The 54,834-nt window shown below is 65.2% G+C and carries 52 protein-coding genes and 1 pseudogene (1 of these 53 only partly in view); 31 read left to right on the top strand and 22 right to left on the bottom strand.

Annotated elements, in window-relative coordinates:
- Window positions 1-232: 232 nt before the first annotated feature.
- From KBY83_RS15480 to KBY83_RS06545, 3 genes are all read right to left on the bottom strand, one after another.
- Entirely contained in the window at window positions 233-652 is a 420-nt protein-coding gene (locus KBY83_RS15480; RefSeq protein WP_396093554.1) for a DUF2887 domain-containing protein, read from the bottom strand.
- 256 nt (window positions 653-908) lie between these two features.
- On the bottom strand, window positions 909-1,214 hold the full coding sequence (locus KBY83_RS06550; protein ID WP_255018833.1) for a hypothetical protein: 306 nt from the start codon (window positions 1,212-1,214) through the stop codon (window positions 909-911).
- Window positions 1,215-1,257: 43 nt separating this feature from the next.
- Window positions 1,258-2,565 (bottom strand): nucleotide sugar dehydrogenase, encoded by a 1,308-nt coding sequence (locus tag KBY83_RS06545; RefSeq protein ID WP_255018832.1) that lies wholly within the window; start codon window positions 2,563-2,565, stop codon window positions 1,258-1,260.
- Between KBY83_RS06545 and KBY83_RS06540 the strand changes: the two genes are divergently transcribed.
- Window positions 2,564-3,217, top strand: coding sequence for a hypothetical protein (locus KBY83_RS06540; RefSeq protein ID WP_255018831.1), 654 nt, complete (start codon window positions 2,564-2,566; stop codon window positions 3,215-3,217). The two genes, KBY83_RS06545 and KBY83_RS06540, sit on opposite strands and share 2 nt — an antisense overlap.
- Here KBY83_RS06540 and KBY83_RS06535 read toward each other — a convergent pair.
- Entirely contained in the window at window positions 3,205-4,227 is a 1,023-nt protein-coding gene (locus KBY83_RS06535; RefSeq protein WP_315858955.1) for an NAD-dependent epimerase, read from the bottom strand. The genes KBY83_RS06540 and KBY83_RS06535 overlap by 13 nt on opposite strands.
- Before the next feature lie 458 nt (window positions 4,228-4,685).
- Here KBY83_RS06535 and KBY83_RS06530 point away from each other — a divergent pair, with 458 nt between their 5' ends.
- Complete coding sequence (locus KBY83_RS06530) at window positions 4,686-4,952, top strand: hypothetical protein (protein ID WP_255018830.1); 267 nt, start codon at window positions 4,686-4,688, stop codon at window positions 4,950-4,952.
- Window positions 4,949-5,242 carry a hypothetical protein gene (locus tag KBY83_RS06525; protein WP_255018829.1) on the top strand — a complete coding sequence of 98 codons (294 nt, stop codon included), beginning with the start codon at window positions 4,949-4,951 and terminating at the stop codon, window positions 5,240-5,242. The genes KBY83_RS06530 and KBY83_RS06525 overlap by 4 nt, the downstream gene beginning before the upstream one ends.
- 248 nt (window positions 5,243-5,490) lie before the next feature.
- On the opposite strand, the gene KBY83_RS06520 is transcribed toward KBY83_RS06525, so the two are convergent.
- From KBY83_RS06520 to KBY83_RS06500, 5 genes and pseudogenes are all read right to left on the bottom strand, one after another.
- Window positions 5,491-5,943: a type II toxin-antitoxin system VapC family toxin gene (locus tag KBY83_RS06520; protein WP_255018828.1), complete on the bottom strand. Its 453-nt coding sequence runs from the start codon at window positions 5,941-5,943 to the stop codon at window positions 5,491-5,493.
- A complete protein-coding gene (locus KBY83_RS06515) occupies window positions 5,937-6,164 on the bottom strand; it encodes a type II toxin-antitoxin system Phd/YefM family antitoxin (RefSeq protein ID WP_255018827.1) in 228 nt (75 codons plus the stop codon). Before KBY83_RS06515 ends, KBY83_RS06520 begins: the two co-directional genes overlap by 7 nt.
- A 61-nt stretch (window positions 6,165-6,225) precedes the next feature.
- Window positions 6,226-6,321: pseudogene (locus KBY83_RS15475) on the bottom strand (VapC toxin family PIN domain ribonuclease); the annotation flags it as partial.
- Window positions 6,322-6,438: 117 nt separating this feature from the next.
- On the bottom strand, window positions 6,439-6,897 hold the full coding sequence (locus tag KBY83_RS06505) for a dual specificity protein phosphatase family protein (protein WP_255018825.1): 459 nt from the start codon (window positions 6,895-6,897) through the stop codon (window positions 6,439-6,441).
- A complete protein-coding gene (locus KBY83_RS06500; protein WP_396093550.1) occupies window positions 6,897-8,000 on the bottom strand; it encodes an SLBB domain-containing protein in 1,104 nt (367 codons plus the stop codon). Before KBY83_RS06500 ends, KBY83_RS06505 begins: the two co-directional genes overlap by 1 nt.
- An 88-nt stretch (window positions 8,001-8,088) precedes the next feature.
- Between KBY83_RS06500 and KBY83_RS06495 the strand changes: the two genes are divergently transcribed.
- Together KBY83_RS06495 and KBY83_RS06490 are read left to right on the top strand one after the other, a co-directional pair.
- Window positions 8,089-10,512 (top strand): polysaccharide biosynthesis tyrosine autokinase, encoded by a 2,424-nt coding sequence (locus KBY83_RS06495; protein ID WP_255018823.1) that lies wholly within the window; start codon window positions 8,089-8,091, stop codon window positions 10,510-10,512.
- A complete protein-coding gene (locus tag KBY83_RS06490) occupies window positions 10,509-12,449 on the top strand; it encodes a hypothetical protein (RefSeq protein WP_255018822.1) in 1,941 nt (646 codons plus the stop codon). The genes KBY83_RS06495 and KBY83_RS06490 overlap by 4 nt, the downstream gene beginning before the upstream one ends.
- Here KBY83_RS06490 and KBY83_RS06485 read toward each other — a convergent pair.
- Window positions 12,439-13,839, bottom strand: a complete 1,401-nt coding sequence (locus tag KBY83_RS06485; RefSeq protein WP_255018821.1) for a cytochrome P450 — start codon at window positions 13,837-13,839, stop codon at window positions 12,439-12,441. The genes KBY83_RS06490 and KBY83_RS06485 overlap by 11 nt on opposite strands.
- Window positions 13,836-15,017 (bottom strand): hypothetical protein, encoded by a 1,182-nt coding sequence (locus KBY83_RS06480; protein WP_255018820.1) that lies wholly within the window; start codon window positions 15,015-15,017, stop codon window positions 13,836-13,838. The genes KBY83_RS06485 and KBY83_RS06480 overlap by 4 nt, the downstream gene beginning before the upstream one ends.
- A 48-nt stretch (window positions 15,018-15,065) precedes the next feature.
- On the opposite strand from KBY83_RS06480, the gene KBY83_RS06475 reads away from it, so the two are divergent.
- On the top strand, window positions 15,066-15,569 hold the full coding sequence (locus tag KBY83_RS06475) for an SRPBCC family protein (protein ID WP_255018819.1): 504 nt from the start codon (window positions 15,066-15,068) through the stop codon (window positions 15,567-15,569).
- On the opposite strand, the gene KBY83_RS06470 is transcribed toward KBY83_RS06475, so the two are convergent.
- The 4 genes from KBY83_RS06470 to KBY83_RS06455 form a co-directional block, all read right to left on the bottom strand.
- Window positions 15,550-16,752, bottom strand: a complete 1,203-nt coding sequence (locus KBY83_RS06470) for a glycosyltransferase family 2 protein (protein ID WP_255018818.1) — start codon at window positions 16,750-16,752, stop codon at window positions 15,550-15,552. The genes KBY83_RS06475 and KBY83_RS06470 overlap by 20 nt on opposite strands.
- A 65-nt stretch (window positions 16,753-16,817) precedes the next feature.
- Window positions 16,818-24,197 (bottom strand): type I polyketide synthase, encoded by a 7,380-nt coding sequence (locus tag KBY83_RS06465; RefSeq protein WP_255018817.1) that lies wholly within the window; start codon window positions 24,195-24,197, stop codon window positions 16,818-16,820.
- 19 nt (window positions 24,198-24,216) lie between these two features.
- Window positions 24,217-25,326 (bottom strand): MGDG synthase family glycosyltransferase, encoded by a 1,110-nt coding sequence (locus KBY83_RS06460; RefSeq protein WP_255018815.1) that lies wholly within the window; start codon window positions 25,324-25,326, stop codon window positions 24,217-24,219.
- A gap of 6 nt (window positions 25,327-25,332) precedes the next feature.
- Window positions 25,333-26,589 carry an MFS transporter gene (locus tag KBY83_RS06455; RefSeq protein WP_255018814.1) on the bottom strand — a complete coding sequence of 419 codons (1,257 nt, stop codon included), beginning with the start codon at window positions 26,587-26,589 and terminating at the stop codon, window positions 25,333-25,335.
- Between the two features lie 157 nt (window positions 26,590-26,746).
- Between KBY83_RS06455 and KBY83_RS06450 the strand changes: the two genes are divergently transcribed.
- Window positions 26,747-27,187, top strand: a complete 441-nt coding sequence (locus tag KBY83_RS06450; RefSeq protein WP_255018813.1) for a hypothetical protein — start codon at window positions 26,747-26,749, stop codon at window positions 27,185-27,187.
- A gap of 26 nt (window positions 27,188-27,213) precedes the next feature.
- Here the strand turns inward: KBY83_RS06450 and KBY83_RS06445 are convergent, their stop codons facing one another.
- The gene (locus KBY83_RS06445) at window positions 27,214-28,062 is read right to left on the bottom strand and encodes a carbohydrate ABC transporter permease (protein WP_106501493.1); all 849 of its coding nucleotides are present in this window, start codon (window positions 28,060-28,062) and stop codon (window positions 27,214-27,216) included.
- Between the two features lie 174 nt (window positions 28,063-28,236).
- On the bottom strand, window positions 28,237-29,880 hold the full coding sequence (locus KBY83_RS06440; RefSeq protein WP_255018812.1) for a 2-isopropylmalate synthase: 1,644 nt from the start codon (window positions 29,878-29,880) through the stop codon (window positions 28,237-28,239).
- An 86-nt stretch (window positions 29,881-29,966) separates the two neighbouring features.
- On the opposite strand from KBY83_RS06440, the gene KBY83_RS06435 reads away from it, so the two are divergent.
- The gene (locus KBY83_RS06435) at window positions 29,967-31,541 is read left to right on the top strand and encodes a glycoside hydrolase family 57 protein (protein ID WP_255018811.1); all 1,575 of its coding nucleotides are present in this window, start codon (window positions 29,967-29,969) and stop codon (window positions 31,539-31,541) included.
- 8 nt (window positions 31,542-31,549) lie between these two features.
- Here KBY83_RS06435 and crtL read toward each other — a convergent pair whose 3' ends face one another.
- The 4 genes from crtL to gyrA all read right to left on the bottom strand — a co-directional run bounded on the left by crtL (window position 31,550) and on the right by gyrA (window position 36,044).
- Entirely contained in the window at window positions 31,550-32,854 is a 1,305-nt protein-coding gene (crtL, locus tag KBY83_RS06430; protein ID WP_255018808.1) for a lycopene beta cyclase, read from the bottom strand.
- A 109-nt stretch (window positions 32,855-32,963) separates the two neighbouring features.
- Complete coding sequence (locus tag KBY83_RS06425) at window positions 32,964-33,167, bottom strand: hypothetical protein (protein ID WP_255018807.1); 204 nt, start codon at window positions 33,165-33,167, stop codon at window positions 32,964-32,966.
- Complete coding sequence (locus KBY83_RS06420; protein ID WP_255018806.1) at window positions 33,160-33,345, bottom strand: DUF1778 domain-containing protein; 186 nt, start codon at window positions 33,343-33,345, stop codon at window positions 33,160-33,162. Before KBY83_RS06420 ends, KBY83_RS06425 begins: the two co-directional genes overlap by 8 nt.
- Window positions 33,346-33,347: 2 nt before the next feature.
- The gene (gene gyrA, locus KBY83_RS06415; protein WP_255018805.1) at window positions 33,348-36,044 is read right to left on the bottom strand and encodes a DNA gyrase subunit A; all 2,697 of its coding nucleotides are present in this window, start codon (window positions 36,042-36,044) and stop codon (window positions 33,348-33,350) included.
- Between the two features lie 47 nt (window positions 36,045-36,091).
- Here gyrA and KBY83_RS06410 point away from each other — a divergent pair, with 47 nt between their 5' ends.
- The 7 genes from KBY83_RS06410 (at window position 36,092) to rsmD (ending at window position 41,902) form a co-directional block, all read left to right on the top strand.
- Window positions 36,092-37,252, top strand: coding sequence for a homocysteine biosynthesis protein (locus KBY83_RS06410; protein WP_255018803.1), 1,161 nt, complete (start codon window positions 36,092-36,094; stop codon window positions 37,250-37,252).
- A gap of 67 nt (window positions 37,253-37,319) precedes the next feature.
- On the top strand, window positions 37,320-37,856 hold the full coding sequence (locus KBY83_RS06405; protein ID WP_255018802.1) for a CAAD domain-containing protein: 537 nt from the start codon (window positions 37,320-37,322) through the stop codon (window positions 37,854-37,856).
- Window positions 37,857-37,921: 65 nt separating this feature from the next.
- On the top strand, window positions 37,922-39,085 hold the full coding sequence (locus KBY83_RS06400) for a GuaB3 family IMP dehydrogenase-related protein (protein WP_106501487.1): 1,164 nt from the start codon (window positions 37,922-37,924) through the stop codon (window positions 39,083-39,085).
- Window positions 39,086-39,295: 210 nt separating this feature from the next.
- Window positions 39,296-39,619 (top strand): thioredoxin, encoded by a 324-nt coding sequence (trxA, locus tag KBY83_RS06395; protein WP_106501486.1) that lies wholly within the window; start codon window positions 39,296-39,298, stop codon window positions 39,617-39,619.
- Between the two features lie 53 nt (window positions 39,620-39,672).
- Complete coding sequence (locus KBY83_RS06390; protein ID WP_255018801.1) at window positions 39,673-40,707, top strand: LOG family protein; 1,035 nt, start codon at window positions 39,673-39,675, stop codon at window positions 40,705-40,707.
- A complete protein-coding gene (gene hisH, locus KBY83_RS06385; protein ID WP_255018800.1) occupies window positions 40,704-41,327 on the top strand; it encodes an imidazole glycerol phosphate synthase subunit HisH in 624 nt (207 codons plus the stop codon). Before KBY83_RS06390 ends, hisH begins: the two co-directional genes overlap by 4 nt.
- On the top strand, window positions 41,324-41,902 hold the full coding sequence (gene rsmD, locus KBY83_RS06380; RefSeq protein WP_255018799.1) for a 16S rRNA (guanine(966)-N(2))-methyltransferase RsmD: 579 nt from the start codon (window positions 41,324-41,326) through the stop codon (window positions 41,900-41,902). Before hisH ends, rsmD begins: the two co-directional genes overlap by 4 nt.
- Before the next feature lie 15 nt (window positions 41,903-41,917).
- On the opposite strand, the gene petG is transcribed toward rsmD, so the two are convergent.
- Window positions 41,918-42,028, bottom strand: coding sequence for a cytochrome b6-f complex subunit V (gene petG, locus KBY83_RS06375; protein ID WP_094559756.1), 111 nt, complete (start codon window positions 42,026-42,028; stop codon window positions 41,918-41,920).
- 75 nt (window positions 42,029-42,103) lie between these two features.
- Between petG and KBY83_RS06370 the strand changes: the two genes are divergently transcribed.
- From KBY83_RS06370 to KBY83_RS06295, 16 genes are all read left to right on the top strand, one after another.
- Window positions 42,104-42,490, top strand: coding sequence for a c-type cytochrome (locus KBY83_RS06370; RefSeq protein ID WP_396093539.1), 387 nt, complete (start codon window positions 42,104-42,106; stop codon window positions 42,488-42,490).
- Complete coding sequence (locus KBY83_RS06365; protein ID WP_255018797.1) at window positions 42,487-43,248, top strand: RNA methyltransferase; 762 nt, start codon at window positions 42,487-42,489, stop codon at window positions 43,246-43,248. The genes KBY83_RS06370 and KBY83_RS06365 overlap by 4 nt, the downstream gene beginning before the upstream one ends.
- Window positions 43,249-43,353: 105 nt before the next feature.
- Window positions 43,354-44,334 carry a serine hydrolase gene (locus KBY83_RS06360; protein WP_255018838.1) on the top strand — a complete coding sequence of 327 codons (981 nt, stop codon included), beginning with the start codon at window positions 43,354-43,356 and terminating at the stop codon, window positions 44,332-44,334.
- A complete protein-coding gene (locus KBY83_RS06355) occupies window positions 44,331-45,794 on the top strand; it encodes a DUF3370 domain-containing protein (RefSeq protein ID WP_255018796.1) in 1,464 nt (487 codons plus the stop codon). Before KBY83_RS06360 ends, KBY83_RS06355 begins: the two co-directional genes overlap by 4 nt.
- On the top strand, window positions 45,791-46,879 hold the full coding sequence (gene bchI, locus KBY83_RS06350) for a magnesium chelatase ATPase subunit I (RefSeq protein WP_255018795.1): 1,089 nt from the start codon (window positions 45,791-45,793) through the stop codon (window positions 46,877-46,879). Before KBY83_RS06355 ends, bchI begins: the two co-directional genes overlap by 4 nt.
- An 8-nt stretch (window positions 46,880-46,887) precedes the next feature.
- A complete protein-coding gene (locus KBY83_RS06345; protein WP_255018794.1) occupies window positions 46,888-47,511 on the top strand; it encodes a hypothetical protein in 624 nt (207 codons plus the stop codon).
- Between the two features lie 77 nt (window positions 47,512-47,588).
- Window positions 47,589-48,359 (top strand): phosphatase PAP2 family protein, encoded by a 771-nt coding sequence (locus tag KBY83_RS06340; RefSeq protein WP_255018793.1) that lies wholly within the window; start codon window positions 47,589-47,591, stop codon window positions 48,357-48,359.
- A gap of 3 nt (window positions 48,360-48,362) precedes the next feature.
- Window positions 48,363-48,836, top strand: coding sequence for a crossover junction endodeoxyribonuclease RuvC (ruvC, locus tag KBY83_RS06335; RefSeq protein WP_254935977.1), 474 nt, complete (start codon window positions 48,363-48,365; stop codon window positions 48,834-48,836).
- The gene (locus KBY83_RS06330; RefSeq protein WP_255018792.1) at window positions 48,833-49,417 is read left to right on the top strand and encodes a 5-formyltetrahydrofolate cyclo-ligase; all 585 of its coding nucleotides are present in this window, start codon (window positions 48,833-48,835) and stop codon (window positions 49,415-49,417) included. Before ruvC ends, KBY83_RS06330 begins: the two co-directional genes overlap by 4 nt.
- Window positions 49,418-49,501: 84 nt before the next feature.
- Entirely contained in the window at window positions 49,502-49,678 is a 177-nt protein-coding gene (locus KBY83_RS06325; protein WP_193486089.1) for a hypothetical protein, read from the top strand.
- 7 nt (window positions 49,679-49,685) lie between these two features.
- Entirely contained in the window at window positions 49,686-50,141 is a 456-nt protein-coding gene (locus tag KBY83_RS06320; RefSeq protein ID WP_255018791.1) for a hypothetical protein, read from the top strand.
- Window positions 50,141-50,572, top strand: a complete 432-nt coding sequence (locus KBY83_RS06315) for a SufE family protein (protein ID WP_255018790.1) — start codon at window positions 50,141-50,143, stop codon at window positions 50,570-50,572. The genes KBY83_RS06320 and KBY83_RS06315 overlap by 1 nt, the downstream gene beginning before the upstream one ends.
- A gap of 48 nt (window positions 50,573-50,620) precedes the next feature.
- On the top strand, window positions 50,621-51,952 hold the full coding sequence (locus KBY83_RS06310; RefSeq protein ID WP_255018789.1) for a homoserine dehydrogenase: 1,332 nt from the start codon (window positions 50,621-50,623) through the stop codon (window positions 51,950-51,952).
- 260 nt (window positions 51,953-52,212) lie between these two features.
- The gene (locus tag KBY83_RS06305) at window positions 52,213-52,437 is read left to right on the top strand and encodes a hypothetical protein (protein WP_106501473.1); all 225 of its coding nucleotides are present in this window, start codon (window positions 52,213-52,215) and stop codon (window positions 52,435-52,437) included.
- A 25-nt stretch (window positions 52,438-52,462) separates the two neighbouring features.
- Window positions 52,463-54,085, top strand: coding sequence for an ABC transporter substrate-binding protein (locus KBY83_RS06300; protein ID WP_255018788.1), 1,623 nt, complete (start codon window positions 52,463-52,465; stop codon window positions 54,083-54,085).
- A protein-coding gene (locus KBY83_RS06295) for an ABC transporter permease (protein ID WP_255018787.1) crosses the window boundary here: on the top strand, window positions 54,082-54,834 show its 5' portion. 279 nt of this gene lie beyond the right edge of the window; the window shows 753 of its 1,032 coding nt (coding positions 1-753); it begins with the start codon at window positions 54,082-54,084; its stop codon lies off the right edge, out of view. Before KBY83_RS06300 ends, KBY83_RS06295 begins: the two co-directional genes overlap by 4 nt.

Raw genomic sequence — 54,834 nt, 5'->3', positions numbered from 1 at the left:
GCCGATAAGATCGAGATCTGTTGCGGCTGAATGGCTTTCGGGCACAGGGAGGAGGCAATTCCGCCGACCTCAACTCATGCTGGCAGCCCAGGCAAGCTCGCCTGTGCCAGACTTTGAATCAGCCCTGCTCCTGACGGCCTGCTGCAAGCCAGTCTTGCGCTGCCCGGGTGTGGCGCAGCTCTTCCATTGGGATGCCAGCGATCACCATGATTTCCTCGTTTGGTTGTCAAGATCAGGGCGGTTGGAGAGGATATCTCTGCTGCTGGTTTGCAGTTCGCTCTCTGGGCGAATTGGCAGCGTGAGCAGGTTGAGCAGGGGATCCAAAGAGGGCTGCCGGCTGAGCTCGTCCAGATTGATCCAGTCCACCTGCTGCAGAAAGCGGTAGGTCTGTGTCGCCAGACTCAAGGAGCACCACCGGAAATTCAGGGCTGCCGGTTTCGGCGCAGCCGGTGCTTGGGCGCGGCCACAAAACACCATCGAGGCGGTGGCTCAGCTCCTTGATTTCAAGAGCTTCAAAACGGTAGAGCTGATCGCCGGGGGCACCTGGGTCGAGGCCCAGCGCATTGGCGGCGGCGGCTGATCCAGGCAGCAGTGAGCGGATCAGGTCGGGTGCACTTTGAAAGACTCGGTAGTACCAGCGATCGGTGTTCACTGGTTACGGGCGCTGGCTGGCGAAAAGTTAGCTGCGGCTTGGGGTGCGGCGGCACCAGGGTTCGTTCCAAGTGGGCAGCCTGGCGGCTCAGGGAGAAGCCTTGGCAATTTGGATGCCTCTCTCGATCTGTACAGCCTGTACTGATTCATGCACAGTTGCAAATCAGAGGTGGGAACTTGGCAATGCGAATTAGGCGTTTAGGAAAGCATTAGCTCCTCAGGCCGCAGGGGCAGCCGTGGCGTGAACAATTCCCGGACTAGCGGAAGTCCCGGTTGCGCATGAGCCGAAAGCCCAGGGCTGCCGCCAGCAGCACTAGGTCTGCAAGCACAAAGCCAACCAGACCAGCTTTCAGCAGCCAGCTGCTCAGCCGAAAGCGAAATGCTGCTTCCGTCGACGCCAGCACCAGCCAGCCCGGCCGCACCCCCAGGCCCAAGGAGCTGGCCTGCGCCAGCTCCTTGGGCAAACCGAGCCGCCGCAGCGGAGCTTCGAAGGCTTCGATCTGGAAGATGTTTTGGCCCTTACTCCAAAACAAAATCGAGTTGGCACTGGTCAGGTAGCCCATTCGAATTTTAACTGGTGGATTTCGGGTTATCCAGCAGATGCGCTCACAGGCGCAAGGGCTGCAGCTCCCGCGGAATGATGCCTTTTAAGTCAAGCAGCAGGCCGCCAGGCTGCAGCAAAAGCTGCCACTGCTCGGCCCCCCAGGCGGCAAATTCGCGGTGGGCCACCGCGGCCACCACGGCGGCGTAGCGCTGCTCTGCTGGCGGCTCAGCCTGCACCGCCAGGCCATATTCGCGCTGAGCTTCCGCCCCATCCACCCAGGGGTCCACCACCTCAGCCTCCATGCCGTAGCGCTTCAGAGCTTCAATCACATCCACCACACGGGTGTTGCGCAGATCTGGGCAGTTCTCCTTGAAGCTCAACCCAAGCACCAGCACCCTCGCTCCAGCGATCACCAGCCCGCGGCGGGCCAACTCCAGCACCAGCTGCTCCACCAGCCAGCGACCCATGCCGTCGTTAATGCGCCGGCCCGCCAGCACCACCTGGGGGTGATAGCCCAGCTGCTCTGCCCTATGGGTGAGGTAGTAGGGATCCACACCGATGCAGTGGCCGCCCACCAGCCCCGGCCGGAAGGGCAGGAAATTCCACTTGGTGCCGGCTGCCTCCAGCACATCCAGCGTGTCGATGTCCATCTGCCGGAAGATGATCGCCAGCTCGTTCACCAGGGCGATGTTGAGATCGCGCTGGGTGTTTTCGATCACCTTGGCCGCTTCCGCCACCTTGATGCTGGCTGCCAGGTGGGTGCCGGCATCAATGATCGAGCCATAGAAGCCATCCACCCAGGCCGCCGCCGCCGGCGTGCTGCCGCTGGTCACCTTGATGATCGTGGTGAGCTTGTGCTCGTTGTCGCCAGGATTGATCCGCTCGGGGCTGTAGCCGCACACAAAGCCGTCGTTGAAGCGCAGGCCGGATTCCCGCTCCAGGATCGGCACGCACACCTCCTCGGTGGCACCGGGATACACCGTGCTCTCGTAGATCACCACGGGAATAGTGCTGGCGCCCTGGGCGGCGCGGGCCTTGAGAGCCTTGCCCACCGTGGCGCTGGCCTTCTCCAGCGGCGTGAGATCGGGCCGCTTGGCACTGTCGATCGGGGTGGGCACCGTGACGACGAATACGTCGGCCTCCGCGAGTAGGGCCGGATCGTTTGTGAACTCCAGCCCCAGGGCGGCCTGGAGTTCCGCAGGGCTGATTTCGTTGGTGCGGTCGTGGCCGGCGCGCAGCTCGCTGAGGCGCTGGGTATTGATGTCGAAGCCGATCACCCGCCGCTGCAGCAGGGCCCCCGTGCGACGGCAGGTTTGGGGTTTGCCGAATTCCACCGCCAGCGGCAGGCCCACATAGCCCAGGCCGATCATGGCCACGGTGCAGGTCGTCAGCTGCGGCAGAGAGAGCTCCATCGGCGAATCGGGGGCTGAAGCTGGGGTGGACAGAATCGTCAAGAGTGTGGAGAAGATGGGAAGGCGGATCTGGCTGGGCGTTGGAGTAACCACCAGCATGGCGGTTGTACTGGTGGCAGCCGTGGGTTGGATCAGCAGCGATGCCCGTGCCCTGGCCCGCTTCAGCCACCAGCACGGGTTAGACACCCCGGAGAAGGTGTTCACGGCGGTCAATCAACGCTGGCATCAGGCCAGGGCCAGCGATCCGGTGCAACCTGGGCAGAGCATCCAGACCATGCTGGCCAGGCCAAGTCACCGGCTCTGGTGCGATGAGGGAGCCATTTTGATCGGCCTGCTCAATCAGCGCCTGGGCTATCGCACCCGCCTGGTGGATCTGCTCGATGCCCGCACCGGCATCTCACACCACACCACCCTGCAGGTGCAGGAACGAGGCAAGTGGGTGACCTACGACTTCACCAGCCAGCGGCACCGCATCCCTCTGGCCGACACCGTGCCCTACCGAGCCGTTCCTCGCTACCGCGAGTATCCCGCCTCTCCGCTGCACTGGCTGCTACTGCACAACTGGGCTGCCCGTGCGGTGGTGGCAACAGTTCGCGCTCAAACGCCATAAAACTCCCGATACCAAGCCACAAACCGCGCCACCCCTTCCCGCACCGGAGTGTTCGGCTTGAAGCCCGTCCAGGCCTCCAGGGCTGAGGTGTCCGCCGCCGTGGCGGGCACATCGCCGGGCTGCATCGGCAGGAACTGCTTCTCGGCCGTGATCCCCAGGGCGCTCTCGATCGCCTCGATGTAATCCATCAGGGGCGTGGGGTTGGAATTGCCGATGTTGAACACCCGATGCGGCGCCCAGCTGGTGGCTGGATCGGGCGCGGCGGGATCAAAGGCAGGATCCGGGGCGGCCGGCTTGTCGAGCAGGCGGATCAGGCTCTCGATGATGTCGTCCACATAGGTGAAATCGCGCACCATCTCGCCGTTGTTAAACACCTGGATCGGCTCACCGGCCAGCATCGCCTTGGTGAACAAAAACAGGGCCATATCCGGCCGGCCCCACGGCCCATACACCGTGAAAAAGCGCAGGCCCGTGGCCGGCAGCCCGTAGAGGTGGCTGTAGGTGTGGGCCATCAGCTCATTGGCCTTCTTGCTGGCCGCATAAAGGCTCACCGGGTGATCCACCCCCTGCTGCTCTGAAAAGGGCAGCCTGGTGTTGCCGCCATACACCGAACTGCTGCTGGCGTAGAGCAGGTTTTCCACTTCGTGGTGGCGGCAGCCCTCGAGGATGTGGCCGAAGCCCACCAGGTTGGCCTGGATGTAGGCCGAGGGGTTCTCGATCGAATAGCGCACCCCTGCCTGGGCCGCCAGGTTCACCACTTTCTGGGGCTTGTGCTCGGCGAAGGCGGCCTCCACCGCCGCCCGATCCTCCAGATCGGCTTCGATCAGCTGAAACGGTGTGCCGGTTTGGGTTGCCGTGGCCTGCAGCTGTGCCAACCGGGCGCGCTTGAGAGAGGGGTCGTAGTAGGGATTGACGTTGTCAAAACCCACCACCGGTGTGCCCTGCTCCAGCAGCCGGCGGCTCAGGTGGTAGCCGATGAAGCCGGCAGCGCCTGTGACGAAAACGGTCATTCGGAACAGATCCAATCACTAAAGAACGATTAATGGAAGGGAAAAGCTTCGCAATCAGCTCAGCGGATTCTCAGCAAACAGCAGCCAAGGCAGACTTTTTCCGAGCACACCACACTTACAAAAAGGTCGGCAAAGGGAGAGAGCCGTGCTCATCTCCTCATTGCTGAATTGAGTTTGACACAAGGGAGAGGTGGCTGGAATCTGACAATCTTCACCCCCCCCCCATTGTGCAAATTCTGCATCAAATTGCCGCCAGTAAGGCCAGCTGGCCCTTGGATGACAGGGTGAGCAGCGCATCCATGCGGCCCCGTTCGAGCGTCTTACCAGTGCAAGCGGATGGAAATGACTGGCCCGCAATGGCTGCACAGAACTAAGAACAGCCGGCAGCGCGCCGCCCTTGATCGCTAGCATGAAGGCATGAAAGCATGAAAGCATGAAAGCATGAAAGTCGCCCCCGCATGAAAGCCCCGAAACAAGTTATCAAGCAAGTGGGCGCCAGCGGCCAGATCTCCCTGGGCAAGGAGTTCGCTGGGCGCACGGTGGTGGTCGACAGCAGCGAGCCTGGAGTCTGGGTGATCAAAACGGCACAGACCATCCCTGACAGCGAGCTCTGGCTGCATCAACCGGAAGCCGCCGATCGGCTCGATCGGGCCATGGCCGCCATGGGACAACCGGCGCAGGTTGCCGATCTCGAGGCCCTGGAGCGGCATCTGGGCAACCGGTGATTCAGCTCGATCTCAACAATCCGGAATTTCAGGCCAACTTGCTGGCCCTCCATAAGCCAGAGGCCTGGGCTGTTCTGAAGACGCTTCGCCTACTTCAGGCTATGAGCTGGGAGCAACTGCAAAGCAGCAAAGGGCTGCACTGGGAGCTGATCCAAAGCCGCCAAGGGCCCAGCGGAGAGCGGCTCTATTCCCTGCGGATCAGCCGAAGCTGCCGCGCCGTGGCTTGGCGCGATGGCACCTGGCTCCGGCTTCTCTCGCTCCATCCAGATCACGACTCGGCCTATCGCTGAAGAGCCCGATTAAACCCTTACCGCCCCGGGTGCCCGTGGACCTCGCGTCGGCCGGGTGGGACCTCAGAGCCGCACGCACTGCTGGCCGAGCTGGGGCAGCACACAGGCTCATGCTCATCGCAGTACAGCTCGTACGGAATCGAAGAGGGCCAGCCGGTGGGACTCCGGTCCCTGCTCAGGCGTTGGTCGCCAGCACTGCCCAATGCTCATCCGGGCTCTGCCTGCCATGCGGTTCTGGGAGAGATCCATCAAAACCGCGCCACCTGAAAGCCCATGCTGGCGGCGGCATCAGCCATCACCCCATCAGCGGTGGCAACAATCGAGACCGCCAGATCAGCCGCCACCGTGAGATGCAGAGCATCCAGCGTGCGCAGAGGATGCTCCGGATAACGCGCGATCAGATTCGTTGCTTCCGCAAAACGTGCATCATCCAGCGGATACCGCTGCAGCCAGCCACGATCGATATCGTCGAGAAGGGCTGCAAACAGCACAGACTCGAGTTCAACCGAAAGATCGCCCATGCGCCGGCGGCGACTCAGCAAGGAACGCATCTCTGTGACGCTGAGGCTGCTGATCACAGCCGAATCCAGCCCCTGCAGAAATTCGACAAAGGCTTCAGAACCGGCCTCGTTGAGATACCACTTCGCCAGCGCACTGGTATCGAGATAGGCACGTTTTTCGGCGCTCACCCCGGTCAGCACTCATCACGCTCGCCGCGGACCAGATCAGCTGAGCTGGTCTTCAACAACGGCATGCGCCGACGAAGGTCGGCATGGTCGGGGGGGCGCCGATGCTGCGTCATGGGCAGGACCCGCGCGATCGGCTCACCTCGCCGACGGATCACCAACTCTCCTTCAGTGGCGACCAACTCGGCCAGCTGGCCGAGATTGGCACGCATCTCACGAATGTTGAGCTCTTTCACCAGCGCCTCACGTTGTGCTGCAATTTTAGCCGCTGCAGCACAAGCCGTGGCGTGGTCGTGCTCATCGCAGCGCCAACCTCTCCAAGCCTTCAAACCGCTCAAAATCGCGATCGAAACTCACCAAGCGCCAGCCATTGGCGATCGCCAAGGCGGCCAGGCATCGGTGCACAAACGGGGCGGCAGCGGTGCACGAACAAATGCAACCCTGCCGACCAAGTGGGTAGCTCATCCAAGCTGGATTCACCCCCAGCCAATAGGCATTCAGCTGGCCCTCTCAGAGCCGTGCCAGCAGGGCCAGTTGTCCAGGCAGTGGATTGGTGCCCGGATGGGCCTGCATCAGGTAATCAAGGGCCCGCTGGGGCGTTAGCCCATGGCGGCGCACCAGCCAGGCCAGGCACACCAGCGGCGAGCGCTCCATTGCCGCCACACAGTGCACAAACACCGGGCCGTGCTCCCGCAGGCTGGCCAGCAGCTCCAGGGCCTGCTCCAGCTCCGCCAGCTCGGGCAAGCGCTCAGCCCGATGGTCGGGCAGCACCAACCGGCCACACGCAAAGCGATTCGCCAGCCCCTGCGGCGGCGGCGCCTCAGCCTCGCTGCAGAGGCTCAACACCGCAGTCACGCCCGCTTCTGTGAGGCGATCCAGGTGGCGCTCGGCCCGCGGCGCCGGCCCCACCGCCAGCTCCTGCACCAGCACCCAATCCACCCGAAACCTGCTCTGCCCAGCTGCTGGCATCAGTCCTTGTTGATCAGGTCCACCAGGGCCAAGACGTTCACCAAGCCCGTGAGTGGGGTGCTCACCGCCCCGATCGCGTCGCTGGCCACCGCCATGCCGCTGCGGTTCACCACCACCGTGTCGCCATCACGCAGGGGAGGGTTCTTGGTGTTGGAAACACCCTGGCTCAAGTTGAGCTGGAAGCGCTGGCGGGTGGCCGTGCCGTTGCGATTGATCCGCACCAGCTCCACATTGCCCGTACTGGCGCGCCAGCTCTGGGGGCCGCCAGCCGCCAGAACCGCCTGCACCAGAGGGGTGTTCGCCTGCAGCTGCACCGCCCCAGGGCGCAGCACCTCACCGATCACATTCACCTGGATCTGCTGGGGGGAGAGGTTCGCAGCTGCCAGTTCCACCGCCTCTACCGAAGGCTCAGCAGCCTGCACGATCCGAATCGTGTCGCCGTCAAACAGGAAGGGGTTCTGCTGCTGATCTCCCTCCAGCACTAGGGCCAGCAGATTCAGGCGCGCCTGCTTGTAGCTGGGCCGATCCCCCGGCAGCCGGCGCTGCAGCACCACCTGGCGCAGGTCGGCCAGCTGGGTGATGCCGCCTGCCTTCTGAATCGCATCCACCACCGTGGGCAAACCGCTCACCGTGAGGCTGGGGCCCCCTTCCGTCTGGGTGGTTTCACTAGTGGTGAGCGAATACAGGCCCGGCCGCTCCACCTCTCCCACCAGGGCCACCCGGATCGGCCGGGGCTTCACCACCCTCAGCTGCAGCTCCGGGCGCAGCAGCTGCTTGCGATAGAGCGAAGTGAGCCAGAGGTTGGCCTGCGACAAGCTCAGCCCCGTGAGCCGCACACTGCCGATCAGGGGCAGCGACGCCGTGCCGTCATTGAGCACCTCCAACGGGCCGGAGAGTTCGGGCGCATCAAACAACTTGAGATCCAGCCCGTCGCCTGGTCCCAGCAGATAGCTGTCGTCCTGCAGGGTGGCGAGCTGTGCCGGCATAGCCTGACCCACAACCTGGCCATCTAGGCCCCCGGCCCGTACCTGCAGCGCCAGCATCGCCAGGGCAGCAACCAGGGCCGACGCCGGGATGATCGGCCGTAATGCTGTCCTCAACACAGGGGGATCTGCAGCCCTAAGTGTCCCACAGCTGGCCACCAGGGATGCTGCCTCGAACTAGCCTAAAAGCCGGAACTGCACCGGCTGAGTGTCCAATCTGATCGCTCGCCCGCACACCACTCCCGGCCCCGCGTCGCACGGGAATGGGACCCTGCAAGCCGATGTGCAGATGGTGCAGGTGCGTGATTCGGGCAACCCTGCTGCCGCGGCCGCCGACGACAACCTCGATCTCTCCGAGCTGTGGAGAGCCCTGCGCCGGCGCAGCAAGCTGGTGGGTCTCACAGCCGCCGTCGTCTTCGCCATCACGGCTGGCAAAACGGCCCATCAGCGGCTGTTCCAACCGGTGTACCAAGGCAGCTTCCAGCTGCTGATCAGCGATCCGATTAGCGACGAAAACAAACGTTCTGGTGGGCAGGAAGGCCAAGGCATGTATGCCGAACTGGCACGCAACACCACCACTGCCGATATCCCAACCCTGATCGAGGTGCTGCGCAGCCCAGCCATGCTGGCGCCTGTGGCCCAGCGCTTCGGCCTTCGCGCTTCGAGCTTGGGCGGCCGCATCAGCATTGAGAACCCTGGCAACCGCTTGTCAACCGCCAGAGGGGTCATCAACGTAACTCTCACTGGAGGCGATCCCCAGCAGGACAAGCTGCTGCTCGAGGCCCTCAGCAGCACCTACCTCCAGGCCGCCCTCAACCAGCGCCAGCAGCGCCTAGCCGACGGCATTCGCTTCCTCAACCAGCAAGCCCCGGCCCTCGAAGCCAAAACCGCCGAGCTCCAGGGTGAACTGGCCGCCTTCCGCCAACGCCACAACCTGCTCGAACCGCTGATCGAGGGAGCCGCCCTTCGCACCCAGGTCACAACCCTGGAGCAGGAAGTAAGCAGTCTTCAGGCCGATCGTGCCCGCCTGGTCAATGTGCGAAGCAGCATCGTGGCCGGCACCCTCACCGCCCGCAGCTTCGAGGAAGCCATCGGCTCGGGCGCAGCGGCTGGAGGCGGCGGCTCTAGCCAGGGCCTTTCGGTGACCGGCACCAACCAGATCCTGCTCGAGCAGCTCACCAAGGTGGAGCAGCAGCTCGGCGAAGCCCGCTCCAAATTCAGCAGCGGCTCTTCGATGGTGCGCGGCCTTACCGCCCAGCGCAACGGGTTGCTGCCCCTGCTGCGCCGCAACCAGATCGAAGCCGTGGATGCGGCCCTCGGGATCAATGCCAATCGCCTCACCACTGCCCAAGGCCAGCTGGCCCAGATGGCCAGCCGCTTCCAGAAACAGCCCGGCCTGATCCGCCAATACGAAACCCTGCAACAGAAACTGCAGATCGCCCAAGACAACCTCTCCGGCTTCATCAAAACCCGCGAGAACTTCCAGCTCGAAATCGCCCAGCGCACCGTGCCCTGGAAGGTGATCACACCACCTGCCATGAATCCCAACCCGGTGTGGCCTTCCGTGCCCCGCAACCTCGCCCTAGGCGTGGTGCTGGGCCTGGTGGCCGGAGCCGGGGCCGGCCTGCTGCGCGACCGGTTCGACCATGTGTTCCATAACCCCGGTGAAGTGAAGGAGGAGCTGGGGGAGGCCCTGCTGGGCCACATCCCCCACGTGGCTTTCTTCAAAGGGGTGCGGGAAGACAAACGCTTCCTGCTGCGCGAGCTCGACCTCACGGTGGGCTCTAAAGACGAGAAGATGACCGGCTACCAACGCTTCTTCTACCAGGAAGCCCTGCGCAACCTCTACACCTCCCTGCGCTTCCTCAACTCCGATCGCCCCCTGCGCTCGGTGGCCCTCACCAGCAGCCTGCCCGCCGAAGGCAAAAGCCTCACCAACGTGCTGCTCGCCAAAACCATCGCCGAGATGGGTCAGCGGGTGCTTCTGGTCGACGCCGACCTGCGCAAACCCCAGATGCACCATCGACTGGGCGTCAACAACCTAACCGGCCTCAGCAACCTGCTCACCGACGACGAGCTGCACTGGCGCCAGGTGGTGCAGCCGGTGGCCGACTACCCGGGCTGGAGTGTGATCACCGCCGGCCAACGCCCCCCCGATCCCACCCGGCTGCTCAGCTCGTCCCGCATGCAACAGCTCGTGGATGGGCTGGCCAACAGTGGCGACTTCGATCTGATCATCTACGACACCCCGCCCGTGCTGGGCCTCGCCGACGCGGCCCTAGTGGCTGAACACCTCGATGGCCTGATGCTGCTGGTGAGCCTGGGCCGGGTAGACCGCGGCCTGCCGAAGGAGGCGATCGCCCGCATCCGCAGCGCCGGCGCCCAGCTGCTCGGCGTGGTCACCAATGCGGTGAAAGAAGAGGGCGGCAGCGCCTCCAGCTATGCCTACGGCGGCTATGGGTATGGCGGGTATGGGTATGGCGGTTATGACACCCGCAGCGCCTACGCCTACTACGTCGATTCCGACGCCGAGAGCGCCGAGCAGCAGCCCCAAAAGCAAGCGGTGGCGAAAACCTGGCCCGAGCGCACCCGCCAGCTGCAGCGGCGATTGCTGCACTGGATTGATTCTTGAGCCCCGGTTTTCCCTCCCCCCTGCGCTGGGCGCCCTGGCTGCTGCTGGCCTGGGCGCCGCCGAGCCTGGCGCTGGAGTGGCAGCCGGCAGCTGGGCCCACGGGCCAACCCGGCACTCCCCTGGCGCCCCAATGGAGCGAAGCCGAATCCCCCTTCAGCCCTGATCCCAGCGCCCCAGCCCCCCCCCTCTGGGAGCTGCCGCCAACCAACGCTGCGCCCCCTGGCCCAAGCAGCCTGCAGTGGGCGGCGGTGGCCCCGGGCCAGGAAATTCTGCCCCCCACCGCCGCTGAGGTTCTCCCACCAGCCCCGGCCAGCCTGGCCGAAGTGCAGGCGCTCCTCACCACCCAAATGCCCGGCTGGGACGACTACCTGCCCCTGCTGCGCCTGGGCCAGCTGCCCACCACGGCCCTAGTGCACGAGGCCCTGGGCCAGCTCAGCTTTCAGCAGGTGAGCCCCGGCAACGGCGGCGCCGCAGGCGGCTCCGGCAACCAGAACTACGGCTTCCGCGCCGACTACGGCCTCACCCCGGCCCTAATGGCCTCCGCCTATTACACCTACGCCGACGACCCGCTCTTCACGCCCATCCCCAGCCGGCCCTCCCAGCCCGCCAACCTCTGGACCGTCTATGGAGGCAGCCTGCGGGCCCGACTCGCGGGTAGCGACAAGTGGCAGCTCGCCGCCGAGGGAGCCCTCGAGCTCTTCACCGTGGGCAGCGGCTGCGGCGGCACCGTGAGCTGCGATGACGCCGGCACGCCCAACATCTTCAACGACTCCGGCCAGAGCGTATTCACCCGCAACTGGGTGGGTGCCCTCTCCTTGCCCCTCTCCTGGCAAGCCAACCGCAACCTGCAGCTCTCCTTTGTGCCAGCGGTGAGCTTTCTGCCGGACTCCCAGGGGGCCGACCAGGGCGGTGGCGGTGAGTTTTACGGCACAAACATCAGCCTGGGGGTGGGCGCCAGCTACCGCGTCGGCAACCAGGTGCAGCTGTTTGGCTCGGCCATGCTGCCCCTCGGCCCGGGCAACAACGCCTTCGATGGCGATCTGGTGTATTCGCGGGTGCCGGTGCTCTCGGTTGGCGCCAACATCGCCGTCAACCCCCGCATCGGCCTAGAGGCCAGCATCACCAACGGCTTTGGCCTCAGCCCCGCCACCGCCATCCTGGCCCTGCCCAGCGCGCCCTCTGAGCCCATGCTCAGCGCCCGCTTCTCCTGGAATCCCGGTGCGCTCGATTCCCCCAGCCCCCGCTACACACCCCGCCAGGCCTCCCTCGCCCTCGGTGGCCTCAGCGTCAACACTGCCCTCACCCCGGCCGATGGCACCACCCAGGTATGGCTCAATGGCGACAGCCGCGGCAACCTCTTTGCCGGCGCCGGCTACTCGGTGTCCAACGACTTCCAGTTCCAGCTGGCGGCCGGCGTGTTTAACGGCATCGAGCCCCGCAATTCCTTCGTGAACACCTACGCCGGCAACGGCGACCTCAACCTGCGCTTCGGTGGCAAGGCGATGGTGTTTCGGCCCAGTAAAAAGCTGCCCCTCTGGGCCGCCGGCCGCATCTCCGTTGGCCGCAACGAAGACGAGAGCAGCAAGCAGGGCTACCTCTTCTTTGAAACCATGAACACCTGGGAGGCCTCCCCAACGCTGGCCTTCCACCTCAACCCCAAGCTCGCCCTGAACGGCGACGGCACCAGTTGGGGAGTGGGGCTGGCCGCCAACCTGCAGCTGGGTCGCCGCTTTCAACTAATCCCAGAAATCAACCTGGTAGCGACCGATCTCGGCGGCGAAAACGGCTCCAACGGCAGCCTGGCGTTGCGCTGGCTGGCCTCGGCGTCCACCACCCTCGACGTCTACGTGTCCAATGCCGCCGGCATCTACGACCTCGGCCAGCTGCTCGGAAACGACCAAGTGCGCGTGGGCGCCCGCCTGGCCTTCAGCTTCTAGCTCTCAAGCGCACCCGGATGCCGTTGCGGGAGCGCAGGGTGAGCCGCGCCACCAGCTCCGGCTCGTGCTCAGGATCGGGCAGCACCTCAAAGCGGCGCACCAGCTCGGCCAACACCAGCAGGGCTTCCTGCTGGGCAAACGCCGCTCCCGGGCACTTGCGCGGGCCCAGGCCGTAGGGAAGAAAAGCATCGCGGGCCCAGCGCCGATCGTCTGCATTGGCATCACTCAGGAAGCGCTCAGGCCTAAAGGCGTTGGGCTCGCTCCAGTGCTGCTCGTGGCGCTGGATTACCCAGGGGGAGATCGTCACCAAGGCCCGCATCGGGCAGCGGCTGCCCGCCAGCTCGGTGTTGGCCTGAGACTCGCGGCTGAAAAAACTTAGGGGTGGGTATAGCCGCAGGGTTTCATTGAAAATGGCGGCCCCGTAGGAGAGCTGGCGCAGATCCTCGAAGCCCAACGGTAGATCCGGCGCGCCGGCCCGGGAGCCCAACACCTGCAGCACCTCAGCGCGCAGGCGCTGCTGAACCTCGGGGAAACAGCCCAGCAGATACACCGCCATGCCCAGGGCACTGGCGGAGGTTTCGTGGCCCGCCAAAAACAGGACACACACCTGATCGAGCAACTGCTCGCGGCTGAAGCAGGCGCCTGTTTCCGGATCGCGGGCTTCGATCAGAGCCGCCAGCAGGTCGCTAGGGGTGTGGGCAGCGGGGGCGTTCAAGCGGGCATCGATCGCAGCGGAGATCCAGGCGCGGATCGGGGTGGCATGGGTGGCCAGGTAGCCCTGCAAGGGCCGACGCGGCAGCCTCAGGAAACGCAGCATCAGCGCTTGACCAGCGCGCTTCTGGTAGCGAGTGAAGGCCGCAAAAATCGCCTCAGCCTCCGCCCCTTCCAGCGACCGAGACAAAATCGTGCGCACGATCACATCAGCTGTCACCAGAGTCATCTCGGCATCGACATCCACCGAGCGGCCAGCCACCAGATCACCAGCCACCTGGACCTCCAGCCGCGCCAAACTGGCCCGACAAGCTGCTGCCATCTGAGGCAAGACCCGCTGCAGCTGGGCCATTTGCAAGGCCTGGTCCAGGAGCCGGCGCTGCTGGGCCCACTCCTCGCCGTTCACCGCAAAGATTCCCCGACCGATCAGGGGCTCCAGGATCCAGAGCATGTAGGGATGCTTGGGGAAAGCCTCCACCTCGCTCACCAGCACCTGGCGCACTGCCGCCGGCTCGTTCACCAGCAACAGGTTGAGCCCCATGAATCGCAACGCCCCCACCGGAATGCGGAAGTCCCATTCATTGAGCAGGCCAAACCAGGAATAAAGGCCCCGGCGGATGCGGCGCAGAAAATTCGGCGTGTAGGGCTCTGGCGGCGGATAGACGGGCTCTTGGGTCATGGCGCCAGCAGCTGCTCGATCAGATCAAAGCCACCGCTGCGCCCTGGCTCCGCGGTGCGCAGGTATTCGAAGTGCAAATCAAATTGGTGGCTGAGCAGATCAACCAATCTGCTGAGGCCCTGGCGCTGGGCCAGGGGGATCAGCCGCAGCTCCGGGTAGGCCTCGGGGCCCTGGCGGGGCACGCCGCAGCTGGGGTAAGGGTCAACCGCCGCGAAGCAGAGGTAGTCGTCGCGGGAGGTGATATCCAGCCAGGGCAGCCGCGGTTCCTCTGCCAGCAGGGCCAGATCGTCATGAAAGGCGCGGGCCTTGCCATGCACAGCCAGGTTGGCCAGGTTCTGGCCCAGGCTGAGCAACTGCAACCGCCCAGCCAGCTGCCGGTCCAGACCCTGGCGGCGCAGTTCTGCAGCCAGCATCGCCATCACGAAGGAGCCGCTGCTGTGGCCTACCAACAGCACCTCAGCAGCAGGATCACTGGCCTCCAGCTCGCCGATTCGCTGAGCCAGCTCCGCCACCCGGCGCCGCAGATCGCCGTCACGCGCCTGACCCAGCCGGTGGGTGAAGCGAATTGAGCGAAACAGCCACACCACGCCGAGGTGGTTGGCCAAGCGCCAGGCAAGCGCGCAGCCGGAAAGCACGACAACCAGCTGCAGGACCAACAGCAAGCCGGCCGGCAGCAGTTGCAGATAGCTAAGTAGGCCCAACAAACTGCAGGCAACAAGCAGTACCAGCAGCGTTGTACCCACATAGAGGACTGGATAGAGGCCACACAAGGCCACCTGCTCCGACAAGCGGCGCATTTTTAAATATCCACCAGCAAAGACGTACCAGCAATAGATGCTGATGCCATCGCGCAAAAGCACCAGTGGATTCTTGGGCCAATGGGCCCGGGCGATGTCGTCCCAGTGCAGGAAACAGAAATCCAGCCGTAAGGCCAAATCTTCCTGCACCTGCCAACGGCTGATCAGGTGGTCCTGCTTTTGACCACGACGGTGGCTTGTCTTCAAGCAACGGGCGCTCCAATGCTTGAGCTGACGCACCTGCTCGCCAAACATGCGGTAGTAAAAACTGGCCCCGCGGGGATCGAAGCCACTTAAAAAGTAGACGCGCCGACGGGGGCCATCCTGGTCAAGAATGTCGGAATCGCTCCTAGTGCCGTGCTCGCAACTTTTCTGCCGCAACGACTCTGTCTCCCGTTCGCACTGGCATTAGTAGCATCTCAGCAGGCAATGCCGATACTTGCCTCACCCGCTGCTCGAGTCAACCTGAAGGGAAGCCAGGGAAATTACACCGCATCCGTCATGGTGCCGGTGTCAGCCCAGCAAGCCTGGAGCGTGCTCTCCAACTACGAATCCATGCCAGGGCTGATGCCCGACATCCAGCAGACGAAGGTACTGAGCCGCTCGGGACGCCATATTGAACTCTCGCAAACTTACAAAGCCCCTTACACCTTTGGGCTGAGCATTAAGGCAAACCTCCAGGTGCAAGAGACTCCTCCCACCAAGATGAGTTACTCCCTGATCCGCGGCGAGCGCATCAAGCAATTAAGCGGTAACTGGACGATTACCCCGGTCAAAGGCGGCGTGCTGCTGAAGCACCAGCTGCAGGTGGTGCCCCAAATTCCAGGCTTCCTGCTGGGCACCTACTACGAACTCACCGAAGCCAACCTGCGCCAATCGATGCAAATCCTGGCCAAGGCGATGATTAATAGCGTCAACCGCGCACCCTCCTAACCCCGCGCGCCCACACCTCGTAGTGCACTCCGCGCCACTCCACCCTCCTAGCCAGGGAGGCCCGCAGGGTGGCCAGGCCGTATACCCACTGGGCCAGGGGCAGCCAGCGCAACAACTGCCAGGCGTGGGCGAGATCTTGCGGGGCAAGCTGGCTCCCCAGAGGGCGCAGCGACCGGCAGGCCACCGACTCGATCAACAGCAGCAGGGCCACACAGCCCAGCTCGTAGGCCAGCAGGGCAGCCAACAATCCGGCTGCAGCAGACCAAAGACCCAAACAAAGCGCCACCAGCAGCGCCGCCAGCACAGCTAGCAGCAGCAGCCAGCTACCCAGGCCATGCAGTGCCACTAGGGGCCAGGCGGGGTGGTGCAGCCGCGCCGTTAACAGCTGGCGGCTGATCCAGCGGCGCAACGGCCGCAGGGCGATGCCGTCGTCGCGGTCGAGGGCGAGCAGCTCCGGCCGAAACTGGTAGCGCCAACCGCAGCGGGCAAGCGGGGCGGACAGGGCGGTGTCCTCGCAGAGGCTGGTAGCCAGCAGCTCCCGCCAACCACTGGGCTCGATTAATTCGCGTCGCACCGCCAGCGATCCCCCCCAGGGGATGCCCAGCAGGGTCATCAGCACTAAGGCGCCGCCGTTCCAGATCGCCCGCACCAGCCCGGGGCCACTGCCCTGCTCCGGGGCATACCAACGGTTGCCAGACACCGCCCCGACGCCATCCTGGCCGCAGCCCGCCGCCAGGGCCGCCAGCCAACCGGGTGCCACCACCGCATCGGCATCCACCAGGGCCACGAGCTCGGTGGCTGCATCCAGCTCGCCGAAGGCCTGACGCAGCGAGGCGCTTTTGAGCGAACCCTGGGCCGGCCGGGCCGCCAGGGGGGTGAGCCGGGCCGCCTGCCAGCCAGCCTGGCCCGCCGCCTCCAGCCGGGCAATCGTGTGCTGCACGAGGGGCCAGGCCGGATCCTGGCGGGAATCGACCACCACCAGCAGGCGCCAGGGGCCCGGGTAGGTCTGCCCCGCCAGGGCCGCCAGGGCCGCAGGCAGGCTGGGGTCGGCTCCCCGCAGGCACAACACCACTTCAGCCGCCGGTGCTGGCTGGGCTAGGCCGGGGAGCCGCCGCAACCGCCGCCGCACCACCACCGCGAAGGCGAGCGTGAGCAGCAGCTGCAAGCCGAGGGTGGCCAACATGGCGCCGGCTAGGAGCGCGGCGATCACAGGCAATTGATCACTGGCAAATAATCACAGAGAAATGATCACAGCGAGGCCATGCCGGTGATCAAGCTGCGGGCATAGGGGCCGATCAGTTCCTCGAAGCCCGGGCAGCGCACGCCATGGGCCGCCAAGGCCGTCACGGTGGCCAGGCAGCTGGGCCGCGCCCGCACCCCGGCCTGATTGAGCTCGGGGTAGGTGAGCTGCTCGTCGCCCCAGCGCCGCACGAAGAAAGCGCGAATGCCGTGCAGGGGGTTGGCCGGATCAGCATCAATCGCCTCCAGCCAGCGCTCCATCGACACCAGCTCCAGCGGTGCCCCACGCTCGATCAGGTTGCCAAGCAGATCGGCCAGCAGCATCGGCTGGGGGTGTTGCAGGTGCACGTTGCGGCCCACCGCTTCCGGCGTCCAGGCCAGAGCCGTAACCGCATCGGCCACGTAGTCCACCGGCACCAGATCCAGCTCCCAGGGCAGATCCGGCGCCATACCCAGAGCTAGGCAACCCCGCAGCAGCCGGTGCAGCAGGTCGTCCTGGTGCCAAGCGCCTGTCTGGGAATGGCCCCCAATTAGGGGCGGGCGATACACCGTGACCGGCAACCCGGCAGCCCCAGCTGCCAGAACCAGCCGCTCACTCACCCATTTGGTTTGGGAGTAGCCCACATGGATGCCGCGCCACCCCGACACGTCGTCGCTTTCCAGCACCGCCCGGTTGCGGTAGGCGGCCGCCTCAAAGACCGCCACGCTGGAGATCAGCTGCACGGGCAGGGCCCCGACGGCGGCCGGATGCACCGCTAGGTCGAGCACCGTCTTGGTACCGCCCACATTGGCCGCCTCCAGTTGGCTGTAGGGGGCCATCTGGCTGAGCTGGGCACCGTTATGCAGGATGCCCCCTAGGCCTTGAGCCAGCTCAGCAAAGCCATGCTCCAAGAGACCGAAGCGGGGCTGGGCCAGATCGCCTGGCACCGCTACCAGCCGTTCGCTCCAGCTGTCCTGCCATAGACCGTAGTGATCAAGGTTGGCGCGAATCCGCTTCAGCCCCTGGGAGGGATCGCTGGCCCGCACCAGGCACAGCACCTGCACTTGATCCCAGCGCTGCAGCTGGCCCGCCAGCAGGTAAGCCCCCAGGAAGCCGGAAGCGCCCGTAACCAAAATTGCCTCCCCTGGGCCTGCTGTTGCGGAGGAGGTAGTGGTGGAGACCGCTGGCAAGCTCCAGTGAGATTCCAACTGGGCTTCCCTACCTAAATCCAACACCCGCTCTGCCCCAGCCTGGGGATCTACCAGAGCCTCTAGCAATACCGCCGCCAGAGCTTCGATCGTGGGATCGCCAGCGAGGGATTCAAGCTCCAACTTCACCCCCAGGTCCCGCTGGATACCTGCAGCCAGCTCCACAGCCATGAGCGAATCGAGGCCGATGTGGAACAGGGAATCACCGGAATCAAGACTGCGCCCATCCTCCAGCCCCATCACAATCGCCAAGCGCTGTTGCAGCAGCGCAACCACTAGGGCCAGTCTCTGGTCAGAGTCGGCCGCGGCGAGCTGGCGGCGCAGGAGCTCACCCTCGCCCCCTTGATCGCCGCGGCCGTCAACATCAAGCAGCGGTTGCAGCATGGCCGCCTGACGGTTACCAAGCTGGGCTGCCAGCTTGGGCCAGTCATTGTTGAGCACGGCTACGCAACCAGACCTGCCCCGCTCCAACAGCAATCCCAGGGCCCCAAATGCCTGGGGAGGGGGAAGCAGGCCAACCCCCAGGGCGGCAAAGCGGCGCTCAAGCCCCTCCGCCATGCCGGCCCCGCCCCAAGGGCCCCACTGCACCGAGAGCAGAGGCCAGTCGTTTGCAGCGGCAGCCAAGCCATCGAGAGCGCCATTGGCCGCTGCATAGCTGGTTTGCCCGGGGGATCCGAGCAGAGCGGCCATCGATGAAAAGGCCACTCCAAACTCCGGCTGGCAGTCGGCCAGCCGGCAGGCCAACTCCAGCCTCTGCCAGCCAGCCAATTTGGGCGCAATCACCGCGGCCTGGCGGGCGGGGGTCTGCCCCTCCAGAAGACCGTCATCCAAATGACCAGCGGCGTGGAATAAGCCAGCCAAGGGTTGGCTCCGCAGAGCCTCGGCTAAGCGCTCTACCGGATCGGCAGCCAGATCGAAGGCGACCACTTCGCAGCCAACCCCTTGGGCCTGCAAGCGCTCCACCAACATGGGGTCAGGTTTGCGTCCTAAGAGCAGAAGGGAACGAGCACCTTGCTCAGCCAACCAGAAACAGAGCTGCTGGCCGATTCCACCGAAAGCCCCCGTCACTAAATAACAAGCCTCAGGGCGGATCGCCCAGGCCGCCGGCCGCTCTGGCTGGGTGATCACGACCTTGCCCACGTGCCGGGCCTGGGCCATCAGCCGAAACGCCTCCACGCCGCGCTCGATCGGAAACGCCTGCAGCGCGATCGGCGCATAGCGGCCGGCCTCAAGATCGGCCAGCAGCTCCAGCAATAAGCCGCGCACAAGGCCGGGGTCGGCAGCGGCCACCTCCAGCAGATCGAAGGGCAGGTAACTGCTGTCGGGCCGGCGGCGGAGGGCCTCCTCCCGACTCCAAATCTCAATTTTGCCAAGCTCCACAAAGCGGCCGCCGTCAGCCAGGGCAGCAAAACTTGCCTCCACCCAGTCGCCCTTGAGGCTGTTGAGCACCACATCCACTCCCCGGCCGCCGGTGACGGCCCGCACCTGCTCGGCAAAGTCGAGGCTGCGGGAATCAAACACAGCCTCCACCCCCTGCTGCAGCAGACCCGCCTGCTTAGCCGCACTGGCGGTAGCGAACACCCGCGCACCGCAGAGTCGGGCCACCTGCAGGGCCGCCTGACCAACCCCCCCCGCGGCCGCATGGATCAGCACAGTGTCGCCAGGGAGCAGCTTGGCCAGGGTCTGGAGGCCGTAGATCGCTGTGAGGAAAGCCGTGCTGACGCTGGCCCCCAGGGCCGGATCTAGCGACGGTGGCAGTGGCACACAAAGGGCGGCGCGGCAGACAACGTGGCTAGCCAGGCTGCCCACCGCCAAGGCGGCCAGCAGCCGCTCACCCACCAGCCCCGGATCCACACCAGGGCCAACGGCCACCACCCGACCCACACATTCGCCGCCATACGGCATGCGGGCATCAGCATCCATGCCAAGTTCACGGCTGTAGCCCGCCAGCAGTCCCAGAGCGTTCAACACATCGCGGAAATTGAGGCCCGTGGCCTCCACCGCCAGTTCCAGTTCCCCGGGGCCAGGCGAGCGCCTCTGCAGGGGCACTGCCCGTAATGTCTCCAGGCTGCCCAACGCACCGCTTTCCAGCCGGAAGGGCGCATCGGCCAGGGGCTTAAGACGCTGCACCCAGGCCCTGCCATCACGCCAGGCGAGCAAAGGTTCGCGCTCACCAAGAGCAAAAAGGGCTGACCAATCGGCAGCAGCTGGCGGGCTGCCTTCTTGAATCAGTAGCACTGTCCAACCCAGGGCGGGCTGTTCAAGCGCAGCCGAACGACCAAACGCTGCTAAGCCGGCAGCGAGAGGCCCCTCTCCCTGCAGCACAAGCCAAACAGGCCGGGGCGGGACGGCTGCCAGCTGCTGGGCCCAAAGCAGCATTTGGGCTGCCAACGCCTCCAACTCACAGGCAGGCTTAGTGAGATCAGGCCAGAGCAAAAGCGGCCCTACTCCTGGGGGGATCACCTCGCCTTCTGCAAGTCTCAGCGGTGTGGGGCCTGACAGCGGCTGTGAATTGGAGTTGGTTGCCTCCTGCCAGTTTGTTTCCAGCAACCAGTTCTGGGCAGTTGGCTGGGGGTTAGCCGCCGGCAGGGGAAACAACCACTCCATTGCCTGCCTAGGCAGGCGCCGCAGCCGGAAGCCCCGAATCCAGCCCAAGGGAGCGCCGCCCTCATGGAGCACTAGGTCAGCGAGAACGAAGGCCGGCTCCTGACTCGGCTGAAGCCGCACCTGACATTGCAAACGATCAGGTAGGGGCAAGGCCGCCAGCCAAAGCTGCTCCAGCCCCACGGGTAGAAGCAGCTGGCCTTCCCGGGCCGCTGGATCCAGGAGCACAGCCACAGCCTGGAAACAACTGTCAAGAAGACCCCGGTCCTGGCCCCTCTCCGGTCGCTCCAGCTCAGCCCAGGCTTGACCTTCCGCCAGCTTGATTTGCCGCAGGCCGCGATAAGTAGGGCCGTACTCCAGACCCACCTGCGCCAAGGCTTCGTAGAAGCTATCAAGCTCCACCTGCTGCACCGAGTCCGGCGCCGGCGACAGCGCAAATGGAGGCTCTACAGGCAAGTCCCCAGCGAGGGAAACCTCGCCATGACGCTGCCAGGGGGAGAGCTCGGCAGCATCGAGCCGGCTGTAGAAAGTCAGTCCATCGGTGCGCCAGTGGCCCTGGAGCCAGGCCGCTGCACCTGGAGCGACCAACTTCAGTGGCTGATCCAATTTCATCGAACCCAGCCTCAGGGGCTGCTCGGCCTGGTCCAATAGCGCCAGTGCCGCCAAAATGAATCCCGCAGCCGGGAACACCGCTTGAGTGCGAATCCGGTGGTCGCTTAGGTCGGTTCCCTCACTACACAAACGCGTCTGGTGCACCTCCGTTTCGCCAGGCAGATCGATCCGAGTGAACCTCTCAGCAGCAGAACGCGAACTACTGGAGGATTGTCTATCCACTCCAGGCTGGAAAACAGGGGCTTGAGGTGTGCTGTTTAGAGCGGTGATCCCCAAATGGTCGAGCCAGAAGGCACCTGGAGCTGGGCCCTCTCCCTGGCGGCTCCACCAATAGCGCTGTCTCTCGAAGGGGTAGCCGGGCAGGGTGATGCGGAGGGCAGGGAAGGGGCGATGGAATCCGGCCCAGTCAATGCCGTAGCCATCGCGCCAGAGGCCGCCGAGGCTCGTGAAAAGCACCTGCCAGTCAGGCTTTCCCTGCTCCAGGGAAGGCCAGTGGTTGAGGGATTGATCTTGAGTGCATTGACGCGCCATGCCAATGAGCGTGGGGCGAGCACCGATCTCAAGAAACACCTGGGCACCTTGTGAGACAAGGGTGTCAATACCTTGGGCAAATTGCACAGGGCTGAGTATTTGGTCACACCAGTAGTCCGACTGGGCAATCTCCGCGCCAGCTAGCAAACCAGTGAGGTTGCTCACCAGCGGCTTACTGGGGGGCGCATAACTGAGCTGGCGCAGTTCGAGCTCGAAGGCCTCAAGCATCGGAGCCATTGCCCGGGTATGAAAGGCATGGGAAACAGACAGCTGACGGGCGTTGCAGCCAACTGCATCAGCATCCGCAAGCAGCTGCCGCAGGGCAGCGCTGGGTCCAGCCACCACCGTGTTTAACGGGCCGTTGTAAGCAGCCACCACCAACTCTGGGTGGCGCGCTAGCAAGGCTTGGACCTGGTCAAGCGGAGCCAGCAAAGCCACCATCCCGCCCCCTGTAGGCAAAGCCTGCATTAGTCGGCCACGAGCCGACACCAGGCGACAGGCATCCTCCAGGGAAAAAACACCGGCCAAGTGCGCGGCGAGGACCTCGCCAATGCTGTGACCCATCAGCAGATCAGGTCGCACTCCCCAGCTTTGCCAGAGCTGGCTCAGGGCATAGCCCACCGCAAACAGAGCTGGCTGGGTAGCTCCGGTCTGATTAAGCAGGGCCGCAGCCTCGGCCTCATCCCCATCCCGGGGCGTCAAAAACTCGCGCAGGGGTTTATCTAGCTGTGGATCCAGCAGAACCGCAACCCTTTCAAAAGCCTCAAGGAAAGTGGGATGGGCCAGCAGCTCTTGGCCCATCCCAAGGGCCTGTGAACCCTGCCCAGTAAATAGCCAAGCCAGCTTGCCAAGGCGCCTTGATGCGGTGGCGCAGTAGACGCCTTCAGGAAGAGGACGTCGGTCGCTTGCCAGGGATTGGAGCTGGGACACCAGATGATCCTTATCTCGAGCCAGAAAGACCGCCCGCCTTCGAAAGCCAGTGCGGCCTAGGTTTGCGGAAGCTGCCAGATCGGTGAGCTTGATGTTGGGCTGCTCCTGCAACTGCTGAACTAGCTCGAAGGCAATCCTGTTGAGAGCCTCAGGTGTACGAGCCGAGAGGGTTATTAGCTGCAGCGGCATGCGCGCGCCAAAGCGAATAGGCGCGCTCTGGCGGGGAGCATCTGCCAGCACGACATGGGCGTTGGTTCCACCGAAACCGAAGGAACTAACCCCCACCACCAAGGCTCGATCCTGATGGGGGAACGGCTCCAGTTCGGTCTGAACCTGCAACTTTAGGCCGGCAAAATCAATGGAAGGATTTGGGCGGAGGCAATGCAAGCTGGGGGGTAGTTGTCGCTTAGCTACGCAAAGAGCCGCCTTGATCAATCCGGTTATGCCAGCGGCAGTTTCCGAGTGACCAAGGTTGGTTTTCACCGAACCCACGCGGCAGGACTCCCCCTCAGAACGCCCTTCGCCAAGCACGGTGCCGAGAGCCCGAAGTTCAATCGGATCTCCCTGGCGAGTTCCCGTACCGTGAGCCTCGACGTACTGGGTAGCCGCTGGGTCAATGCCTGCCTTGGCAAAGGCCGCGCGCACGCAGGCGATCTGGGCCCGAGCATTGGGAGCAACCATGCCATTGCTGCGGCCATCAGAATTGACAGCTGAGCCATGGATCACCGCGTAGATCGAATCTCCTTCTGATTGGGCAGCGGCTAGGGGCTTGAGCAGCACCGCCCCGGCTCCCTCCGAACGCACATATCCGTCAGCACTGGCATCAAAACTCTTGCAACGACCATCTGGCGCCAGCAGACCGGCCTTGCAAAAGCTCATCTGAATGCCGGGGTGAATCAACGCCTGCACACCACCGGCGAGGGCAGCCTCGGATTCGCCCCGCCAGATGCTTTCGCAGGCCAAGTGCACCGCTACTAGGGAGGAGGAGCAAGCGGTGTCGACAGTGAAGCTGGGGCCCTTGAAATCAAAGAAATACGAGATACGGTTTGCAGCTATGCACCCTGTGTTGCCTGGCAACACGAATGGCTCGTTGTCGGGAGTGATGAAGCGCTCCCGCGAAGCCCAAAGCAAGGAGCTGTAGTCGGAGCTGGAGATGCCCATGAACACCCCCACCGCCGAGCCGCGCACATGCTCGAGGGGCTTGCCTGCATCCTCGAGGGCCCGCCAAGCCACTTCAAGCAAAAGCCTCTGCTGGGGATCCATACAGACCGCTTCCCTGGGCGTAATGCCGAAAAAGGCCGCATCGAACTGATCGATGCCCTCTACAAAACCGCCGTGGCGCACATGCTGAGTGAGCGGATGGCCAGGGTCAGGGTTGTAGTGGAGATCCAAATTCCAGCGGTCGGGGGGCACCTCTGTGATCGCCTCACGACCTTCCCTTAGAAATCGCCAAAAACTTTCAGGTGAATTGATACCCGCCGGAAGCCGGCATCCCATGCCCACGATTGCAATCGGCTCTGACATGGGGCCTGTCAAATTCATCTCATTGTTGCTTAAGGGCTAAGCGCTCGAGGATTGTGCCCGGATCGGCCGACAGGCGGTGCTGCTGATAGCGATGCCGTAGGGCCAAATACGCAGGTGGATTGGTCAGCCATTGGTGCACCAAGGTTGACAGCTCTTCAGGCTGTCTAATGGCAGACTCCAATTCTCGGGCATGGAAATACCGGGGGGCCAGCAATTCCTGAGGCATGGTTGTGCCGTAATGGTTGAACACCAGTGGGCATCCCATAAACAGAGCCTCAGTGGCAGTTCGGGCACCTGGGCGGCTAACCATGGCCCAGGCGCGACGATAAAGATCAGCCATCGCCGCCGGTCCCTGATAGTCGAGCACCTGAACAGCCAGCGCTGGGTGCCGATCTACCCAGGCCTGCACTTCCTTCCGCACAATCTGTCGTCGGCCGCATAGGGCAGCCACCGTCAGCTGACCAGCAAACGGCAGTAGCTGCTCCAGCAGGGGGATGTGGTTATTTGCGCCATTTGAGCCCGTGCCGAGCACCAACAGGGGCAGACCTTCAACAGCAGCAGTCGCCGGCCCACCATCGTGATACTCCGGGTAAAAGAGGGGCCCAAGCAGCTCCGCTGGAACCCCTGGACGTCGTCGCCGCACTTCCCTGACCACCTCCTCTGTAAGGGCCCAGAACAGGTCGGTTTTGCGACTGAGCCAGTTGCGGCTAAAGCCAAAACCACCATCCAGCTCAGTGCAGCAAGTGATGCAACGAAGCTGGTTACCCAAAACCCTTTTAGCCAAATCGAAATGGCCACGATTGGTGTGAGGGTGGGTTGAGATCAGCACATCCGGGCGGAAGTCCAGAAGCTCACGAATCAAGTAACGGCGCCCGAATAGAACGGTGCCTGGCTTGACCAGATCTTCCAGCTCCATAGCCCGCCAGTAGATCTGGTGCAGCCAGGGGCGTCGGCGTTGGATCCAGTTGTAGAGCTCTACGCCACCTCGATAGGTACTACTCGAGCGCTCCAACACCTGATCGACACGCACTTCGATATTCGGCCGCTCACGCTCCAACCAATGCCGAATTGCCTCGGCGGCCGAGTCGTGAGCAGTGCCGCCACTGGATGTATAAATCAGAACTTTCATCACTATCTATTTTTCATCCAGGTGAAGGCGCCCCAGGGGACGCCAGAGCCGCCAAATAGGAATCAGCAAAACCCAGCCAAGCAAGCCGATCGCCATCGCCGTCGGGCGCCCCGGACCCCGGCCAAGGACGTCCAGCAGCCAAGCGGGCCAGTAGCTACCCCGGATCAGCGGGGCTATCACCCCATCGGCCAGCAAGCTCATCCCCAGCAGAGCTCCTAGACGGGAGATCCACTCCAGGCCATAACGGCCGACAAACAGCCGCGGCTGTAAAGCCAAAGGCACCCAGGACAACCAAAGACTCTGGAGGGCGCCAAGAGCAACCGGAACCGCAGCAGCAAATAGGGCCACGGCCAAAAACCACACCCCCTGCCACTGCTGAAAGCACACCAGCCCAGCCCCGGTAAGTAGCACCGCCTGGAGCAGCAACACGATGCGCAGCCAGTCCAGCCAATGGCAGCGAGGCACCCGGGCCCATAGCCAGAGCCCACCGGCATAGCCCAATCCGGCCAGGGCCAGAGCCAGGATCAGACGCTGGGAGCCGCTTGCCGCCACCACCCAGGCGGGGAAAGCGATCTCAATGGCAGCAAACACGCCTACCACCACGCTGTTGATCTGCAACAGGGGGCGCCAGCGTCGATTGCTCCACAACCTGCTCAAGGCATGGCGCACCCCTAGCTGAGGGGAAGCCTCATGACCAGCAGCCGTAGTGAGCGGGGCTGACAACGACTGCGGCCAGGCCACCAGAAGCGTGCAGGCCGCAGCAATAAGTGACGTAAGGCTGTCAGTGACGAGTACACCCGGCAACCCGGCCGTCGCCGCCAGCAAAGCGCCGAGTAGGGGAGCTGCCATCACCACAGCGCCATCCGACCCAGCGAAGAGCCCGCTGGCCGCTCCCAGCTGCTCTGTAGGCACAAATCTGGCCAGTTGGCTGGACCAGCTCACCACCAGAGCCGCCTCTGCTGCCGCTGCCAGCCCAATGCAAAGCAACACCGGTGGCAGGGTGGCTGGACGCATCATCAAGGTGAAGGCCAGGCCCAAAGTGCAGGTGCTGCCGAGGCCGTTAGCGGCAAGCATCACCCGTCGCGGCGGCCAACGATCCAGTTGACGGCCCAATAGCGAAAGGGATGCCAACTTGGCCAACTGCACCACAACCGCCACCGCAGCAAAGGCACTCAGCTGGCCATGCTGCTGGAACAGCCACAGCCCCAAGGCGTAAAGACTCACCTGAGTGCCGAGGTTTGAGAGCAGCTGGCCCGCCCACATGACCAGAAATGGCCTTGGCAGCGACCTAAGTTTTGGGCCAGCCACCAGCACAGTCGGCTCTCCTTTTCCAATACATTCACCCTCCCACAGGAGTTCACACCCCTGACAAAAGTCCTGCTTGCCGGCAGGATCTAAGCATCCTCGGCAGCTTGCCTTGATGACCCCAGCCCCTGACCAGGCCGCGATCAGCACCGAAGCCAGCCCCAACGGCGCTTCCCTCGCCTGGGTGCCCTGGCTGCAGGCCGGCGTCACGGCAATGCTGGTGGTGCTTTTTTTGGTGATCGTGGGTAAATCCCGCCAGCAGAACGACACGATCCGCCAGTTGCAGGAGCGGGTGCAGGGGTTGGAGAACAGCCGGGCCCTTGATCGCACCACTGGCCTGGAACAGCAGCTGCGCTCCACGGTGGAGCGGCTGCAAGCGGTGGAGCGCAATGGCACGCGCATCGATGGGCTGAGCCGCGAAATCGCCAACCTGCGGGCCGAGCTCAGCAAGTTGCGCGCAGCCCGCCCCAGCGAAACGACTGACCCGAAAACCGATGAGCTGCCTTTGGGAGTGCCGCCCCTTCCGCCTGTGCGCCCCCCTGCAACTGCTAACTGATCAAGTTTTCAACCTTTGACTGGTTTTCAACCTTTGACTGCATCGCCGGCGGCGCTGGGCAGGATGTAACGCTGCAGGCCGATAAACACCACCAGCACCGGCAGGATCGAAATCACCGCTCCGGCTGCCACCAGGCGCCAGTCGAGCGAAAAGCTGCTGGCCAGCTGCTGCAGCCCAAGGGGCAGGGTGTAGAGCTCGGGTTCATCGAGGATCACCAGGGGCCAGAGAAAATCGCTCCAGGTGCCGATAAACACGAACATCGCCAGGGTGATCAGGTCGGCCCGGGCCGCTGGGATCATCACGTTCCACCACTCCCCCACCGGCGTGCAGCCATCGCAACGGGCCGCCTCCTCCAGCTCCACCGGCACCCCCAGGAAGCTCTGCCGCAGCAGGAAGATGCCAAAGGCGGTGGCCGCCTGGGGAATGATCAGGGCCCAAAGGGTGTTGCGTAGACCGATCTGCACCATCAGCAGGTACAGCGGAATCATCACCACCTGAAAGGGGATCAAAATCGTTGCTACCACTAGGGCCAGCACCAAGCCCCGGCCGCGAAAATTCATGCGGGCCAGGGGATAGGCCGCCAGCGAGCAGAAGAGCACGTTGGCCAGCACCGCCAGGCCACTCACAATCGTGCTGTTGAGCAGGTAGGTGCCGATTGGATTGTCGGCAAAAAGGCGCCTGTAGGCCTCAAAGCTGGGCTGACTGGGCCAGAGGGCTGGCGGGCTGGTGAAAATGTCCTCGGCCGGACCCTTGAGCGAGGTGCTCACCAGCCACAGCAGCGGCACCAGCATCGCCAGGGCCACCAGCAACAGCAAAATCAGCTGGGCGGCGGCACTGAGCCGTGAGCGGCGCGGTCCGGAGAGGGGCAGGCTCATGGCGGGGGGAGCTGAAGGGAATCAGATGACTCAGGGGGGCGGGCCGGTCCGGGGAGCAAGTGTTATGGCGCTTAGCTTAGTCTTGGCTTAGCTAATCAACAAAAACAACACACAGCCCAGGGCGTGATCCCAAGCTGAAACCCCACACCTACCCAGCTGCCTAAACCCACCTGCCTAAACCCTCGGCCGGTCGGCCAGGGGCAGGTCGCCCACTACGGGCAGCGGCGCCTTCTGGGGGTGCAGCGGCTGGTGACGCCCACCGGCCACCAGCCTATTGAGGGCGTTCACGAAGGCCTGGGCGGCGGCCACCACGATGTCAGTGTCGGCTGAGTGGCCCGAATAGAGCACACCCTCGTGGCGCAGCCGGATCGTCACATCGCCCATGGCATCGATGCCTTCGGTCACCGATTTCACCGAAAATTCCACCAGCTCATTGGGCACCTGGGCCAGCCGATTGAGCGCCTGACACACCGCATCCACCGGCCCAGTGCCGATCGCCGCCTCGCTGAGCTCGGCGCCATCCGCAGTCACCAGGGTGACGGTGGCGGTGGGCTGCAAGCCAGTGCCACAGCTCACCTGCACGCTCTTAAGGGTGAAGCTGCCGCCATCTTGCTGCTGCACCTGCTCGCTCACGATCGCCTCGAGATCGCGGTCGCTGATCTCCCGCTTGCGATCCGCCAGCTCCTTGAAGCGGGCGAAGGCATCGTCAAGGTCCTCACGCTCGAGCGTGTAGCCCAGCTCCTCGAGCCGGGCCCGGAAGGCGCTGCGTCCGCTCAGCTTGCCAAGGGAGATGCGGTTGTCGGCCAAACCGACCGTGCGGGCATCAATGATTTCGTAGGTGAGGCGGTTTTTGAGCACGCCGTCTTGGTGGATGCCACTCTCGTGAGCAAAGGCATTGGCGCCCACGATCGCCTTATTGGGCTGCACCGCCATGCCGGTGAGATTGCTCACCAGCCGCGAGGTCTTGGTGATCTCCTCGGTGCGCACGCCCGTGAGCGGTTCGGTGCTCTCGGCCGGCCGCCCCAGGAAGGGGTTGAAGTAGCTGCGCCGCACGTGCAGGGCCATCACCAGCTCCTCGAGCGAGGCATTGCCAGCCCGCTCGCCGATGCCGTTGATCGTGCACTCCAGCTGGCGGGCGCCGTTTTTCACCGCCTCGAGGAAGTTGGCCACCGCCAGGCCCAGGTCGTTGTGGCCGTGCACCGAGATCACCGCCTGGTCGATGTTGGGCACCTGGGCATTGATACCGGCGATCAGCTCACCGAATTCCGCCGGGGTGGCGTAGCCCACGGTGTCGGGGATGTTGATCGTGGTGGCGCCGGCGCTGATCGCCGCCTCGATCACCTGATGCATGAACTCCGGATCGCTGCGGCCGGCGTCTTCGCAGGAGAATTCCACGTCGTCCACCAGCGAGCGGGCGTAGGCCACCATCTCGGCGGTGATCGCCAGCACCTCAGCGCGGCTCTTGCGCAGCTTGTGCTCGAGATGGATGTCGCTGGTAGCAATAAAGGTGTGGATGCGCCGCTTAGCAGCGGGCGCCACCGCCTCAGCGCAGGCCTTGATGTCGCCGGCAGCGGCCCGAGCCAGACCGCAGATCACCGGCCCATCGGGGGTGCCCACGGTTTCGGCAATGCGCTGCACGGCGTTGAAGTCGCCGGGGCTGGCAAAGGGGAAGCCGGCCTCGATGATGTCCACCCCCAGCCTTGCTAGCTGCTGGGCGATCGCCAGCTTCTCCTCGAGGTTCAGGCTGGCGCCAGGCGACTGCTCGCCATCGCGCAAGGTGGTATCGAAGATCAATACGCGGCCGGGATCGCGGGCCATAGGGGAGCCCCTCTAGGCGGAATGACTATGAGATAGCCCATTGTATGCGGGCACTACGCCTAGAGTGCCGTGATCGCAGGATGGTTATGGCCGCAGGCGATCTGGCCCTAGTCCTCCACGCCCATCTTCCATACGTGCGCTCCAGCGAGCCCGGTTCGCTGGAAGAAGATTGGTATTTCCAGGCGCTCCAGGAGTGCTACCTGCCACTTCTTGCCGTGCTGGAGGCCGCCGCCGCTGACCGGCGCCAGCGCCCCAGGCTCACCCTCGGCCTCTCGCCCACCCTGCTTTCCCTGCTGGCCGATCCCCAGCTCAATGGCCGCTTCCTGGCCTGGATCGCCGTTCGCCAAGAGCTGCTGCTGCAAGCCCCGCAAGACCTAGGCCCAGCCGCCAGCCACCTGGCAGCTCAACTGGAAGAGGTGGTGAGCCAGTGGCGTCAGATCAAAGGGCAACTGATCCCACGCTTCCGCAGGCTGCAGCAACAGGGGGTGCTCGATCTGATCACCTGCGGTGCCACCCACGGCTACCTGCCCCTACTGCGCCAGGTGCCGGAGGCGGTGCGGGCCCAGCTGGTCACCGCAGTGCGCGAGCACGAACGCCTGCTGGGTGAGCGGCCCCTGGGCATCTGGCTGCCGGAATGCGCCTACTACGAAGGCCTCGATCAGCAGCTGGTGGGCTGCGGCCTGCGCTACTCGGTGCTCGATGCCCACGGGCTGCTGCATGCCCTGCCGCGCCCCCGCTATGGCGTATTTGCACCGATCTGCTCGCCGGCCGGGGCCGCCTTCTTCGGCCGCGACAGCAGCGCCACCCTGCCGGTGTGGAGCGCCCGAGAGGGCTACCCCGGCGATGGCGCCTACCGGGAATTCCACCGCGACCTGGGTTGGGATCTGCCCGATAGCGAACTAGCCAGCCATGCCATCGCCAGCCGCCGGCCCCTCGGCCTGAAGCTGCACCGGGTCACTGCCCAAGGCTGCCCCCTCGACCAGAAACAGCCCTACGAACCCGCAGTTGCGGCCGAGCGAATCGAAGAGCATGCCGCCACCTACCTGCAGGGTCGAGCCGAGGAGCTAGGCAACCTGGCCCGCTCGATGGAGCGCCGGCCCCTGCTGGTGGCCCCCTTTGACGCCGAATTGTTTGGCCATTGGTGGTTTGAGGGGCCCCAGTTTCTGGCGGCCCTATTCCGCCAGGCCGATGGGGCCGGCGTGCGCCTGGTGACCCTGCGGGAGGCCCTCGGCGGCACCGACCCCCTGCAGGTGTGCCGCCCCTCCCCCAGCAGCTGGGGCCAAGGCGGCTACCACGACTACTGGCTCAACGAGACCAACGCCTGGGTGGTGGCCGAGTGGCAGCGGGCCTCCCAGGCCATGGTGGCTCGGGTGCAGCGCGGCGTTGGCAGCCCAGCCCAGCGAGACCTGCTCACCCAGGCGGGCCGGGAGCTGCTGCTGGCCCAAAGCTCTGATTGGAGCTTCATCCTGCGAGCGGGCACCACCACCGGACTGGCCAAAGAAAGGATCGAGCGCCACCTGGATCGCTTCTGGCGCCTGCTGGATGCGATCGACAACGGCACCGAGCTACCCGCCAAATGGCTCAAAGCGATAGCCATCGAAGACGGCCTATTCCCCCTGCTCAATGCGGCCGATTGGCTGCCGGCGCCGGTCCAGTCCTAGGCACAAAGCTAGGGGCCCAGCATGCGAAGGCCCAGCTGCAACTCCCGGCCCCGCATGCCCATCAGGCCCCAACGCACGCTCCAGGGTGCCGTGGCAAATAGGGCAACCATCGCCGCCAGCAGCTCGCCCAGGCTGAGCGTATTGGTCAAAAAGCCATACCACTGGGCGCTGGGCAGGGAAAAGAAGCTGGTGAAGTGACTGCGCAGCTGGGGCTCCGAGAAGCGCATCAATTTCTCCAGCCCAAATTGGTAGAGGGCGTGTTTACGGCGTAGCTCCGGGGGCCAGAGCACCAGCCAGCCAGCTGCGGCCAGCTCCGCCGAAGTGGCGGCCGGTTCAGCCCGCAGCCGCGCCGCCACCGCCGCCGCCAGCACCGGCGCCCGGCGCAGCAGCGCCCCCACCATGTAGCCGGAGGCCGGATGCACCATCGCCGCAGCCCCACCAAAGGCCAGCACGGGCTGATCCAAATCCGGTAGCGGCAGGTTCATCGGAAACAGGCAAAACTCCTCGTGCTCCACCTGCTCGATCGCCACACCGCGATGGGCCAACCGCCGCTCGAGGCGCTGCTTGAGCGTGGCGTAGGGCACCGGCGGCGCCAGGGCCAGGGAGGTCTCCTCGACAAAAAACCGTCCCTGCCCCAGATCCATCGCGTAGAGGAAAGTAGGGGGCTCCTGCCGCTCCGCTTCGCTGAGGTGATCGGCGCGATAATCCATCAGCACGAATTGCCCCGACGGCACCGGCGGCGCCGTGAAGCGTCCCACCACGCCGTAGGCAGCTTGGCCCGCCACCGGCCCCCGCTCAGGCCGCTGCACAAACACCGCCTTGTGGCCGCTGGCATCCAGCACCAGCCGCGCCTCGATCAGCGCTAGATCGGCAGCAAGAGCCGGGGCATAGCGCACCTGGCTGCGGCCGCTCCCATGGCTCAGCTCCTCTGCAAGCCCGCGCAGCCACTGCACGCCGGCGGCCTCGCAGCGCTCCAGCCAGAACTGCTGCAAGCGCGTTTTGTCGAACAGGCCGTAGTCGCGGCCGTGGCGGGTGGGGCTGTTGGCTGGATCGGCAGGGTCGTTGCTGCCGGAGCCGAAGTAACTGCAGGTGTCGCTCCAGCGGTGCTCCAGCAGGTGGCCTAGGCCGAGGGCATCCACCTCGTCTCCCCAGATCCCGTAGGTGTTGGGCCAGAGTTCGCGAGGATCAGTCGCCGCCAGCACTGCCACCGCCAGCCCCTGCTCCGCCAGCTCAGCGGCGATGGCCAGGGCCGCCGGGCCTGCGCCCACCACCAGCACATCAGTGGGCATCACACCGGTCGAAAGAGAGCTCATGCTGCATCACAGGGGCAGATAGAGGCTTCATGGGGTGTCCTTAAAGGGACGGAAACCATGGTGCCCATAAAACGACACCGCAGCAGGAGTCTTGGCATCAACAACCTGGTCATACCCTCCGACCGAGGCTCTGGCATGGAGGCAACGTTGTACGGCCAGGGCCTTCTGCAGGAACCAGCACGAATGTCTGGCTCACACCACGGCGCATGTTCTGGTGCGCCTGCTGTTTTAAAAAGCGATCGAGGGCGGGCTCGCCACAGCAGAACTCCTTGCGATTGTGACGGGTTGGGTCGAGCTGCTCCTCCTCAAACACGGCTCACGCGCGTGCAGGCCTGCTCCAACGCATCCTGCAGGGCGGCGTTGGGCTCAAACGGCTGGGCGATGGCGGCATGAAAGGCCTTGAAATCCTGTTGTGACAGGGTGATCTGCTGGTCGCGCTGGATGGCTTCGGCCGCACGCGCCTTGGCCGCGAGCCGCACAATCGACGCCATGGTCACCCCTCGCTGGCTGGGCTTTCAAGTTCGGCAGGGGAAGCGCCAGCGTCTTCGGTGGTGAGGGCGACAGCTTCATCCAGGGCGACCACCTCCAAAGGGGGCGCATCCTCGTCGACGGGCACTTCCTCCTCCTCGGCAGCCGGTGGCACCAGCACCACTTCGCTGAGGCGATCGCGGGCATCAAGCTTCTGCAAGCGCACGCCCGTAGCCGCCCGCGACTGCTGCGGCACCGCATCTGCCTGGGTGCGAACAATCACCCCCTTCTCGCTCACAAGCAGCAGCTCCTCGCCAGCCCCGAGCACCTTGAGGCCCACCAGCACATCACTCTTATTGCGGAACTTGATCGCCCGCAGGCCCATGCCGGCGCGCTTCTGCAGGCGGAACTGATCCACCGGCACCCGCTTACCAAGGCCGCTGGCACTAGCCACCAGCACCCAAGGACCCTCGCTCGGAGCCACCTCCTCACTTTCATCGTCTTCGGCGCTGGCCGAGCTCGCCACCCGATCGGCGAGCTCGGCGGGCAGCACATCCATGCTCACCAGCTGGTCGCCGGGGCGCAGGTTCATGGCCCGCACGCCGCGGGCGGTGCGGCCCAAGGGCCGCAACTCCTCGTCGTTGAGACGGAAGTGGATGGTCATGCCGTTGCGCGAGCCGATCAGGATGCTGTCGCCGGGCAGGGCCAAGCGCACCCAGGTGAGGGCATCCCCCTCCACCAGATCGATGGCGATCAAGCCATTGGAGCGGATGTTGGCAAAGGCCGATAGACGGGTGCGCTTAATCGTGCCGCCACTGGTAAGCATCACCAGCACACCGTCATCGGTGAATTCGCTCACCGCCAGCAGCGAGGTGATCTGTTCCTCGCGGGGAATCGGCAACATCTGCACAATCGGCGTGCCCTTGGCAGCGCGGCTGCAGATCGGCACCCGATAGGCCGGCACGGTGTAAACAACGCCGCGATCGGAGAACAGCAGCAGGTTGTCGTGGTCGTTGCAGCTGATGAACAGCCGCACCGCCTCCTCGCCCTGGGTCTTGGTGCCGGCCTTGCCGCGAGTGCCGCGGCTGGTGGCCTCGAATTCGCTCACCGGCATCCGCTTCAGGTAGCCGTTCTCGGTGAGCAACACCACCGAACGCTCATTAGCGATCAGGTCGATGTCTTCGAGGCCGCCCTCGAGATCCAGAATCTCTGTGCGGCGGGGGGAGAGGTAACGAGTGCGGATCGCACCGAGCTCTTCGGTGATGATCGTGAGTACGCGCTCGCGATTGGCCAGGATGTCTTTGTAGTCGGCAATCTTGGCGACTAAGTCCTCATGCTCAAGGCGGATCTTGTCGGCCTCGAGGGCCGTCAAACGCCGCAGCTGCATCTGCAGAATGGCGTCTGCCTGGATCTCACTGAGGCCATGGCGCTCCTGCAGCTGCATGCGGGCCGTGGCCGCATCGGAAGCAGCCCGGATCAGGGCAATGATCGGATCGAGTTGGTCTAGGGCCAGCAGCAGGCCCAGCAAAATGTGGTCGCGCTCCTCGGCTTTGCGCAGGAAGTAGCGGGTTCGGCGCTCGATCGTCTCGATGCGGAAGTCGAGAAACACCTGCAGCATCTTGCGCAGGGTGAGCAGCACCGGCTCCGACTTCACCAACGCCAGCATGTAGGCGCTGAAGTTGTTTTGCAGCGGCGTGAGCTTGAACAGGTTGTTCAGCACCACCTGGGGGTAGGCATCACGGCGCAATTCGATAACGATCCGCATGCCATCGCGGTCGGATTCATCACGGATATCAGAGATCCCCTCCAGCTTCTTGTCGTTGACTAGCTCGGCGATCCGCTCAATCAGCGAGGCCTTGTTGGTTTGGAAGGGCAATTCGGTGATGATCACCGCATCGCGATCGGGGCGGCCCTTCACCTCCAGCGTTTCAATCGAGGCGACGCCCCGCATCGTCACTGAACCGCGGCCGGTGGTGTAGGTGTCACGAATACCGCGGCGACCCAGGATCTGGCCTCCCGTGGGGAAATCCGGCCCCGGGATGATCGCCATCAACTGCAGATCGTCGATGTCGGGGTTGGCGATCAGCGCCAGCGTGCCGTCGATCAGCTCAGTGAGGTTGTGGGGTGGGATGTTGGTTGCCATGCCCACGGCGATGCCGGTGGAGCCGTTGAGCAGCAGCTGCGGAATCCGCGCCGGCATCACGGTGGGCTCCTGCTGGGAGCCGTCAAAGTTGTCGGCGAAATCGACCGTTTCGGCTTCGATATCGTCGAGCAGGCTGTCGGTTGTCAGCGCCTGCAGCCGGGATTCGGTGTAACGCATGGCGGCCGGGGGGTCGCCGTCCACCGAGCCGAAGTTGCCATGCCCATTGACCAGGGGCATGCGCATGTTGAAGTCCTGGGCCATCCGCACCAGGGCGTCGTAGACGGCCGTATCGCCGTGGGGGTGGTACTTACCAAGCACCTCACCCACCACACGGGCGCACTTCCTGTAGGGCCGGTCGCTGGTGAGACCCAGCTCATACATGGCGTAAAGGATGCGCCGGTGCACCGGCTTGAGGCCATCCCGGGCATCGGGCAGGGCCCGACCCACTATCACGCTCATCGCATACTCCAAATAGGAGCGCGACATCTCGTTGCGCAGATCGGTCAGGATGATCCGCGAATCACCGTTGCCACCGGACTCCCCCGGAATATCAGCACCGGGTCCGCTGGGGTCCGCCATGGATGACCGTCTTTACCAGTGGTCAGTTTATCTAAAGCCCAGGGGGAATGCCCAAATCCGATCCATTCCCGCCACGCCAGGAGGCGGAGCTAAGGCTCAAGCAGCAACGGGGCCAGCTGCAGGTGCGCGCCGCCGCTGATTTTCGCAGCCTGGTGCTGCAAGCCGGGCTGGCCGAGGCCTACGCCAGCACTGATGTGGTGGTGGCAGCCGATGCGGGCTTCAGCGACCAGGCCAGCCTGCTCCTAAGCCTCGGCCCCACGGATCCACCGATCCGTCTGCGCGACGGCCAGCTGGCCGGAGTGGCGGGGTTGGCGGGCTGCGGCAGCGGCGAGCTGGTGCTGCCGATCGGCGGCGGCCTAGGCGATGCGATGGGCGGCGCCCAGCTGCTCGGCGCCCTGCTGCAGGGCCGGGCCCTGCCCTTCAACGCCAGCGGCGAGGCCACCGCCCTGCACCCCCGCCGGGAGCTGCACACGGAGCTGGGTCTGGAGCAGATCGGCGCTGGCCGGCTGCTGCTGCAGCGGGCCATCAGTGAAAACGGCGTAGTCGCCCTCAGCCAGGCGGAAGGGCCCTGCCCAAGCCCCTACGGCACCCTGCTGGGTCCAGCCGCCAACGCCCTTTATTCCTGCGGCGGCGCCGGCAGCATTGGCCTCACCATGCCGGGTTTGTCGCTGCTGGGGCCTGGCTCACCGGTGCTGGTGGGCGGCGCCATCGGCTGGGTGATAGGGGCTGGCAGCGGCCACCAGCCCGGTTGCCGGCGCCAGGCCAGCGGCCACGCCCGCACCCCCGGCGCGGCCGCCGCCGTGAGCGTGGATTTGCACGGACTGCGGCCCGAGTGGGTGCGCCCTTGTTTTTTTGAGGGCCATGGCAGCGCCCTACTGATTACGATTGCGGCGCCGGTGCCCCTGATCAATGCCGAGGTGGCCCGCCAGGCCGCCGCTGGCCCCCAGGAGCTCGAGGCGCCCGTGCTCGACCTGTCGGTGCCGCGGCGGATCAAACCCAGCCTGGGCTCGGTGAGCTATGCCGAACTGCTCAGCGGCACGATCCAGGTGGCAGGCCGCTCGGTGGCCTGTGCGCCCTCCCACAGCCCGCGACTGGCCGCCGCCGCCAGCGAGGCCCTGATATCAGCCCTGATCGACGGCAGCTTCCCCCTGCGCCTACCGGTCGTGCCGCTGAGCAGCCGCCCCAGCCTGCTGCCGATTGAGGCCTAGGGCTTGGAGTCCCAGCCAACCGCACCTAAGCTACCTCCACATTCCAATCCCCGCCGCGCCGCCCGCCATGGCCGACGACACCACCACCAACCCCGACGGGGCTGTTCAAGAGCCAGTCGAACAGCCAGTGGAACAGATTGTTGAGCAGGTCGTTGAACAGGTTGTTCAACAGCCCGCTCCAGAGGCGGCGCCCCCCGAACCCAGCATTGCCGCCACCCTGGTAATTGAAGCCAGTCCCAGCGCAGGCTCCAACTCGTTCAGTGACGAAGCCGAGCCCCAAAGCGGCGAAGGTGGTGAGTGGGATCTGCTGCTGGGCAAGCTGCGCCAGTGGCTCGATCAAAACGAGCTCAACAACCTGTGGGCCCAGGCCCGCAAACCGGTCACCATCCTTGCTGGCCTGGTGGGCCTGCTGCTGGTGGTGCGGGTCTACAGCGCCGTGCTGGGTGCCCTCGACAGCTTGCCCCTGGTGCCCGGCCTGCTCGAGCTAGCTGGGGTGGTGTGGGCGGTGCGCTACGGCATTCCCAAACTGCTGCGCAGCAGCGAGCGCGAACGGCTGCTGGGCGGTCTGAGCCAAAGCTGGAAAGCCTTCCGCGGCAAGGCCTGATCCCACCTTGCCCCGCGGCCTGCGGGCGGCTGGTTGATAGCTTGACCCGAATTAGTTAACTCCAGGTGGACATTCAGCTCGGTCGCTTCCGCACTGTGCGTCGTGCCTACGGCATCGACGAGATCGCCCTGGTGCCGGGTGGCCGCACGGTTGATCCAGCTATCACGGACAGCAGTTGGAGCCTCGGCGGCATCAGCCGCGAGATTCCGATCATCGCCAGTGCCATGGACGGGGTGGTCGATGTGGCCATGGCGGTGGAACTGAGCAAACAGGGAGCCCTAGGCGTTTTGAACCTGGAGGGCGTCCAGTGCCGCTACGACGACCCCAATCCCATCCTCGACCGCATCGCAGCGGTGGGCAAGGAGGACTTCGTACCCCTGATGCAGGAGCTCTACAGCCAGCCGGTGCGGGAAGACCTGATCCGTCAGCGGATTGCCGAGATCAAGCAGCAGGGCGGCATCGCGGCGGTGAGCGCCACTCCAGTGGCCGCCCTGCGATTCGGCAAGGCCATCGCCGAAGCCGGCGCCGACCTTTTCTTCGTGCAGGCAACGGTGGTCAGCACCGAGCACATCGGCCCTGAGGGCCAGGAGAGCCTCGATCTTGAGCACCTTTGCCGCACCTTCGGGGTGCCCGTGATCATTGGCAATTGCGTCACTTATGAGGTGGCACTGAAGTTGATGCGGGCCGGCGCCGCCGGCGTGATGGTGGGCATCGGCCCCGGTGCTGCCTGCACCAGCCGCGGTGTGCTGGGTATTGGCATTCCCCAGGCCACCTCAGTTTCCGACTGTGCCGCCGCCCGCGACGAATATTTCACCGAGAGCGGCCGCTATGTGCCGATCGTGGCCGATGGCGGCATCGTCAACGGCGGTGACATCTGCAAGTGCCTGGCCTGCGGCGCCGACGCCGTGATGATCGGCTCCCCCATTGCCCGCGCCAGCGAGGCCCCCGGCCGGGGCTTCCACTGGGGTATGGCCACCCCTAGCCCGGTGCTGCCCCGCGGCACCCGCATCAAAGTTGGCACCACCGGCAGCCTGGAAAAAATTCTGCGGGGTCCGGCCGGTCTCGATGACGGCACCCAGAACCTGCTGGGCTGCATTCGCACCTCGATGGGCACCCTCGGCGCCCGCACCATCAAAGACATGCAGAAAGTGGAGGTGGTGGTCGCCCCCTCCCTGCTCACTGAAGGCAAGGTCTACCAAAAAGCCCAGCAGCTAGGCATGGGCAAATAAGCAAGGGCGGTTGTTTCTACAGGCGGGACAGACTGCAGCGTTAGCCTCAGTAGGTGCGAGCTTCGGCTCTCACACTCCTCACACCCTCCAGCCCGGCGCGTCCGGGCCTTTTGTCTTCTCCCTCCCAGGCTCACCGGATCACGACCTGCAACGGTCGTGGGTAGGCCTTAAACAACCTTGCTAGATTCGCCAAACCCTGATCCTGCAAGGATGTCCAGCGCCGCTGCTGTCACTGATGCCTCCTTTGAGCAAGACGTGCTCAAAAGTGATTTGCCCGTGCTGATCGACTTCTGGGCCCCCTGGTGCGGCCCTTGCCGCATGGTGGCGCCAATCGTCGACGAAATCGCCACCGAATTCGAAGGCAAGATCAAAGTGTTCAAGCTAAATACCGACGAAAATCCCAACGTCGCCAGCCAGTACGGCATCCGCAGCATCCCCACCCTGATGATCTTCAAGGGGGGCCAGAAGGTCGACACGGTGGTTGGTGCCGTGCCTAAAACAACCCTGTCGTCCACAATTTCCAAGTACCTCTGAGCGCAGTTGAGCATCTAGTCCTGAGCGACCCATCCCATTTCGGCCAGAGCCCTTTGCAGGTTCTGGCCCATGAGCTCGAAAACCACCCCCAGCGGCATCTGATCGAGCGCTCCCTGGTTTCCCTGCTGCAGGTGGGTCGCCACGAGCGTGGCCTGGATGAATGGCGGCTTATCAGTGGCGCCCTAGCCGACATCAGTGAGGCCCTTGAGGTCTTTCGTCCCCGCCGCAACACCCGCAAGATCACCGTCTTCGGTTCAGCTCGTACGGTGCAAAGCGACCCCAGCTACGCATTGGCCGAAGAGCTGGCCCGCTATGCGGTGGCCGCTGGATTTGACGTAATGACCGGCGCCGGCGGCGGCATTATGGAGGCCGCCAACAGCGGTGCCGGCTGTGAAGCCAGCATCGGCCTCAACGTGGACCTGCCGTTTGAGCAGCACGCCAACCGCTTTGTGAGCAGCTGCGATGGCCGGCTGCTCCACTTCCGCTATTTCTTCACCCGCAAACTTTTCTTTTTGCGCGAGAGCGATGCCCTGGTGGTGATGCCAGGCGGCTTCGGCACCCTCGACGAGCTATTCGAGTCGCTCACCTTGATCCAAACGGGCCGCACCCCGCCGATTCCCCTGGTGCTGCTTGCCCCTCCCGGCAACCCCTTCTGGAGCGGCTGGCAGCGCGATGTCAGCCAGGGGTTGGCCGCCAGCGGCCTGATCTCCCCCGAAGACGGCGACATATTGAGGGAGGCCCACAGTGCCGAGGAGGCAGTGGCCCACATCAGCCGCTTCTATCGCCTTTTTCACTCCGCCAGGCTGGGCGACAACCGCATCGAGCTGCTGCTCAACTGCGCCCTGCAGCCAGTTCAGCTATCTGCCCTCAACCTGCAGTTCGATGATCTGGTGGATGAGGGTGTTATCCAGGCGAGCGAGACCGTCGACGATGCCGGCCTGCTGCGCCCCTGCCTGAATTTCCACTTCAATCGCCGCCGCATCGGCCGGCTCTACCAGCTGCTCGACACACTCAACGGGCTGGAGGTGCCTCCAGAGCAGCTGCTTACGGAGCCCGGCCGCCGCCAACCCAGTTCTTCGACCCCATGAGTCGCCTCGGCTTGATCGATTACGGCATGGGCAATCTGCACTCTGTGCAGCGGGCTTTCGAACGGCTTGGCGCAACGGTCCAGCCCGTTCAAAGCGGCGCCGAAATGGATGGCTGTAAGGCCCTGGTGCTGCCAGGGGTCGGAGCCTTTGATCCGGCGATGGAGCGCCTGCGCCAGGGTGGTCTGGCCGAGGCGATCACGACCTGGTGCGATGCCGGCCGACCCCTTCTGGGCATTTGCCTGGGGCTGCAGCTGCTGTTTGAGGCCAGTGACGAGGGCGAAGCCGAAGGCCTGGGCCTGCTCAAGGGGCGGGTGCGGGCCCTGCCCCGCCGGCCTGGCCACCCGATTCCGCACATGGGCTGGGAGCCCCTGGTGCCAGCAAACCCCAGTCCCCTGCTGCCGGCCGGCAGCCCGGAGAGCTGGGTGTATTTCGTGCACTCCTACGCCGCCGAGCCCAGTGATCCGGCCTGCAACACCGCCCTGGTGCGCTTCGCCGACACCGCTGTCACCGCCGCTGTCTGGCAGGGAGCCATTGGCGCTTGCCAGTTTCACCCGGAAAAATCAGGCCCCCACGGCGAGGCGATCCTGCGCCGCTGGCTGGCCTGGCTCGATGCCTTATGAGCCTGCGGCTTAGCGGGGGCCGGCGGCTGCAGAGTCCACCGGGCAGCATCGCCCGCCCCACCAGCTCCCGGGTGCGGCTGGCGGTAATGAACCTGCTGGCAGCTGAGCTGCCCGGCTGCGCCTGGCTGGATCTATGCAGCGGCAGCGGCGCTATGGCCTGCGAAGCCCTGCATCGGGGTGCAAGCCGAGTTGTGGCGATCGAGCAGGACCGCCGCATCGCCGCAGTGACCCGAACCAATCTCGAAGCGGTGCATCAGGGGCTAGGTGACGCCGGCCGCCAAGCAAGCGCCTGGGCGGTGCACTGCCGCGAGGTGGGGCGTTGGCTGGCGGAGCCAAATCAACATGCAGCCTTTGATCTGATCTATGCCGACCCCCCCTACGCCGCAGACCTTTATGCCCAGATAGCCAGTGCTGTGCTGGTAGGAGGCTGGCTCAAGCCAGGCGGCACCTTGATCTGGGAATGCGCCAGCTCCAAGCTGCCAGAGATTCCAGCCGGGTGGAGCAAGCGCGATGAACGGCGCTACAGCAGCACCAGCTTGCTGCTACTGGATCAAGTCCACTGCAGCACCGATTGAAGTGTCGACTGAAGCTCAGTCGAGCAGGGTGCCACGGCGATACTGGTTCCAGGCGGCTACAAACAAACCAGCCAGGGTCACGGGGATCAGACCTAGCACGATGCCACAGAGCAGGGGTTCGATCATGGGAGCACTGACAAGGCGTTCAGGGCACAATTGTTCCACGCCCATCCCCCACACCGCGAGCGCCCCGCACCAACTGTGACCAGCCAACCCCTAAACCCAGATGCCGCAAAAGGGCGCCGCGGCCTGATCGCTGCCCTGGTTGGCATGGCGGCCGCGGCCTGCATCGTGGCGGTGTTGCTGGTGCTGCCTGCGGCCCAGGCCGATCCCTACAGCCGTCAGACCCTTGAGCTCAGCGGCTCCAGCGAGAAGGGCGGCCGGCTGTTTCGGCTCAATTGCGCCGGCTGCCACGGCATCGCCGCCCAAGGGCTGGTGGGCCCCAATCTCCACGGGGTCGCCGCCCGCAAGAGCTCCCGCCAGTTGATCCAGCAGGTGGTGAGTGGCCGCACGCCGCCGATGCCCCGCTTCCAACCGGAACCCCAGGCCATGGCGGACCTGCTGGCCTATCTGAACGGTCTTGTGTGAGCGGCGCCGCCCAGCTGGCCGTGGTGCTGGTGGAACCCTCCGGGCCGCTCAACGTCGGCAGCGTCGCTCGCCTCTGCGCCAACTTCGACGTCGGTGAGCTGCGCCTGGTGGCGCCCCGCTGCGACCACCTCGGCGAGGAGGCCCGGCGCATGGCCGTACACGGCGGCTGGCTGCTGGAGCAGGCCCGCCTGTTCCCCAGTCTCAGCGCCGCCCTGGCCGACTGCTGCCGGGTGGTGGCCACCAGCGGTCGACGCTCCGGCGAGCCCCTACCCCTGCAAGCACCGGAGCCGGCCCTGCGCTGGCTGGCCCAGGCCAGGGGCACCTGCGCCCTGGTGTTCGGCCGGGAGGATCGGGGCCTCAGCAACGACGAGCTGCTCCAGGCTGGCCAGCTGCTCACCCTGGGCAGCGGCGACGCCTATGCCTCCCTCAACCTCTCCCACGCTGCAGCCCTGGTGCTGCATAGCTGGCATTGCTTAGACAGCAGCTTAGAAAGCAGCCTGGGCAGCAGCCCTGAGGTTGGCGCCCTGCCGGAGCCAAGCGACCGCCAGGCCCTCGAAGCGATGCTCGGCGATGCCGAGGCCCTGCTGCTCAACGTGGGCTTCCTCCATCCCCACACTGCCCACGCCCGCATGGCCAAGCTGCGGGGGCTGCTACAGCGGGCCCAAATCTCCACTGAAGAGGTGGCCCTGGTGCGTGGAATGGTGCGCCAGCTGCGCTGGGCCAGTGAGCGCGGGAGCAACCCTGGCCAGACCCCTTAACTTCAGGTCACTTCGTTGGAGTGGCCCGTGACCACTGGCCGTCAGCCCCGTAGCCCCAAGAACCGCTGGGGAGGCCCCTTTCGGTTGGTGTTGCGCCTGGTGGTGATGGGAATTGGTCTGGGCGTGGTCACCGGCACCAGCCTCAAGCTGCTGGCCCCCCGCCTGGCCCAAGGCGCCAGCAAGGCCCCCAGCCTCGACCTCGGCGCAGCCCGCAACAGCAAGGGCCTCGATCCGGGGCAGTTCGAAGCCCGCACGGAGCTGGCAGCGGTGAGCAAGCGCTGGAGCGAGCTGGCAGCAGCCCAGAAAGGCCTCACCGCCAGCGCCTTCCTGCTGGTGCTCGACGACGGCCGCTTTGCCCAGCTGCAGCCCGACCTACCCCTGCCGGCCGCCAGCTCAATCAAAACGCCGATCCTGCTGGCAGGCCTGGAAGACCTCGACAACGGCAAGTTGCGCTGGAACGAGCCCCTGCCCCTCACCAAAGAGGTGATGGGCGGCGGAGCCGGCTGGATGGCCAACAAACCGGTGGGCACCCGCTTCCCGTTTTTTGAAGCGGCCACCGAAATGATCCGGGTGAGCGACAACAGCGCCACCAACCTGCTGATCAAGCGTCTAGGCGGCAAAACGACGCTCAATGAGCGTTTCACCGCCATGGGCCTGCCTTCAACGGCAGTCAACAACTGGCTGCCCGATCTCGAAGGCACCAACACCACCAGCAGCCGTGACCTGGCCAAGTCGATCGCCATGGTGGATATCGGCGAAAGCCTGAGTCCCCGGGCTCGGGACCTGTTTAGGGAAATCATGGGTAGCTCCCGCACCAACACCCTGATTCCTTTGGGCCTGCTCCAGGGACTCGGCAAAGACTCCGCCGACCCCGACAGCGAGCTGCTCAGCTTCGGCATCACCGTCTACAACAAAACTGGTGATATCGGTATCGCCTACGCCGATGCAGCCCTGATCCAGCTCCCCAACGGCCAGCGCGCCGTGGCGGCCTTCATGGTGAAAGGTCCGTTCAACGACCCCCGCTCCACCGATCTGATCCGCGCCATGGCCGCTGAAGTGTCAAAAACCCTGGTGGGCCGCAAATGAACCGCCCTCGCCTGTTCCAGGTCAGCTGGCTGCCGCTGCTGCTGCTAACCAGCCTGGCCGCCCCCGCCCTGAGCCAGACCAAAGCCAAGCCAGCGGCCCCGCTGCTGCGCCCCCAGACCGTGGCGCCCTTGAGCGGCGGCCTGGATCGGGTGCTGCTGGTGAATGACAACAATCCCGAGCTAATTCGCGAGCCCGGGATCCTGCTTTCCACCTTTCCCGGCGCCGGTCGCGGCGTGCCTGCAGCCCACCTGGATGTGGCCCTGAACGGCCGCTTTGATCTGTTCAGTCATCACGTCTACGCGGGCAAACCAGAGAGCCTCTACTCCACCCTTTGGCTGGCGGTGCTGGCGGCTCCCCGCGGCCCCGGGCCCGTAACTCTGAAGCTGCTGGCTGGCTCGACTGCCCTCTCCCAAGCGGTGGATCCCGGCCAGGCCGGCGCCCCCTTCCTGCCCCTGCCGGCCCTGATGGTTCAGGGCACCACCCCGGTGTGGGCCGGCCCCGGCAGCAGGGTGGCCACCGAATTACTGGCCCGCCAGCGCAGCCCCGAGCTGCCCGCCAGCTGGACCCTGCCCCCCGGCGCTCCCACCACCCTGCTGGTGCTGCCCCTGCCGGTGCGGGGCCTCGATCCCCTGCTCAACGGCCGCAACCTGCAGCTGCGGCTGGAGAGCTCGGCCCCGGTGAGCCTGGCCACCCTGGCGGCTTTTGGCCGCGGCAATGAGCCACCGAGCGCCGCCAGCTGGGCCGCCCTGCTGGAGGGGGGACTCAGCCCTCGGGAGCACAGCCCCACCCCCCGGGGCAGCAAGGGGGGCATGGTGTATTCGCGGGTGAGTGGGGTGCAGGTGGGCAGCGTTTGGCGCAGCCGCCTCAGCGATCCGGGCAAAAACTGGCTGAGCGTGAGCCGGGCGCCGATCTCCTGGCCGATCAGCAGCCTGGAGCGCGGCACCCTGGGCACCGGCCAGGTGCAAACCGCCGAGCTGCAGGCCTTTTACCCAGGCACGGCCTGGGCCGCCCACGGCAACTACGGCGTCGAATACGACCTCAGCATCCCCCTGCGCAACGACACGACCAAGCCGGTGACCCTGCAGCTGGTCCTGGAATCGCCGCTCAAGGGCGATGCCGCCATTGGTGGCCTGCGTTTCAAAAGCATTGGCGGCATCACTAGTGGCAGCCGGCCGGTGATGTTCCGCGGCACGGTGGAGGTGACGGGCCTTGATGGCGCCAGCCCGGGCAGCAGGCCCGTTGGCCGGCGCAGCTTCCATCTGGTGCAGCGTGCTGGTGAACCCAGCCCCGCCTTTGGCACCATCAGCCTGGCGCCAGGGGCCAGCCGCCAGCTGCAGGTGCGGCTGATCTATCCGGCCGATGCCACCCCGCCCCAGGTGCTCAGCCTGCTGCCGCTTCCAGATCCAGCTATGAACCCAGCTGTGAAACAATCCGAATCAACTCCAGCCAGCCGTCCGTGACGCCAGTTCGCAAGCGCAGGGTCTTCCCCTTCACCGCGATCGTCGGGCAGGAGGAGATGAAGCTGGCCCTGTTGCTCAACGTGATCGATCCGCGCATTGGCGGCGTGATGATCATGGGCGACCGGGGCACCGGCAAATCGACCACCATCCGGGCCCTGGCGGACCTACTGCCCGAAATCGATGTGGTGGCGGGCGACCCGTACAACAGCTCCCCCTTCGACCCAGACCTGCAGAGCACGGAGGTGCGCGCCCGCGCCGATCAGGGTGAGGAGCTACCGGTGGAGCCCCGCCAGGTGCCGATGGTCGACCTGCCCCTAGGCGCCACGGAAGATCGCCTCTGCGGCACGATCGACATCGAAAAGGCCCTGAGTGAAGGCGTGCGGGCCTTTGAGCCCGGCCTGCTGGCCAAGGCCAACCGCGGCCTGCTCTACGTGGATGAGGTGAACCTGCTCGACGACCACCTGGTGGACGTGCTGCTGGATTCAGCCGCCTCCGGCTGGAACACGGTGGAGCGCGAAGGTGTGAGCGTGCGCCACCCGGCCCGCTTCGTGCTGATCGGCTCCGGCAACCCCGAGGAGGGGGAGCTGCGGCCCCAGCTGCTCGATCGCTTCGGGATGAGCGTGGAGGTGCGCACCGTGCGCGATCCAGAGCTGCGGGTGCAGGTGGTGGATCAGCGCACCAACTTCGACAGCGATCCAGACGGCTTCAACAATGCGGTGCAAACCACCCAGGACGCCCTGCAGGACCGGGTGATTGCGGCGCAGAAGCTGCTGAATCAAGTGGCTATCGACGCCGACCTACGCATTCGCATCTCGGCGGTGTGCGGCGAGCTGGATGTGGATGGCCTGCGCGGCGACATCGTCACCAACCGAGCCGCCCGGGCCCTGGCCGCCTTCGAGGGTCGCACCGAAGTGGGCGAAGAAGACGTGGCTCGCGTCATGGCCTGCTGCCTGCGCCATCGCCTGCGCAAAGACCCGCTGGAAACGATCGACTCCGGCGACCGGGTGGTGAAGGTGTTCTGCAAGGTGTTCGAGCGCTCCGACAGCAGCGATCGCAGCGCCTTCGAGTTGGCGTTGGTGGGGTGAAGCACCCCATGGCCTCATCTGCTGACTGCATCGGCCGGGTGATGCTTTTCAGCGCCTGTCTCGGCCTGATGCCACTGGCCCCCTCCGCTCGGGCCACGCCCGAGCTGGTGGTGCTGATGCGGCATGGCCACAAAGGTCCTGGGGGGTCCAATTACAACCTGTCGGCGCAGGGCTTCGAGCGCGCTAATGCGCTGGCCTCGCTGCTGCCGCAATGTTTTGGGCGCCCCAGCCAGATCCGTAGCTTCTATCTCGATCCCATTTCCGGCAAGAACGCCCGCAGTTACCAGACGGCCGTGCCTCTAGCGGTTGCTACCGGCGTAGACATCGCCATCGACCTCGCCTCCCGCGAGGATTCTTTCCGCTCAGGTCGCCAAATTCTCACCGATCCGAGCGTTGCCGGCGGCAGAGTGGTGCTGTTCTGGGAACACCGACGCCTGCCCCAGCTCGCCGCAGGCCTGGGCTGGCCAGCGATGGCGCCGATCGCCGACGACGACTTCGACCAGCTGGTTGTGCTCCGCTACCGGCCGTCCTCAATACAGCCCGAGGTGCGGACCTACAGCCAGGCCCAGCTGCTCGATGGCAAGCAGCGCTGTGATCCACTCCTTGAGCCTGGTCGGCAACCGCGGAGCTGACCATCGCCAGCCCTGAAGTCCTCAGATCCTCAGATTCAGATATTGCCTCCCCCCAATTGCCTAAAACGTTCACCGCCATGCCCACCTGTGCCCCACACCGTTCCACCACCCTGCGGCGGTCTCAGTGGGTAGCTGGTCTGCTGGCCGCCCTAGCCCTGCAGCAAACATGCCTGGCCGCCCAAGCCGAACCGGCAGCAGCGGAGCTCAAACTCGACCAGCGCCGACTGGCCGCAATCGCTGGCCTCCCTCCAGCGCCAGGCAGTGCCGCGGAAGCCGCTGATCTGGCAATCCTGGAGTGGCTGCAGCGCTTCCGAAGCCCGGAGATCGTGGCCACCACCTGGCTGCTACTAGACCGCGACCTCAATGTCTTCAGCAGCGCTGTGGGCACTGAGCTCGGCAAGGCCACGCCAATGCTCAGCGCAGGTCTACACGCGTTCATGGCGCCGGTGAACAGCGCCTATCGGGGGATCAAGCAACAACAGGGCCGAATCCGTCCTTACGTCGCCCACCCTGGGCTGGAGCCCTGTCTGCCACGGGAGAACACCGGCTCCTTTCCCTCTGGGCACGCCGTGTGGTTCCGCAGCACAGCCGAGCTGCTCGCTGACCTACTTCCCGAGCGTCGCGAGCGCCTGCATCACGTAGGCCGCCAGGGTGGAGCCAACCGGGTGCTGTGCGGCGTGCATTACCCCTCCGATGTGGAGGCAGGCCAGCGCCTCGGTGTCGACGCCGCCCTGCAGATCATCGCCAGTCCCCAGTGGCGAGCCTTCCGGCAGGATCCGGCGCTACGGGCGGAGCTCGAATTGTTGCGGGCAGTTCCAGCCAAGGCCCTGCCGCCGATGCTGCGCTGAACCATGAGGATCCTCGGCATCGATCCCGGCCTGGCCCGCGTCGGCTACGGGATGATTGAGGTGGAAGAGCACCGCGGCGGCGCCCAGCACCTGCTCGACTGCGGCATCATCCGCACCGATCCTGGACGCAGCGATGGGGAGCGGATGGTGGAGATCGCCCGCGACCTGCGGGTGCTGATCCGCACCTGGCAGCCCCAGCTGGCGGTGGTGGAAAAGTTTTTCTTCTACCGCTCCAGCACCACGATCTCGGTGGTACAGGCCCGCGGCGTGCTGATGATGACCCTGGCGCGGCTCAAGGTGCCGGTGGTGGAGTTTCCGCCGATGCAGATCAAGCTGGCCCTCACCGGCCATGGCCACGCCCAGAAGGACGACGTGCTCGAGGCGGTGATGCGGGAGCTCAACCTCGACACCCCACCCCGCCCCGATGACGCCGCCGACGCCCTCGCCGCGGCCCTCACCGGCTGGTTTCAGCGATGAGCGCCAAAGCGAGCCTGCGCCAGCAGTTCCGGGCCCGGCGCCTGGCCCTGCTGCCGGAGGCCCAGCCCGCCATCGAGGCCCAGGTCCGGCGGCACTGTCCTGCTCTGCTGCCCCCCGGGCGCCACCTGGGTCTCTACTGGCCCCTGGCCGGCGAAGTCGACCTGCGCTCGCTGCAGGCCCTACTGCCCAACCAGCTGGCCCTGCCGGCCATCACCGCCGCCCCCGGCGATTCGGCGGCTCGGCTGGTGTACCGCCCCTGGCGGAGCGGCGACGCCCTGGAACCCGATGGCTGCGGCATCCCCGCCCCAGCGGCCCGAGCCGCAGCGCCTGACGAGGGCGCGCTAGCCGCGGAGCAACTGGGCCTGCTGTTGATTCCTGCTCTGGCCTGCGATGGTGCTGGCATCCGCCTGGGCTACGGCGGCGGCTGGTACGACCGGCTGCGGGCCGACCCCACCTGGGCCCAGGTGCCGGCCCTGGCGGTGCTGCCCCGGGGCTGCCGCGTTGAGCAGCTGCCATGCGACCCCTGGGATGTGCCCCTGCAGGGCTGGATCGATGAAGACGGCCTCGGGCACCCTTCTTGAGGGCACCCTTCTTGACAATGCCTTTACACGGGACGCACTGCGAGCGGCTGTTTGCCAGGATCAGTTCATAGAACAGGCCACGCCTTGGATCTCAAAGCTTTTACTGCTCCCTGCAGCTACGCCTCGGTCCCAGAAAGGGTCTTGGCTGCCGAACTTCAGGAGCGCGGCCAAAGCCACGACGCCCTCTCGATGATGGTGAGCTCAATGGTGCGGATGGTGCAGGCCGGCAAAAGCAGCGATAGTCGTTGGCAAGCTTCCTGATTCAGCCATGAATCTGCGTGTAATTCCGGCCCTGCTGCTGCTTGCCAGCGCCGCCCCGGCCCATAGCCACGCGATTGAAAGCAGCCTGGAGCGCCTGAGCAGCCTCACCGATCAACTGGTGCTCGACAGCCGTTTCGGCAATGGGGAACCCGCCGATGATGCGGTGGTGCGGCTGGTGCCGCCCAATGGTGAGCCGATCGAAGTAGGTCGCACCGATGCCCGTGGCCAACTCCGCTTCCAGCTGCCTAGCAATGCAACCTCCGCCTGGGAGCTACAAGTAGACCGCGGCCCAGGCCACCGCGACTATCTCGAGCTACCAGGGGCAGCACCGGCGCTTTCAACTGGCTTCAACAGCTCCCGACCAGAGCAAGGAATCCGAACAGGGCTGGCACTGCTCGGTCTCAGTGCCGCAGCAGGCGCCCTGGGAGGAGCACTGAGCTGGCGCCGCGGCGGCCGGCGCTGATGAGCATTGCCCCCAGTGGCAGTCCGGCCCTCGACCGCATGGTGGAGCGTCTCGCCAGCACCAGCGATCCCCGCCGCCGCTACGAATACGTACTTTGGCTGGCCAAAAAGCTCGAGCCCCTGCCCGAGGAATTTCGCAATGACGCCTTCAAGGTGAAGGGCTGCGTTTCACAGGTATTTGTGGTGGCGGAGTTAGTCGATGGCGCCCTGCACTGGCACGGTGACTCCGACGCCGCCATCACCAAGGGACTACTGGCCCTGCTGATTGAAGGGCTCGAAGGGCTGACGCCGCAGCAGGCCACCACCATCGATCCGGCCTTCATCGCCGCCACCGGCCTGCAGGCCAGCCTGACTCCCTCAAGGGCCAACGGCTTTCTCAACATCCTGCGGCTGATGCAGGCCCAGGCCCAGTCCTTGGCGGCCACCTCCTAGGCCAAGCCAGTTGATTTCTAGGATCGACAAATTGATACCCCCCAACGAATGACCATCGGCATCGGCTTGCTCGGGCTCGGCACGGTGGGGGCTGGTGTGGCAGCCATCCTGGCGACCCCGGCCGGCCGCCACCCGCTGGTGGGTGAACTCGAATTGCGGCGGGTGGCCGTGCGCGACCTGAACCGGCCTCGCACGGTGGAATTGGCAGCCGAACTGCTCAGCACCGACCCAGAATCCGTGGTCGACGACCCGGCGGTCGACATCGTGGTGGAGGTGATGGGTGGCCTGGAGCCGGCCCGCTCCCTGATCCTGCGGGCGATTGCGGCCGGCAAACCTGTAGTAACCGCCAACAAGGCCGTAATTGCGCGCTACGGCGAGGAGATCGCCGCCGCCGCCGCCGGCAGTGGGGTGTATGTGCTGATCGAAGCCGCCGTAGGTGGCGGCATCCCGATCATCGAGCCCCTGAAGCAGTCCCTGGGAGCCAACCGGATCCAGCGGGTGAGCGGCATCATCAACGGCACCACCAACTACATCCTCAGCCGCATGGCGGCAGAGGGAGCCGCCTACCCAGACGTGCTAGCTGACGCCCAGCGCCTTGGCTACGCCGAAGCCGACCCCGCCGCTGATGTGCAGGGGGGAGATGCAGCCGACAAGATCGCAATCTTGGCGGGCCTGGCCTACGGCGGTCCGGTGCCCCGCGAGGCTATCCCAACAGAGGGGATCGACCAGCTCGATGCCCGCGACATCGCCTACGCCGAGCAGCTTGGCTATGTGGTGAAGCTTTTGGCCGTGGCCCAGGCCATGCCGAGTGAGCAAGCCATGCCGGGCGAGCAAGCCGAGCAGCTCCTCGATGTGCGCGTCCATCCCACCCTGCTGCCCAAGGCCCATCCGCTGGCCGGGGTGAACGGTGTCAACAACGCGATCCTGGTGGAGGGAGACCCCGTGGGCCAGGTGATGTTCTACGGGCCCGGGGCTGGAGCCGGACCCACCGCATCGGCGGTGGTGGCCGACATTCTCAACATCGCCGGCATCCGCCAGGCCACTGGCGGTAGGGGCACTCAGGCGCCCCTCGATCCCCTACTGGCCGCCGGCAGCTGGCGAGACTGCCAGCTGGTCGAGAGTGCCGTAACCAGCCACCGCAACTACTTGCGGCTGCGCACCAGCGATCGGGCCGGCGTGATCGGTGCTATCGGCACCTGCTTTGGCGAAGCGGGGGTGTCGATTCAATCGATAGTGCAGTTCGAAACCCAGAGCGCCGGCGGCGCCGAAATCGTGGTAATCACCCACGAGGTTTGCGAAGCCAACTTCCGCCAGGCCCTAGCCGCAATCGAGACCCTGACAGATGTTCAGGCCGTGGCCGCCTGCCTGCGCACCCTTTAGCAGCGGGCCTGATTGACTCCATCAGGTCTCCAAATCGCCATCAACTGGCCAATGGGGCCAGCAGCAGGCCACAGTGGAGCACAAATCGAAATTAATTATTAAGACCCCAGCGGGGTCTGATCTGGAGGGGCCAGCTACTGAGGCAAGCCCTGTCGAGATCCCCACACCCAGGCCGATGTTTGTAGCGAGACGAACAGTGTTCAGCCCCTGTCCCCCGCAACATCTGCCCAGCAAGTACCAATCAGTTAGCCCCTAACCCCATGACCGGCCCCACCTGCTCCAGTGCCCAGGCCTCGAGCACAGTCAACCTTCACCAAGGCGCCTGCGTGCACCTTGAAAGCGATGAGCAGCTCTACCAAGTGATTGGCGTCGACGACCACCACGACCGCTGCTGGCTGCGCCGCTGGCCCCTGGCGCGCCAGGGATCGGAAGTGTTTGAAATTTCCCTGCAACAGGTGCGCCCTGCCTGGCCTCATCGGTCTTGAATGGCGTTGATTTGATGGCCGCCCCTTGCCCCGCGCTCCGCGGCTGACCCAAACCCTGGCAGCAGCCCTGCTGACCAGCGGCCTGGCAGCTGGCCTGACTCTCTCCGGCTGCCGGCCCAAGCACGAGGCGTCGGCCAACCGGCTGGTAGTTGCCAGCAAAAACCGCATCGACACGGTTGATCCAGGCGGCGCCTACACCTTCGGCGCCATGCAGCTGCTGAGCGCGATCGGCGATCCGCTCTATGCGATCAATGCCGCTGGCCAGCTGGAGCCGCGTCTGGCAGTGGCGCTGCCCCAGCTGAGTGCCGACGGGCTAAAGGCCCAGGTGCAGCTGCGCCAAGGCGTGCGCTTTCACGACGGCACGCCGTTCAATGCCGCGGCCATGGTGTTCAGCCTGGAGCGCTTCCTAGCCATCGGCAAGCTCAGCTACCTGCTGGGCGATCGGGTAAGCGCCGTGCGGGCCGTGGGTCCCTACACAATCGAGCTGACGCTCAAGCGCCCCTTCAGCCCCCTGGCCGAGCTGCTCAGCGCCGTCAACCTGACGCCCCTCTCCCCCAGCGCCTACAAAAACCATCGCGATCGCTTCCTCAACGACCGCTTCGTGGGCACCGGGCCCTACCGGCTCAGCTTCTTCACAGGCCAGCAGCAACGCTTAGAGCCGTTTGCGGGGTATTGGGGGGCCAAACCCGCCAATGGCGGTATCGACCTGGTGTCGCTCAGTAATTCCACCGCCCTCTACGGCGCCCTGCAGAGCGGCGAGGTGGATGTGCTGCTCTCGACCAGCCTCGAAATCGACCAGCAGGCCGCCTTGCAACGCCAGGCTGCAGCTGGCAGCCTGCAGGTGGGCAGCGGTCCGGCATTGGAGATCGGCTACCTCACCATGCTCACCGACCAGCCGCCCCTCAACGATCCCCGGCTACGCCAAGCAGTGGCCTACAGCCTCGATCGCAACACCATCAGCCGCCGGGTAACCCTGGGCCTGCGGCCGCCCCTGCGCGAGCTGGTGCCCCCCAGCCTCAAGGGCTCCGACCCCCAGGCCTGGCCCAGCTACAACCCAACCAAGGCCCGCCAGCTCTATCGCCAGGCCGGTTACTGCCAGGGCAAGCGCCTGACCCTGCCGCTCACCTTCCGCTCCAACATCCCCGCCGACCGGATGTTTGCCCTCACCTGGCAGGCCCAACTGCAGCAGGATCTGGGCGATTGCGTTGAGCTCGAGGTGACCGGCATGGAGGCCACCACCGCCTACCGCCAGCTGGGGGAAGGGTCCTTCCCCCTAATCCTGCTGGAGTGGATGGGCGACTTTCCCGATGCCGACAACTACCTGGTGCCCTTGCTGGGCTGTGAGGAAGCCCAAGGGGAGCGCTGTCTCAAGGGGGCCAGCGCCGCCAGTGGCAGTTTCTGGGCCAAACCCGGCCTGCAACAAGACCTGGAGCGCAGTGCTTCCTTAGCCGGCCCCGCCCGCACCGCCCTGTTGCGCCGCATCCAGCGCCAAACGGCAGCCGCCAACCCTTACCTACCGGTGTGGCTGGTGGCACCGCGGGCCTGGGCCCAACCCAGCATCAGCCAGCCCCGTTTCGATGGCTCCGGCCGCCTATTGCTACAGGAATTGACCCGTAAGCAGACCCCCCAAGGGAGCACCAAACCATGAGCCGCCGCCGGGCCCTTTTGCGCTACCTGGCCGCCCGGCTGGCGCTGGCGCCATTGATGTTGTGGCTGATCGCCAGCCTGGTTTTTCTGCTGCTGCGGCTGGCGCCTGGGGATCCGATCGACGCCCTGCTCGGCACCCGCGCTCCCGAAAGCGCCCGCGCTGCGCTGCGGGCCCAGCTGGGCTTGGATCAACCATTGCTGCACCAGTACGGCAGCTTCCTGGGCAAATTGCTGCATGGCGACCTGGGCGCCTCGCTCACCAACCAGGAACCGGTGACGGAAGTAATTCGACAAAGCCTGCCGGCCTCCCTGGAGCTGGGGGTGGTGGCCCTGCTGCTGGCTGCCGTTGTGGGTCTAGCGGTGGGCTTTTCCGGCATTGCCCGCCCGGAAGGCAAGCTCGATCTAGCCGGCCGGCTCTACGGCATCGGCACCTATGCCCTGCCGCCCTTCTGGGCCGCAATGGTGGTGCAGCTGGTGTTTGCGGTGTGGCTGGGCTGGCTGCCGGTGGGGGGGCGCTTCCCGCCCACCTTGCTGCCGCCGCAAGGAAGTGGCTTCTACTTGCTCGACAGCCTGCGCAGTGGCCTGGCCACGGGCGAATGGCAGCAGCTGCTTGGGAGTGTGCGCCATCTGGTGCTGCCAGCGGCCACCCTGGGCCTATTGCTCAGCGGCATCTTTGCCAACTCGCTGCGACTCAATCTGCGCCGCACCCTCGGCTCCGATTACGTGGAAGCAGCCCGCAGCCGCGGCCTG

Source organism: Cyanobium sp. WKJ7-Wakatipu, assembly GCF_024345355.1.
GTDB lineage: Bacteria > Cyanobacteriota > Cyanobacteriia > PCC-6307 > Cyanobiaceae > Cyanobium_A > Cyanobium_A usitatum.
The sequence above is the reverse complement of the archived record's forward strand: the minus strand, read 5'-3'. Positions and strand labels throughout refer to the sequence as shown.

What these genes read in the sequence shown, in the direction of transcription:
- KBY83_RS06550 (WP_255018833.1), bottom strand. Translation starts at nt 1,214, where the DNA reads ATGGGCTACCTGACCAGTGCCAACTCGATTTTGTTTTGGAGTAAGGGC.
- KBY83_RS06540 (WP_255018831.1), top strand. Translation starts at nt 2,564, where the DNA reads ATGGCCACGGTGCAGGTCGTCAGCTGCGGCAGAGAGAGCTCCATCGGC.
- KBY83_RS06545 (WP_255018832.1), bottom strand. Translation starts at nt 2,565, where the DNA reads ATGATCGGCCTGGGCTATGTGGGCCTGCCGCTGGCGGTGGAATTCGGC.
- KBY83_RS06535 (WP_315858955.1), bottom strand. Translation starts at nt 4,227, where the DNA reads ATGACCGTTTTCGTCACAGGCGCTGCCGGCTTCATCGGCTACCACCTG.
- KBY83_RS06530 (WP_255018830.1), top strand. Translation starts at nt 4,686, where the DNA reads ATGAAAGCCCCGAAACAAGTTATCAAGCAAGTGGGCGCCAGCGGCCAG.
- KBY83_RS06505 (WP_255018825.1), bottom strand. Translation starts at nt 6,897, where the DNA reads ATGCCAGCAGCTGGGCAGAGCAGGTTTCGGGTGGATTGGGTGCTGGTG.
- KBY83_RS06485 (WP_255018821.1), bottom strand. Translation starts at nt 13,839, where the DNA reads ATGACCCAAGAGCCCGTCTATCCGCCGCCAGAGCCCTACACGCCGAAT.
- KBY83_RS06475 (WP_255018819.1), top strand. Translation starts at nt 15,066, where the DNA reads ATGCCGATACTTGCCTCACCCGCTGCTCGAGTCAACCTGAAGGGAAGC.
- KBY83_RS06470 (WP_255018818.1), bottom strand. Translation starts at nt 16,752, where the DNA reads ATGTTGGCCACCCTCGGCTTGCAGCTGCTGCTCACGCTCGCCTTCGCG.
- KBY83_RS06465 (WP_255018817.1), bottom strand. Translation starts at nt 24,197, where the DNA reads ATGTCAGAGCCGATTGCAATCGTGGGCATGGGATGCCGGCTTCCGGCG.
- KBY83_RS06460 (WP_255018815.1), bottom strand. Translation starts at nt 25,326, where the DNA reads ATGAAAGTTCTGATTTATACATCCAGTGGCGGCACTGCTCACGACTCG.
- KBY83_RS06455 (WP_255018814.1), bottom strand. Translation starts at nt 26,589, where the DNA reads ATGTGGGCGGGCCAGCTGCTCTCAAACCTCGGCACTCAGGTGAGTCTT.
- KBY83_RS06450 (WP_255018813.1), top strand. Translation starts at nt 26,747, where the DNA reads ATGACCCCAGCCCCTGACCAGGCCGCGATCAGCACCGAAGCCAGCCCC.
- KBY83_RS06445 (WP_106501493.1), bottom strand. Translation starts at nt 28,062, where the DNA reads ATGAGCCTGCCCCTCTCCGGACCGCGCCGCTCACGGCTCAGTGCCGCC.
- KBY83_RS06440 (WP_255018812.1), bottom strand. Translation starts at nt 29,880, where the DNA reads ATGGCCCGCGATCCCGGCCGCGTATTGATCTTCGATACCACCTTGCGC.
- KBY83_RS06435 (WP_255018811.1), top strand. Translation starts at nt 29,967, where the DNA reads ATGGCCGCAGGCGATCTGGCCCTAGTCCTCCACGCCCATCTTCCATAC.
- crtL (WP_255018808.1), bottom strand. Translation starts at nt 32,854, where the DNA reads ATGAGCTCTCTTTCGACCGGTGTGATGCCCACTGATGTGCTGGTGGTG.
- KBY83_RS06420 (WP_255018806.1), bottom strand. Translation starts at nt 33,345, where the DNA reads ATGGCGTCGATTGTGCGGCTCGCGGCCAAGGCGCGTGCGGCCGAAGCC.
- gyrA (WP_255018805.1), bottom strand. Translation starts at nt 36,044, where the DNA reads ATGGCGGACCCCAGCGGACCCGGTGCTGATATTCCGGGGGAGTCCGGT.
- KBY83_RS06410 (WP_255018803.1), top strand. Translation starts at nt 36,092, where the DNA reads ATGCCCAAATCCGATCCATTCCCGCCACGCCAGGAGGCGGAGCTAAGG.
- KBY83_RS06405 (WP_255018802.1), top strand. Translation starts at nt 37,320, where the DNA reads ATGGCCGACGACACCACCACCAACCCCGACGGGGCTGTTCAAGAGCCA.
- trxA (WP_106501486.1), top strand. Translation starts at nt 39,296, where the DNA reads ATGTCCAGCGCCGCTGCTGTCACTGATGCCTCCTTTGAGCAAGACGTG.
- hisH (WP_255018800.1), top strand. Translation starts at nt 40,704, where the DNA reads ATGAGTCGCCTCGGCTTGATCGATTACGGCATGGGCAATCTGCACTCT.
- rsmD (WP_255018799.1), top strand. Translation starts at nt 41,324, where the DNA reads ATGAGCCTGCGGCTTAGCGGGGGCCGGCGGCTGCAGAGTCCACCGGGC.
- petG (WP_094559756.1), bottom strand. Translation starts at nt 42,028, where the DNA reads ATGATCGAACCCCTGCTCTGTGGCATCGTGCTAGGTCTGATCCCCGTG.
- KBY83_RS06360 (WP_255018838.1), top strand. Translation starts at nt 43,354, where the DNA reads ATGGGAATTGGTCTGGGCGTGGTCACCGGCACCAGCCTCAAGCTGCTG.
- KBY83_RS06355 (WP_255018796.1), top strand. Translation starts at nt 44,331, where the DNA reads ATGAACCGCCCTCGCCTGTTCCAGGTCAGCTGGCTGCCGCTGCTGCTG.
- KBY83_RS06345 (WP_255018794.1), top strand. Translation starts at nt 46,888, where the DNA reads ATGGCCTCATCTGCTGACTGCATCGGCCGGGTGATGCTTTTCAGCGCC.
- KBY83_RS06340 (WP_255018793.1), top strand. Translation starts at nt 47,589, where the DNA reads ATGCCCACCTGTGCCCCACACCGTTCCACCACCCTGCGGCGGTCTCAG.
- ruvC (WP_254935977.1), top strand. Translation starts at nt 48,363, where the DNA reads ATGAGGATCCTCGGCATCGATCCCGGCCTGGCCCGCGTCGGCTACGGG.
- KBY83_RS06330 (WP_255018792.1), top strand. Translation starts at nt 48,833, where the DNA reads ATGAGCGCCAAAGCGAGCCTGCGCCAGCAGTTCCGGGCCCGGCGCCTG.
- KBY83_RS06320 (WP_255018791.1), top strand. Translation starts at nt 49,686, where the DNA reads ATGAATCTGCGTGTAATTCCGGCCCTGCTGCTGCTTGCCAGCGCCGCC.
- KBY83_RS06315 (WP_255018790.1), top strand. Translation starts at nt 50,141, where the DNA reads ATGAGCATTGCCCCCAGTGGCAGTCCGGCCCTCGACCGCATGGTGGAG.
- KBY83_RS06310 (WP_255018789.1), top strand. Translation starts at nt 50,621, where the DNA reads ATGACCATCGGCATCGGCTTGCTCGGGCTCGGCACGGTGGGGGCTGGT.
- KBY83_RS06305 (WP_106501473.1), top strand. Translation starts at nt 52,213, where the DNA reads ATGACCGGCCCCACCTGCTCCAGTGCCCAGGCCTCGAGCACAGTCAAC.